The sequence below is a fragment of the Polaromonas sp. YR568 genome, assembly GCF_900116715.1.
Classification (GTDB): Bacteria; Pseudomonadota; Gammaproteobacteria; order Burkholderiales; family Burkholderiaceae_C; genus Polaromonas.
Map to the genome: position 1 here is coordinate 343,112 of NZ_FPBM01000001.1, position 57,424 is coordinate 400,535.

Annotated in this window: 48 protein-coding genes (2 of these 48 cut by a window edge); 31 read left to right on the top strand and 17 right to left on the bottom strand. The window is 62.8% G+C overall.

The features are described 5' to 3' along the window. The 4 genes from BM408_RS01625 to BM408_RS01650 all read left to right on the top strand — a co-directional run. A protein-coding gene (locus tag BM408_RS01625) for an efflux RND transporter periplasmic adaptor subunit (protein ID WP_092126251.1) crosses the window boundary here: on the top strand, window positions 1–654 show its 3' portion. The gene continues 933 nt to the left of window position 1, outside the view; the window shows 654 of its 1,587 coding nt (coding positions 934–1,587); its start codon lies beyond the left edge, outside the window; the stop codon is at window positions 652–654. 22 nt (window positions 655–676) lie between these two features. Next, entirely contained in the window at window positions 677–3,766 is a 3,090-nt protein-coding gene (locus BM408_RS01630; protein WP_092126253.1) for an efflux RND transporter permease subunit, read from the top strand. A gap of 673 nt (window positions 3,767–4,439) precedes the next feature. After that, a complete protein-coding gene (locus BM408_RS01645; protein ID WP_092126255.1) occupies window positions 4,440–7,763 on the top strand; it encodes an efflux RND transporter permease subunit in 3,324 nt (1,107 codons plus the stop codon). Window positions 7,764–7,779: 16 nt separating this feature from the next. Next, entirely contained in the window at window positions 7,780–9,243 is a 1,464-nt protein-coding gene (locus BM408_RS01650) for an efflux transporter outer membrane subunit (RefSeq protein ID WP_092126257.1), read from the top strand. A gap of 13 nt (window positions 9,244–9,256) precedes the next feature. Here the strand turns inward: BM408_RS01650 and BM408_RS01655 are convergent, their stop codons facing one another. Continuing rightward, window positions 9,257–10,213: a LysR family transcriptional regulator gene (locus BM408_RS01655; RefSeq protein ID WP_092127246.1), complete on the bottom strand. Its 957-nt coding sequence runs from the start codon at window positions 10,211–10,213 to the stop codon at window positions 9,257–9,259. Between the two features lie 157 nt (window positions 10,214–10,370). On the opposite strand from BM408_RS01655, the gene BM408_RS01660 reads away from it, so the two are divergent. The 7 genes from BM408_RS01660 (at window position 10,371) to BM408_RS01690 (ending at window position 17,207) form a co-directional block, all read left to right on the top strand. After that, window positions 10,371–11,357, top strand: a complete 987-nt coding sequence (locus BM408_RS01660; RefSeq protein ID WP_092126259.1) for a Bug family tripartite tricarboxylate transporter substrate binding protein — start codon at window positions 10,371–10,373, stop codon at window positions 11,355–11,357. A 27-nt stretch (window positions 11,358–11,384) separates the two neighbouring features. After that, entirely contained in the window at window positions 11,385–12,425 is a 1,041-nt protein-coding gene (locus BM408_RS01665; protein ID WP_092127248.1) for a 4-hydroxythreonine-4-phosphate dehydrogenase PdxA, read from the top strand. Window positions 12,426–12,474: 49 nt separating this feature from the next. Beyond that, window positions 12,475–13,647 (top strand): L-rhamnonate dehydratase, encoded by a 1,173-nt coding sequence (locus BM408_RS01670; RefSeq protein WP_092126261.1) that lies wholly within the window; start codon window positions 12,475–12,477, stop codon window positions 13,645–13,647. 16 nt (window positions 13,648–13,663) lie between these two features. Further along, window positions 13,664–14,581: a dihydrodipicolinate synthase family protein gene (locus BM408_RS01675; protein ID WP_092126263.1), complete on the top strand. Its 918-nt coding sequence runs from the start codon at window positions 13,664–13,666 to the stop codon at window positions 14,579–14,581. A 23-nt stretch (window positions 14,582–14,604) separates the two neighbouring features. Continuing rightward, a complete protein-coding gene (locus BM408_RS01680; protein ID WP_092126265.1) occupies window positions 14,605–16,068 on the top strand; it encodes an aldehyde dehydrogenase family protein in 1,464 nt (487 codons plus the stop codon). A 105-nt stretch (window positions 16,069–16,173) separates the two neighbouring features. Then, window positions 16,174–16,605 (top strand): hypothetical protein, encoded by a 432-nt coding sequence (locus BM408_RS01685; protein ID WP_092126267.1) that lies wholly within the window; start codon window positions 16,174–16,176, stop codon window positions 16,603–16,605. Next, entirely contained in the window at window positions 16,602–17,207 is a 606-nt protein-coding gene (locus BM408_RS01690; RefSeq protein ID WP_092126269.1) for a DUF6151 family protein, read from the top strand. Before BM408_RS01685 ends, BM408_RS01690 begins: the two co-directional genes overlap by 4 nt. 40 nt (window positions 17,208–17,247) lie before the next feature. Here the strand turns inward: BM408_RS01690 and glmM are convergent, their stop codons facing one another. From glmM to BM408_RS01710, 4 genes are all read right to left on the bottom strand, one after another. After that, window positions 17,248–18,579 (bottom strand): phosphoglucosamine mutase, encoded by a 1,332-nt coding sequence (gene glmM, locus BM408_RS01695; protein ID WP_092126271.1) that lies wholly within the window; start codon window positions 18,577–18,579, stop codon window positions 17,248–17,250. Window positions 18,580–18,682: 103 nt separating this feature from the next. Then, a complete protein-coding gene (gene folP, locus BM408_RS01700) occupies window positions 18,683–19,540 on the bottom strand; it encodes a dihydropteroate synthase (protein WP_092126273.1) in 858 nt (285 codons plus the stop codon). Between the two features lie 81 nt (window positions 19,541–19,621). Then, complete coding sequence (ftsH, locus tag BM408_RS01705; protein ID WP_092126275.1) at window positions 19,622–21,544, bottom strand: ATP-dependent zinc metalloprotease FtsH; 1,923 nt, start codon at window positions 21,542–21,544, stop codon at window positions 19,622–19,624. Window positions 21,545–21,684: 140 nt separating this feature from the next. Then, entirely contained in the window at window positions 21,685–22,455 is a 771-nt protein-coding gene (locus BM408_RS01710; protein WP_254774670.1) for an RlmE family RNA methyltransferase, read from the bottom strand. A gap of 42 nt (window positions 22,456–22,497) precedes the next feature. Here BM408_RS01710 and BM408_RS01715 point away from each other — a divergent pair, with 42 nt between their 5' ends. From BM408_RS01715 to BM408_RS01725, 3 genes are all read left to right on the top strand, one after another. Then, on the top strand, window positions 22,498–22,974 hold the full coding sequence (locus BM408_RS01715) for a YhbY family RNA-binding protein (protein ID WP_092126277.1): 477 nt from the start codon (window positions 22,498–22,500) through the stop codon (window positions 22,972–22,974). A gap of 121 nt (window positions 22,975–23,095) precedes the next feature. Further along, window positions 23,096–25,156 carry a M3 family metallopeptidase gene (locus BM408_RS01720; protein ID WP_092126279.1) on the top strand — a complete coding sequence of 687 codons (2,061 nt, stop codon included), beginning with the start codon at window positions 23,096–23,098 and terminating at the stop codon, window positions 25,154–25,156. 134 nt (window positions 25,157–25,290) lie between these two features. Beyond that, window positions 25,291–25,962 (top strand): glutaredoxin family protein, encoded by a 672-nt coding sequence (locus BM408_RS01725; RefSeq protein WP_092126281.1) that lies wholly within the window; start codon window positions 25,291–25,293, stop codon window positions 25,960–25,962. 121 nt (window positions 25,963–26,083) lie between these two features. Here BM408_RS01725 and rpiA read toward each other — a convergent pair whose 3' ends face one another. After that, on the bottom strand, window positions 26,084–26,755 hold the full coding sequence (gene rpiA, locus BM408_RS01730) for a ribose-5-phosphate isomerase RpiA (protein ID WP_092126283.1): 672 nt from the start codon (window positions 26,753–26,755) through the stop codon (window positions 26,084–26,086). A 95-nt stretch (window positions 26,756–26,850) separates the two neighbouring features. On the opposite strand from rpiA, the gene BM408_RS01735 reads away from it, so the two are divergent. Then, complete coding sequence (locus tag BM408_RS01735) at window positions 26,851–27,909, top strand: quinone-dependent dihydroorotate dehydrogenase (RefSeq protein WP_092126285.1); 1,059 nt, start codon at window positions 26,851–26,853, stop codon at window positions 27,907–27,909. 14 nt (window positions 27,910–27,923) lie between these two features. On the opposite strand, the gene BM408_RS01740 is transcribed toward BM408_RS01735, so the two are convergent. Continuing rightward, window positions 27,924–28,181: a hypothetical protein gene (locus tag BM408_RS01740; RefSeq protein ID WP_092126287.1), complete on the bottom strand. Its 258-nt coding sequence runs from the start codon at window positions 28,179–28,181 to the stop codon at window positions 27,924–27,926. 136 nt (window positions 28,182–28,317) lie between these two features. On the opposite strand from BM408_RS01740, the gene BM408_RS01745 reads away from it, so the two are divergent. Next, window positions 28,318–30,435, top strand: coding sequence for an NADPH-dependent 2,4-dienoyl-CoA reductase (locus BM408_RS01745; RefSeq protein WP_092126289.1), 2,118 nt, complete (start codon window positions 28,318–28,320; stop codon window positions 30,433–30,435). On the opposite strand, the gene BM408_RS01750 is transcribed toward BM408_RS01745, so the two are convergent. The 3 genes from BM408_RS01750 to BM408_RS01760 form a co-directional block, all read right to left on the bottom strand. Further along, complete coding sequence (locus BM408_RS01750; protein ID WP_092126291.1) at window positions 30,432–30,992, bottom strand: toxin-activating lysine-acyltransferase; 561 nt, start codon at window positions 30,990–30,992, stop codon at window positions 30,432–30,434. The genes BM408_RS01745 and BM408_RS01750 overlap by 4 nt on opposite strands. A gap of 154 nt (window positions 30,993–31,146) precedes the next feature. Continuing rightward, the gene (locus BM408_RS01755) at window positions 31,147–31,374 is read right to left on the bottom strand and encodes a DUF3820 family protein (protein ID WP_092126293.1); all 228 of its coding nucleotides are present in this window, start codon (window positions 31,372–31,374) and stop codon (window positions 31,147–31,149) included. A gap of 18 nt (window positions 31,375–31,392) precedes the next feature. Then, window positions 31,393–31,755, bottom strand: a complete 363-nt coding sequence (locus BM408_RS01760; protein ID WP_092126295.1) for a translation initiation factor Sui1 — start codon at window positions 31,753–31,755, stop codon at window positions 31,393–31,395. Window positions 31,756–32,017: 262 nt separating this feature from the next. Here BM408_RS01760 and BM408_RS01765 point away from each other — a divergent pair, with 262 nt between their 5' ends. Continuing rightward, entirely contained in the window at window positions 32,018–32,767 is a 750-nt protein-coding gene (locus BM408_RS01765) for a PDDEXK family nuclease (protein WP_092126297.1), read from the top strand. A gap of 88 nt (window positions 32,768–32,855) precedes the next feature. Here BM408_RS01765 and BM408_RS01770 read toward each other — a convergent pair whose 3' ends face one another. Then, a complete protein-coding gene (locus tag BM408_RS01770) occupies window positions 32,856–33,500 on the bottom strand; it encodes an FHA domain-containing protein (RefSeq protein WP_092126299.1) in 645 nt (214 codons plus the stop codon). Between the two features lie 124 nt (window positions 33,501–33,624). Then, the gene (locus BM408_RS01775; RefSeq protein WP_092126301.1) at window positions 33,625–34,068 is read right to left on the bottom strand and encodes a surface-adhesin E family protein; all 444 of its coding nucleotides are present in this window, start codon (window positions 34,066–34,068) and stop codon (window positions 33,625–33,627) included. Window positions 34,069–34,365: 297 nt separating this feature from the next. Here BM408_RS01775 and BM408_RS01780 point away from each other — a divergent pair, with 297 nt between their 5' ends. Together BM408_RS01780 and BM408_RS01785 are read left to right on the top strand one after the other, a co-directional pair. Beyond that, window positions 34,366–34,584, top strand: a complete 219-nt coding sequence (locus tag BM408_RS01780) for a CsbD family protein (RefSeq protein WP_092126303.1) — start codon at window positions 34,366–34,368, stop codon at window positions 34,582–34,584. 145 nt (window positions 34,585–34,729) lie between these two features. Next, entirely contained in the window at window positions 34,730–35,821 is a 1,092-nt protein-coding gene (locus BM408_RS01785) for an ROK family protein (protein WP_092126305.1), read from the top strand. A gap of 127 nt (window positions 35,822–35,948) precedes the next feature. Here BM408_RS01785 and BM408_RS01790 read toward each other — a convergent pair whose 3' ends face one another. Next, window positions 35,949–38,495 (bottom strand): penicillin-binding protein 1A, encoded by a 2,547-nt coding sequence (locus BM408_RS01790; protein ID WP_254774671.1) that lies wholly within the window; start codon window positions 38,493–38,495, stop codon window positions 35,949–35,951. A gap of 494 nt (window positions 38,496–38,989) precedes the next feature. On the opposite strand from BM408_RS01790, the gene msrA reads away from it, so the two are divergent. From msrA to BM408_RS01810, 4 genes are all read left to right on the top strand, one after another. Continuing rightward, on the top strand, window positions 38,990–39,700 hold the full coding sequence (gene msrA / locus BM408_RS01795; RefSeq protein WP_092126309.1) for a peptide-methionine (S)-S-oxide reductase MsrA: 711 nt from the start codon (window positions 38,990–38,992) through the stop codon (window positions 39,698–39,700). 128 nt (window positions 39,701–39,828) lie between these two features. After that, window positions 39,829–40,053 (top strand): DUF3606 domain-containing protein, encoded by a 225-nt coding sequence (locus BM408_RS01800; protein WP_092126311.1) that lies wholly within the window; start codon window positions 39,829–39,831, stop codon window positions 40,051–40,053. Window positions 40,054–40,085: 32 nt separating this feature from the next. Beyond that, window positions 40,086–40,535: a hypothetical protein gene (locus BM408_RS01805; protein WP_092126313.1), complete on the top strand. Its 450-nt coding sequence runs from the start codon at window positions 40,086–40,088 to the stop codon at window positions 40,533–40,535. Between the two features lie 391 nt (window positions 40,536–40,926). After that, a complete protein-coding gene (locus BM408_RS01810; RefSeq protein WP_092126315.1) occupies window positions 40,927–43,512 on the top strand; it encodes an SIR2 family protein in 2,586 nt (861 codons plus the stop codon). Here the strand turns inward: BM408_RS01810 and BM408_RS01815 are convergent. Next, window positions 43,496–44,755, bottom strand: coding sequence for an MFS transporter (locus BM408_RS01815; protein WP_092126317.1), 1,260 nt, complete (start codon window positions 44,753–44,755; stop codon window positions 43,496–43,498). The two genes, BM408_RS01810 and BM408_RS01815, sit on opposite strands and share 17 nt — an antisense overlap. A 158-nt stretch (window positions 44,756–44,913) precedes the next feature. On the opposite strand from BM408_RS01815, the gene BM408_RS01820 reads away from it, so the two are divergent. Together BM408_RS01820 and BM408_RS01825 are read left to right on the top strand one after the other, a co-directional pair. Next, window positions 44,914–45,444 carry a GNAT family N-acetyltransferase gene (locus BM408_RS01820; RefSeq protein ID WP_092126319.1) on the top strand — a complete coding sequence of 177 codons (531 nt, stop codon included), beginning with the start codon at window positions 44,914–44,916 and terminating at the stop codon, window positions 45,442–45,444. A gap of 101 nt (window positions 45,445–45,545) precedes the next feature. Next, window positions 45,546–45,989: an SRPBCC family protein gene (locus BM408_RS01825; RefSeq protein WP_092126321.1), complete on the top strand. Its 444-nt coding sequence runs from the start codon at window positions 45,546–45,548 to the stop codon at window positions 45,987–45,989. A 22-nt stretch (window positions 45,990–46,011) separates the two neighbouring features. Here the strand turns inward: BM408_RS01825 and BM408_RS01830 are convergent, their stop codons facing one another. Then, a complete protein-coding gene (locus BM408_RS01830) occupies window positions 46,012–47,202 on the bottom strand; it encodes an aminotransferase-like domain-containing protein (protein WP_092127253.1) in 1,191 nt (396 codons plus the stop codon). A gap of 128 nt (window positions 47,203–47,330) precedes the next feature. Here BM408_RS01830 and BM408_RS01835 point away from each other — a divergent pair, with 128 nt between their 5' ends. Genes BM408_RS01835 through BM408_RS01845 form a run of 3 tightly spaced genes read left to right on the top strand, consistent with a single transcriptional unit; the run spans window position 47,331 to window position 48,962 of the window. Next, window positions 47,331–47,954, top strand: coding sequence for a TetR/AcrR family transcriptional regulator (locus BM408_RS01835; protein WP_092126323.1), 624 nt, complete (start codon window positions 47,331–47,333; stop codon window positions 47,952–47,954). A gap of 56 nt (window positions 47,955–48,010) precedes the next feature. Then, entirely contained in the window at window positions 48,011–48,538 is a 528-nt protein-coding gene (locus tag BM408_RS01840) for a hypothetical protein (protein ID WP_092126325.1), read from the top strand. After that, the gene (locus BM408_RS01845) at window positions 48,528–48,962 is read left to right on the top strand and encodes a PaaI family thioesterase (protein ID WP_092126327.1); all 435 of its coding nucleotides are present in this window, start codon (window positions 48,528–48,530) and stop codon (window positions 48,960–48,962) included. The genes BM408_RS01840 and BM408_RS01845 overlap by 11 nt, the downstream gene beginning before the upstream one ends. A 703-nt stretch (window positions 48,963–49,665) precedes the next feature. On the opposite strand, the gene BM408_RS01855 is transcribed toward BM408_RS01845, so the two are convergent. After that, entirely contained in the window at window positions 49,666–51,003 is a 1,338-nt protein-coding gene (locus BM408_RS01855; protein WP_092126329.1) for a sigma 54-interacting transcriptional regulator, read from the bottom strand. Between the two features lie 401 nt (window positions 51,004–51,404). Between BM408_RS01855 and BM408_RS23230 the strand changes: the two genes are divergently transcribed. Continuing rightward, the gene (locus BM408_RS23230; protein WP_092126332.1) at window positions 51,405–52,778 is read left to right on the top strand and encodes a collagen-like triple helix repeat-containing protein; all 1,374 of its coding nucleotides are present in this window, start codon (window positions 51,405–51,407) and stop codon (window positions 52,776–52,778) included. Window positions 52,779–52,799: 21 nt separating this feature from the next. Then, entirely contained in the window at window positions 52,800–54,494 is a 1,695-nt protein-coding gene (locus BM408_RS01865; protein ID WP_092126334.1) for a ShlB/FhaC/HecB family hemolysin secretion/activation protein, read from the top strand. A gap of 29 nt (window positions 54,495–54,523) precedes the next feature. On the opposite strand, the gene BM408_RS01870 is transcribed toward BM408_RS01865, so the two are convergent. Beyond that, the gene (locus BM408_RS01870) at window positions 54,524–56,140 is read right to left on the bottom strand and encodes an alkaline phosphatase family protein (RefSeq protein WP_175541647.1); all 1,617 of its coding nucleotides are present in this window, start codon (window positions 56,138–56,140) and stop codon (window positions 54,524–54,526) included. A gap of 275 nt (window positions 56,141–56,415) precedes the next feature. On the opposite strand from BM408_RS01870, the gene BM408_RS01875 reads away from it, so the two are divergent. Next, on the top strand, window positions 56,416–57,424 hold the 5' portion of the coding sequence (locus tag BM408_RS01875; protein WP_092126338.1) for a BLUF domain-containing protein. The gene runs 11 nt beyond the window's last position; 1,009 of the gene's 1,020 nt are visible here — the first part of the coding sequence; it begins with the start codon at window positions 56,416–56,418; the stop codon falls past the right edge of the window.

Below are 57,424 nucleotides of genomic sequence, written 5' to 3' on the forward strand. Positions count from 1 at the left end.
TACCCCAGCCAGTTCGTCAACGTGCGCCTGCTGGTGCGCACCATCGAAAACGCCGTGGTGGTGCCGGTCACGGCCTTGCGCCTGGGCGGCTCGGGCGACTATGTGTATGTGGTCAACCAGGACCGCACCGTCTCGCTGCGGCCCGTCAAGCGCGGCCAGGCCACCGTAGACAAAATCGTGATCACTTCCGGCCTGGAAGCCGGCGAGCGCGTTATTACCGAAGGCGCCGACCGGCTCAAGGACGGCGCCAGCGTGGTGCTGCCGGGCGACGCGCCCGGCGCGGGCATGGGCATGGGCGGCAAGCGCCGCGGCGCCAGCGCACCGGGCGGCGGCGCTTCTGCGGCGGGCCGGCACCGCGCGGCTTCCGACGCGGCTGCGGGAGCGCCGGCCGCAACACCCCCGTCAACCTCAGCGCCGGCACCTTCGGGGCCCGCACCCGCAGCAGCGGCGCAACCCAACGCCGCACCGCCTTCCATCGCCGGCCCCACTGCCGAACAACGCCAGCGCATGCTAGACCAGGTCAAGGACGACCCGGCCGCGCTGGAACGCCGCAAACGCTTCCTGGAGCAGATCGACAAGGGCGACCCCGAAGCGCTGGCGCGCTGGCAAAGCATGAGGGACAAACGCCGCCAGGGCGAACGGCCGGCGCAATGACCGCACGGCAGGACCCTCGAGCATGAGCCCTTCACGTCCCTTTATCCTGCGCCCGGTTGCCACCTCTTTGCTGATGGTGGCCATCGTGCTAGCCGGCCTGGTGGGCTTCAAGTTTTTGCCGCTCTCGGCCCTGCCGCAGGTCGACTACCCGACCATCCAGGTGCAGACGCTCTACCCCGGGGCCAGCCCCGAGGTCATGGCCCAGACTGTCACCGCGCCGCTGGAGCGCCAGTTCGGCCAGATGTCCGGCCTGCAGCGTTTGAGCTCCACCAGCGCGGCCGGCGTTTCCATTGTCACGCTGCAGTTCGGCCTGGGCATCACGCTGGACGTGGCTGAGCAGGAAGTGCAGGCCGCCATCAACGCCGGCGGCTCACTGCTGCCCGCCGACCTTCCCGCGCCGCCCGTTTATGCCAAGGTCAACCCGGCTGATGCGCCGGTGCTCACGCTGGCCATTACCTCCGACACGCTACCGCTCACCGAGGTGCAGAACATCGTCAACACACGCCTGGCGCTCAAGATCAGCCAGGTCAACGGCGTGGGCCTGGTCTCGCTGAGCGGCGGGCAGCGCCCCGCCGTGCGCATACAGGCCGACACCCGCGCCCTGGCCACCTTCGGCCTGGGCCTGGACTCGCTGCGCACCGCCATCACCGCCGCCAATGCCAACGGCGCCAAGGGCAGCATCGACGGGCCCACGCGCTCTTACTCGATCAACTCCAACGACCAGCTCGTGGCCGCGGCCGACTACCAGCGCCTCATCATTGCCTACCGCAACGGCGCGGCCATCCGGGTGTCCGACGTGGCGCAGGTGGTCGACAGCGCCGAGAACATCAAACTGGGCGCATGGTCGGGCATGAAGCCGGCCATCATTCTCAACGTGCAGCGCCAGCCCGGCGCCAACGTGATCGCCACGGTAGATGCCATCAAGGCGCGCCTGCCCGAGCTGCAATCGGGCCTTCCGACCTCCCTCAAGGTCGACGTGCTGAGCGACCGCACCACCGGCATACGCGCCTCGGTGCTGCACGTCGAGATCGAACTGGTGCTGGCCGTGCTGCTGGTGGTGCTGGTGATTTTTGCGTTCTTGCACAGCCTGCGCGCCACCGTCATCGCCAGCCTGGCCGTGCCGATTTCGCTCATAGGCACCTGCGGCGCCATGTACCTGCTGGGCTATAGCCTGAACAACCTGAGCCTGATGGCGCTGACGATTGCCACCGGCTTTGTCGTCGACGATGCCATCGTCATGATCGAAAACATCTCGCGCTACATCGAGGAAGGCGAGGAGCCCATGGCCGCAGCCCTCAAGGGCGCGACGCAGATCGGCTTCACCATCATCTCGCTGACGGTGTCGCTCATCGCCGTGCTGATCCCGCTGCTCTTCATGGGCGACGTGGTGGGCCGGCTGTTCCGCGAATTCGCCGTCACGCTGGCCATCACCATCCTGATTTCCGCAGTGGTATCGCTCACGCTGGTGCCCATGATGTCGGCACGCTGGCTCACGCGCCACCCTGAAGGCGAAGTCGAAGGCGGCCGCTTCGGGCAATGGATGCAGCGCTTTTTCGACCGGGTCATCCACCATTACGACCGCTGGCTCACCTGGGTGCTCAAGCGCCAGGGCCTGACGCTGCTGGTGGCGCTGGGCACGCTGCTGCTCACCGTGCTGCTCTATGTGCTGATCCCCAAGGGTTTATTCCCCACGCAGGACACCGGCCAGTTGCAGGCCCGTATCGAGACCGCGCAGTCGGTGTCGTATGCACGCATGGCCGGGCTGCAGCAGGCGGCCGCCAAGGCCATTCTTGAAGACCCGGATGTTGAAACACTGAGCTCCTTCATCGGGGTGGACGCAGCCAACAACACCATGCTGCACACCGGCCGCATGCTGATCAACCTCAAGTCCAGCCGCAGCGGCAGCCAGCAGGAAACCATGGACAGGCTCAAGGAGCGCGTCGGCAAGGTGGCCGGCGTGACGCTCTATTTGCAGCCCACGCAGGATTTGACGATTGACGCCGAAACCGGCCCCACGCAGTTCCGCATTTCGCTGGAGGGCTCTGACAACGCCACGGTGGTGCTGTGGGCCAACAAGCTGGCCGAGCGCATGCGGCAACTGGACGGCGTGCGCAACGTGGCGTCTGACGCCGGCTCCAGCGGCGCCTCGGCGTATATCAATGTCGACCGCGACACGGCTTCGCGCCTGTCGGTCACCACCTCGTCGATCGACGATGCGCTGTACAGCGCCTTTGGCCAGCGCATTGTCTCTACCATCTTCACCGAGACCAACCAGTACCGCGTGATCCTCGAAGCCATGCCGGATCCGCTGGCCACGCCCGCCTCGCTGGGCGCGCTGCAGCTCAAGACTGGCTCCGGCACCACAACGCCGCTGTCGGCGATTGCGACCATACGCGAGCAGCCCGCGCCGCTGCAGATCACCCGCGTGGCCCAGTACCCGGCCACCACCCTGGGCTTTGACACCGCGCCCGGCGTTTCGCTGGGCACGGCAGTCGATGAAATCCGCCAGGCCGCCAAAGACATCGCCCTGCCCGGCAGCGTGACCCTGAGCTTCCTGGGCGCAGCCGGCGCCTACCAGGCCTCACTGTCCAACCAGCTGTGGCTGATCCTCGCGGCCGTGATCTGCGTCTACATCGTGCTGGGTGTTCTGTATGAAAGTTATATCCACCCGCTGACGATCTTGTCCACCCTGCCCTCGGCCGGCGTGGGCGCGCTGCTGGCGCTGATGATCAGCGGCTCCGACCTCGGGGTGATAGGCATCATCGGCATCATTTTGCTGATCGGCATCGTGAAGAAGAACGCCATCATGATGATCGACTTCGCGATTGATGCCGAACGTAATGAAGGCAAGTCTCCGCAGGAAGCGATTCACCAGGCGGCGCTGCTGCGGTTCCGGCCCATCCTGATGACCACGCTGGCGGCCTTGTTCGCCGCAGTACCACTGATGCTGGGCTTTGGTGAAGGGGCCGAGTTGCGGCAGCCGCTGGGGTTGTCGATTTTTGGTGGCTTGATTGTTAGCCAGATGCTCACACTCTTCACAACACCAGTCATCTATTTGGGATTTGATCGGTTGGGGCGGAGGTTTGGGCGCAAGAAGGAGGTTCTTGTATGAGGGCCTTTCCCTCATTCACCCGCTTCTCCTGTTTTCCAGGTGGGGGGACTCTGCTGAGTTCTGCTGGCCGGGGTCGCCCGGCATGCGACTCACTTTTCTTTGCTTCGCCAAAGAAAAGTAAGCAAAAGAAAGGCGACCCTACTGTCTGCGTCCCTTCGCTTCGCTACGGGCAACCTGCGGTGCTCGGTCCAGCCGGGGTCAAAAACAACTCGCCTTCGGCTCAAACAAGTTTTTGCCCTTATCCGTCTGGCCCTGCGCTCCTCGGCGCAGCCAGAAGGGGTGGAGAGAAGGAATACCGAACAGCCAACAGCCAAAGACAAGACCCCGAATACCTGAAGAACCAAGGACACGCCACGGCGTGTCCTTGGTTGTCTTTGTCCCCGTTCCCGATTGCCCCGTCCTGGCTGGGCCGAGGAGCGCAGAGTCAAGCGGATCAGGGCAAAAACTTGTCTGAGCGCAGCGAGTTGTTTTTGACCCCGCTTGGCTCGAGCACCGCAGGTTGCCCGCAGCGAAGCGTAGGGACCCAGACTGCGGGTCGCCTTTCTTTTGCTTACTTTTCTTTGGCGAAGCAAAGAAAAGTGAGTTGCCGCCGGGCAACCCCCGGCCAACCGAACTCAGATAAGAGCGCAACCGCCGGAGCAAGACCCGGCCAGGTAGGGGGAGGAACAGCCCCATGAACCTCTCCGAACCATTCGTCCGCCGCCCCGTAGCCACGGTCCTGTTAACAATAGGCCTGGCCCTGGCCGGCATAGGCGCCTTCTTCGTCCTGCCAGTCTCCCCCCTCCCGCAGGTTGACTTCCCAGTCATCTCGGTCAGCGCCTCGCTGCCGGGCGCCAGCCCGTCCACCATGGCCAGCAGCGTAGCCACGCCGCTGGAGCGGCGGCTGGGGGTGATCGCGGGCGTCAACGAGATGACGTCCAACAGCGGCAGCGGCTCAACCCGCATCAGCCTGCAGTTCGACCTGAATCGCAAAATCGACGCGGCGGCGCGCGAGGTGCAGGCGGCCATCAATGCCTCGCGGGCCGACCTGCCGGCTACCTTGCGCAGCAATCCGACCTACCGCAAGGCCAACCCGGCTTCGGCGCCCGTCATCATCCTGGCGCTCACGTCCAAGACGCGTTCGCCGGGCCAGATTTATGACGAGGTCTCCAACCTCGTCCAGCAAAAGATCGCCCAGGTGCCGGGCGTGGGCGACGTGGAACTGGGCGGCGGCTCGCTGCCCGCGGTGCGGGTGGAGCTCAACCCTTTCGCACTGAACCGCTATGGCGTGAGTTCTGAAGACGTGCGCGCCGCCTTGCAGGCATCCAACGCCAACCGGCCGCGCGGCGCCATTGAAGGCAACGGCCAGCGCTTTCAGATTTACACCGGCTCCAACACCGCCAGCGGCGGGCGCCGCGCCGCCGACTACCAGGACCTGATCGTGGCCTGGCGCAACAACGCGGCGATACGCCTGCGCGATGTGGCCGAGGTGCAGGACGGCGTGGAGAACATCAACACGCTGGGCCTCTTCAACGGCGAGCCGGCCGTGATCGTGCTGGTCACGCGCCAGCCGGCCGCCAACGTGATCGAAACCGTCGACGGCGTGCGCGACCTGCTGCCCGAGCTGCAGGCCCAGCTGCCGCAGGACGTGCGCCTGCAGGTCGCCTCCGACAGTACCAACTCCATACGCGCCTCGCTGCATGAGATCGAGATCACGCTGATCATCTCCATCGTGCTGGTGGTGCTGGTGGTCAGCGCGTTTTTGCGCAGCGCGCGCGCCACCATCATCCCGGCGGTGGCCACAGTGGCCTCGCTGCTGGGCACCTTCGGCGTGATGTACCTGATGGGCTTTTCGCTCAACAACCTGAGCCTGATGGCGCTCACTGTGGCAACGGGTTTTGTGGTGGACGACGCCATCGTCGTGCTGGAGAACACCAGCCGCCACATCGAGGCCGGCATGGACCGCTTCAAGGCCGCGCTGCTGGGCGCGCGCGAGGTGGGCTTTACCGTGCTGTCGATCAGCCTGTCGCTGGTGGCGGTGTTCATTCCGCTGCTTTTTATGGGCGGGCAGATAGGCCGGCTGTTCCGCGAATTCGCCGTGACACTGTCAGCGGCAGTGCTGATTTCGCTGATCATCTCGCTGACGACCACACCCATGATGTGCGCCTGGCTGCTCAAGCCCGACGCGCACAGCAAGCCGCCCGGCCGCATTGCCCGCTGGTTTGAGTCGGCCTTCAACCGTGTGCACCGCAGCTATGAAACCAGCCTGGACTGGGCGCTGCACAGCAAGCTGCTGGTGATGCTGATCCTGGCGGCAGTCGTCGGCCTCAATGTGTACCTGTATGTGAAAGCGCCCAAGGGCTTCTTCCCGCAGCAGGACACCGGCCAGATCAACGGCGGCCTGCGCGCCGACCGCAGCATCTCCTTCCAGGCGTTGCAGTCCAAGCTCAAGCAGCTGGTCGATATCATCCGCGCCGACCCGGCGGTGGACACCGTGGTGGGTTTTACCGGCGGTTCACGTGCGGGCGGCGGCTTCATGTTCATCAACCTCAAGCCCGTCGGCCAGCGCAAAGAAGGCGGCCAGGCCGTGATCGCGCGGCTGCGGCCGCAACTGGCGCAGGTGACGGGCGTGAGCCTCTTCCTCAATACCGTGCAGGACCTGCGCGGTGGCGGGCGCCAGACCAATTCGACTTACCAGTACACGCTCAAAAGCGACAACGCGGCCGATTTGAGCCTGTGGGCCACCCGCCTCGCCGAACGCATGAAGACCCAGGACGCGCTGACCGACGTGGACACCGACCAGCAGGAAAACGGCGTAGAGACCATGGTCACCGTCGACAAGGAAAGCGCCGCGCGCCTGGGCATCAGCTCACGCGACGTGGACAACGCGCTCTACAACGGTTTCGGCCAGCGCCAGGTGGCCACCATCTATGCCGAACTCAACCAGTACCACGTGATCATGGAGGTGGCGCCGCGCTACACGCGCAGCCCCGAGTCGCTCAAGGATATTTACGTTCCGGCCAAGAATGCCGGTGGGGGCACGACTAGCAGTGCCGCCACAACCGCGACCAGCACCCCTTCCAGCACCACCAGTACGACCGGTACGACGGGTACAACGGCCACATCCAGCACAACGGCCACCACAAGCAGCGTCGCCGCAAACCCGGGCCTGCGCGATTCTTCAAGCGGCAATGTGCTCAGCACCACCGCGACCAACATGGTGCCGTTGTCGGCGATCGCGCGTTTCAGCGAGAACCCGACGGCCGCCTCCATCAGCCATGAAGACGGCGAGCTCTCCACCACCATCTCTTACAACCTGGCCGACGGCTCCACCCTGAGCGACGGCGAAGCGGCCGTGCGCCAGTCCGAAGCCGACATCCGGCTGCCGACCAATGTGCGCGGCAGCTTTGCCGGCACGGCGCGCAGCGCGCAGGAGTCACAAGGCCAGCAGCCGCTATTGATCCTGGCCGCGCTGGTGGTGATTTACATCGTGCTGGGCATCCTCTATGAAAGCCTGATCCACCCGATCACCGTGCTCTCCACCCTGCCCTCGGCCGGCGTGGGCGCGGTGCTGGCGCTGCTGATGTTCAAGCTCGACTTTTCCATCATCGCGCTGATCGGCGTCTTTCTGCTGATCGGCATCGTCAAGAAAAACGCCATCCTGATCATCGACTTCGCGCTGGAGGCGGAACGCTCGCGCGGGCTTTCTGCCCTGGAAGCCGTGCGTGAAGCCTGCCTGCTGCGTTTTCGCCCCATCCTGATGACCACGCTGGCAGCCATTTTGGGTGCGCTGCCATTGGCCATCGGCTTCGGCGAAGGCGCCGAGCTGCGCCGTCCGCTGGGCATCGCCATCATCGGCGGTCTGATCGCCAGCCAGGTGCTGACGCTGCTCACCACGCCCGTGGTCTACGTGCTGATGGACAAGCTGCGCCGCCGCAGCCCACTGGAGCGCCAGCTCAGCCGCCATCCAGACGAATCCGGCACGCCGCCGCCCGGCGCCCCGCTGCAACTGCAGTGATTGACGAATGACTGCCATGAAACACATCACCCCTGCCGCCCAAACTCCGACGCCGCGATTCGCCCTGCGTCTGCTCGCTGCCGCACTGGTGCTTGCGCTGGGCGGCTGCGCCGTCGGCCCCGACTACAAAACGCCCACCACCGCAGACGTCAGCACTTTCAAGGAAGCCGAAGGCTGGGTGCCTGCGGTGCCGGCCGATGCGCTGGAGCGCGGCCCCTGGTGGCGCCTCTTTAACGACCCGGTGCTGGATCAGTTGCAGGCACGCGTGGATGTCTCCAACCAGAACGTCGCGCTGGCCGTGGCCTCGTATGCCCAGGCACGGGCGCTGGTGCGTGAGCAGCGTGCATCCCTCTTCCCCTCGGTCACGCTGGACGGCGGCGCCTCGCGTTCGCGTGCCAGCGGCAATGTGGCCACCGGCACTACCGGCCGTGTCGGCAACAACTACCAGCTCAGCATAGGCGGCAGCTGGGAGCCCGATGTCTGGGGCCGCCTGGGCCGCGCGGTCGACAGCGCCACCGCGGGTGAGCAGGCCAGCGCCGCCGACCTGGCCTCAGCCAAGCTCTCGGCCCAGGGCGAGCTGGCCGCCAATTACTTTTCGCTGCGCCAGACGGACGCGCAAAAAGCGCTGCTCGAAACCACACTGGCGGGCTACCAGCGCGCACTCGAGATCACGCAAAACCGCTACACCGCCGGCATCGCCGCCAAGACCGATGTGCTGCAGGCGCAAACCCAGCTTGCCAACGCCCAGGCCGACAACGCCGGCCTGCAGCGCCAGCGCGCGCAGCTGGAGCACGCGATTGCTGTGCTGGTGGGCGAAGCACCCAGCAACTTCAGCCTGCCGCCCGCCGAATGGAAACCCGTGGTGCCTGAAGTGCCGCTGGGCGTGCCATCTGAGCTACTGCAACGCCGGCCCGACATCGCCGCCGCCGAGCGCCGCGTGGCCTCGGCCAACGAGCAGATCGGCATCGCCAAAAGCGCCTACTACCCCAGCCTTTCGCTCAGCGCCTCGGCCGGCACGGGCGCCAGCCGCGTGGCCGATCTTTTCAAGGCGTCCAGCAGTGTCTGGTCACTGGGTCTGTCGGCAGCGCAGCTGATCTTTGACTTTGGCGCCACCGGCGCCCGTGTGGATGGCGCGCGCGCCCAGCATGAGCAGGCCGTGGCGCGCTACCGGCAGACGGTGCTGGTCGCCTTCCAGGACGTGGAAGACCAGCTCTCCGCCACCCGCGTGCTTCTCACGCAGCAGGAGCTGCGCCGCCAGGCCTCCGCCGCGGCCGACCAAGTCGAGCAGCAAGTGCTTAACCGCTACCGCAGCGGCCAGGTGGGCTACACCGAAGTCATCACCGCCCAGGCGACCGCGCTGAGCGCACGCCGCGCGCTGGTGCAGGCCATGGCCGACCGGCAGACCACTGCGGTGGCGCTGGTCCAGTCGCTGGGTGGCGGATGGCACGCGTCCGGTGCGCAAACCGCTGCGAAACCTTGATCAGGCTGGCCGATCAGTCAGGAGCCGAAAACTCCCGCCCGTGAATCGCCGAGAGAAAAAACCGCGCCGCCTCACTCAGCGGCCGATCTTTGCGGATGATGGTGCCGAAAGCCTCCATCTTGTGCTGAATGTGGCAGGACAAGATGGCCAGCAGGCCGTGTTTGGCATAGGTGCCGGCGATCGACAGCGGCATCACGCCCACCATGTCGGTCTCGGCAATCAGGTTGGTGGTGGTGAGGATGGACGCGGTTTCGATCAAGCCCTTGGGCGATGGCGTCTGCAGCATGCGGAACTCCTGCTCCAGCACCTCGCGCATCGGGCTGCCATGGGGTTGCAGTATCCAGCCGTAACCCAACAGGTCGGCGAACCTGACCGCCTTCTTTTTGGCCAGCGGGTGCTGCACGCCCACCACCAGGGCCAGCGCCTCGTTTTCCAGCGCCGTGAAGGCATAGTCGGCGCGGTGCTCGTCGCGGATACGGCCAATGGCCAGGTCGAGCACACCTTCGCGCAGCAGCTCGAACAGCCGGTCGCTGGTGTCCATGGTCACGTCGACCGACATCAAGGGGTAGGCCTTCTTCAGCGCGATGATGGCCTGCGTCAGCAAATTGGGTGACGGCGCCATGATGCTGCCCACCGACACACGGCCCGAGCCGCCCAGTTCCAGCTCGGCCAGCTCGCGTGTCATCGACTCGACCGAGCCGCGCATCCCCCGGAAGTAGCGCAGCACGCTGTCGCCGGCCGGCGTGAGCTTTTGCCCGCGCCCTACCCGCTCAAACAGGCGCTGGCCCAGCGCGGACTCCAGCTCCTGGATCATCTTGGTGGCGGCCGGCTGCGTCATGCCCAGCTCAGCCGAGGCCTTGCGCAAGGTACCGTGCTCACCGACGGCCAGGATCAATGCGACCTGGCGCATACGCAGGCGGTTGAGCAGTTGAGGGATGGAAGAACTGCCGGGTGTACGGGATGTGGGCATGGCGGGCCGTTTCAGGGTGCAAATCAGGTGGAAATTCAATTGATCACCATAGGTTATCAAATAATCAGGAATTTTCAATTTACGTTAACTGTCATGCTCCCTACCATCGGGTCATCGTTCGAGATTTCTTTACAACAATGACCCGGAGACAACGACCATGACCCGCCTGAAATCCCTGAAACCGCTTCAGCTTCTTCCCGCCCTGCTGGCAGCCGCCTGCGCTTTCGCAAGCGCCCCAGCGCTGGCGCAAGACTGGCCGACCAAACCGGTGCGCATCCTGGTGGGCTCGGCCCCCGGCGGCGGCACCGACGCCATGGCCCGCGCCGTGGCCGACCGGTTGGGCCCGCTCTTGAAGCAACCCATCGTTGTTGAAAACCGCCCCGGCGCCTCCAACACCCTGGCCGTCGACGCGACCGCCAAGTCCACCGACGGTCACACCATGGTGATGGGTGTCTCGACCGCGCATGCGATTGCGCCGCACCTGCTCAAACTCGGCTACGACAACAACAAGGACCTGGTGCCCGTGGTCTTTGTCGGCGCCGTGCCCAATGTGCTGGTGGTCAACAACGCCCTGCCGGTCGATTCGGTGCAGTCGCTCATCAAGCTGGCCAAGGCCAAGCCCGGCCAGCTCAATTACGCCACCAGCGGCTCGGGCAGCACGCAGCACATCGCGGCCGAGCTCTTTAAAGACCAGGCCGGCGTTTTCATCACCCACATCCCCTACCGCGGCAGCGGCCCGGCGCTGATCGACCTGGTCGGCGGCCAGGTGCAGCTGAGCTTTGACACCATGCCCTCCGTCATCGGCCAGATCAAAAACGGCCGCATCAAGGCCTTGGCCGTGGCCAGCGCCAAACGCAACCCGCAGCTGCCCAATGTGCCGACAATGGCCGAAGCCGGCCTCAAGGGCGTGGAGATGAGCGCCTGGTACGGCATCTACATGCCGGCCGCCACGCCCAAGGCTGTGCAGGAACGCGTTTACAACGAAGTGACCAAAGTGCTGGCCATGCCCGAGACGCAGGCCCGCCTGAGCGCCATAGGCGCCGACCTGACGCCGATGACACAGGCGCAGTTCGCGCAGTTTCACAACGACGAGAACAAGCGTTATGGTGACCTGATCGCCAAGAAAAACATCAAGCTTGATTGAACACAACACGCTGACTGGATGGACGCCATGAGCAACTCGCAGACGCTATCTGCAAACAAACCCGTGATCGCACTCACGCTGGGCGATGCGGCAGGCATAGGCCCCGAACTGATTGCACGGCTGCTATCGCAACCCGGCATCACGGAGGCCGCCAACATCGTGCTGCTGGGCGACGCCTGGCTCTGGCAGCAAGGCCAACTCACGGCGAAGCAAACCATCGCCACACAAGCAGTGACCAGCCTGGCCGAGGTGCGCAACCGCGCCGACACCCGCCTGCCGGCCTTCCTGGCTACGGACACGATTCAACCGGCGCAGGTGCAGCGCAGCCAGGCGCAAGCGGCCTGCGGCGCGGCGGTGTTGCAGGTGCTCAACCTTTGCATGGACGGCGCCAAACGCGGTGAGGTGGACGCGATCTGCTTCGCCCCGCTGAACAAGCAGGCCATGAAGCTGGGCGGCCTGAAACATGAAGACGAGTTGCACCACTTTGCCGAATACCTGGGCGTGACCGGCTACTTCTGCGAGTTCAACACCCTGGGCGATTTGTGGACGGCCCGCGTGTCATCGCACATCCCGCTGAAAGACGCCGCCGCCATGCTCAGCAAAGAGCGCATCGTCGACGCGACCCGGCTGATCTACGCATCGCTCAAAGCCAGCGGCAACGCCAGCCCCAAGGTGGCCGTGGCGGCCTTTAACCCGCACGGCGGCGACGGCGGTGTCTGCGGGCGCGAAGAGATCGACATCATCGAGCCGGCAGTGGCCGAGCTGCGCGCCGGCGGCGTGCCGGTGGACGGCCCCTTCCCGGCGGACACCATCTTTTTGAAAGCGCAGGCCGGCCAGTACCAGGCCATCGTCACCATGTACCACGACCAGGGCCAGATCGCCATCAAGCTCATGGGCTTCAGCAAGGGTGTGACGGTGCAAGGCGGCCTGCCGGTGCCCATCACCACACCGGCGCATGGCACGGCGTATGACATTGCGGGCCAGGGTGTGGCGGATGTGAATGCCACGCTCAACGCATTCCGGATTGCCCAACGTATGGGTGCGGCACGTTTGCAAGCAGCCGCCTGAATTTTTCCTCCTCTTCTTTCTCTTCCTTTTTTACCGTTAAAGAACCAACATGAAAATCAAATCAGTACGCGCACGCGTGTTTGAATGGAAAGGCAAGACCGTTCCACCCCAAGGCAACTTCTGCTCCAACGCGATGGATCTGGTCTATTCCAAGACGGAGTCGATGAGCACCTTCCGCTTCCATTCCTGGACAGTGGTCGAGATTGAAACCGACGACGGAATCGTCGGCCTGGGCAACGTCGCGCTGGCGCCGCATATCGCCAAAGCCATCATCGACCAGTACCTCACGCCGCTGGTGCTGGGCCAGGACCCGTGGGATTACGAGTACCTGTGGCAGCGCATGTACCGCAGCACCCACGCCTGGGGCCGCAAGGGCGTGACCATGGCCGCGATCTCTGCGGTAGACCTCGCCATCTGGGACATCCTGGGCAAGTCGGTCAACAAGCCGGTGTTCAAGCTGCTGGGTGGCCGCACCAAGGAAAAGATTCCCTGCTACTACTCCAAGCTCTACCGCACCGACATCAAGGCCATGCAGGACGAAGCGCAAAAATACCTGGACCAGGGTTTCACCATGTTCAAGTCGCGCTTTGGTTACGGCCCGGCGCACGGCACCAAGGGCGTGTCTGAAAACCTGAAAGCCGTGGAAGCCATCCGCGAAGTCATCGGCTACGACAACGACCTGATGATGGAGTGCTACATGGGCTGGAACCTGGAGTACGCCAAGCGCATGCTGCCCAAGCTGGAGAAATTCCAGCCGCGCTGGGTCGAAGAGCCCGTGATCGCCGACGACATCGACGGCTATGCCGAGCTCAACCAGCTCACCAGCATCCCGATCTCGGGCGGCGAGCATGAGTTCAGCCTCTACGGCTTCAAGCAGCTGCTCGACAAAAAAGCCGTGTCGGTCGTGCAGTACGACACCAACCGCGTGGGCGGCATCACGGCGGCGCACAAGATCAATGCGCTGTGCGAGGCTTACAGCGTGCCGGTGATTCCACACGCCGGCCAGATGCACAACTACCACCTGACCATGAGCACGATTGCCTCGCCGATGAGCGAGTACTTCCCGATGTTTGACGTGGAAGTCGGCAACGAGCTCTTCTATTACATCTTTGACGGCGAGCCCGTGGCCGAAAACGGCTTCCTGCAACTCGACGACAACAAGCCAGGCCTGGGCCTGACCATGAAGACCGAGTTTCTCAAAGACTTCAACATCGTCGAATAAACGTCAAGCAAACACCATGACAGCCAGATACCAGGGCGTGTTTCCGGTGGTGCCCACCACCTTCACCGATGCGGGCGAGCTGGACCTGGAAAGCCAGAAGCGTTGCGTTGACTTCATGATCGATGCGGGCTCGACGGGCTTGTGCATTCTGGCCAACTTCTCCGAGCAGTTTGTGCTGTCTGATGACGAGCGTGAAGTGCTCACCGCCACCATCCTCAAGCATGTGGCAGGCCGCGTACCGGTGATTGTGACGACCACACACTTCGGCACCAAAGTTTGCGCCGAGCGCAGCCGCCGCGCGCAAGACCTGGGCGCGGCCATGGTGATGGTGATGCCGCCATATCACGGCGCCACCATCCGCGTGACGGAAGAAAAAATCTACGAGTTCTTCGCCACGCTGTCGGCCGCCATCGACATTCCCGTCATGATCCAGGATGCGCCTGTCAGCGGCACCACGCTGTCCGCGCCCTTCCTGGCGCGCATGGCCAAAGAGATCCGCAACGTTGCCTACTTCAAAATCGAAACGCCGGGCGCGGCCTCCAAGCTGCGCGAGCTGATCCGCCTGGGCGGCGATGCGATTGAAGGCCCATGGGACGGCGAAGAAGCCATCACCCTGCTGCCAGACCTGGAAGCCGGCGCGACAGGCGCAATGACGGGCGGCGGCTATCCGGACGGCATCCGCAGGATCATGGACGCATGGGTGGCCGGCAAGCGCGATGAGGCCGCGGCCGAGTACACACGCTGGCTGCCGCTGATCAATTACGAGAACCGCCAGGGGGGAATCCTCACGGCCAAGGCCTTGATGAAGGAAGGTGGCATCATTGCATCTGAAGCGCCGCGCCACCCCTTCCCCGCCATGCACCCCGCGGTGCGCGCCGGCCTCCTTGAAACCGCCCGCCGCCTGGACCCCATGGTCTTGCGCTGGGCCCGCTAAACCCAACATATCTTCAGGACACCATGACTTCCTCGACCGACGCATTGCACCGCAACCTGATCAACGGCGAATGGGTGGAGGGCACAGGGGCCACCGACAACCTGAATCCCTCCAATCTGTCCGACGTGATCGGCCAGTACACGCAGGCCGATGCAGCCGGCCTGGATGCGGCAGTCAAGGCGGCGCAGGCGGCCTTCCCGGCATGGTCTACCTCGGGCATACAGGCGCGTGCGGATGCGCTCGACAAGATCGGCACCGAAATCCTTGCGCGCCGTGAAGAGCTGGGCACCCTGCTCTCGCGCGAAGAAGGCAAGACCAAACCCGAAGGCATTGGCGAAGCCACCCGCGCCGGCCATATCTTCAGGTTCTTTGCCGGTGAATGCCTGCGCCTGTCGGGCGAGACGATCCCCTCGGTGCGGCCCGGTATCGGCGTGGAAATCACACGCGAGCCCGTGGGCGTGGTGGGCCTGATCACGCCGTGGAACTTTCCCATTGCCATCCCGGCCTGGAAGATTGCGCCGGCGATGGCCTTCGGCAACTGCGTGGTGTTAAAGCCCGCTGACCTGGTGCCCGGCAGCGCCTGGGCGCTGGCTGAAATCATTTCACGCTCCGGCATTCCGGCCGGCGTGTTCAACCTGGTCATGGGCCCGGGCCGCGTGATCGGCGATGCGCTGGTCAACCACCCCGGCGTGAACGCCATCAGCTTCACCGGCTCGGTCGGTGTGGGCGGCCGCATTGCAGAGGCGTGCGCGAAGAACCTCAAGAAGGTGCAGCTTGAGATGGGCGGCAAAAACCCGCAGATCATCCTGGACGACGCCGACCTGACGCAGGCGGTTGAGCTGAGCGCGCAGAGCGCCTTCTACTCCACCGGCCAGCGTTGCACCGCGTCCAGCCGCCTCATCGTGACCGACGGCATCTACCCGGCCTTTATCGAAGCACTGCAGGCGCGCATGGCGCGCATCAAGGTCGGCGACGCCCTCACAGCCGGCACCGACGTCGGCCCGGTGTCGTCGCAGGCGCAGCTTGAGCAGGATTTGAGCTACATCGAAATCGGCAAGGCTGAAGGCGCCAAGCTGGCTTTTGGCGGCGCGCGCATTCCTTGCCACACCGGCAGCGGTGCAGAGGGCTACTTCATGCAGCCGGCGCTCTTCACCGAAAGCGCAGCCGGCATGCGCATCAACCGCGAAGAAATCTTCGGCCCGGTCGCCAGCATCATCCGCGTGAAAGACTACGAAGCAGCGCTGGCCACCGCCAACGACACGCCCTTTGGCCTCTCAGCCGGCATCGCCACCACCAGCCTCAAATACGCCACCCACTTCAAGCGCCACAGCCAGGCCGGCATGGTCATGGTGAATTTGCCGACGGCGGGCGTCGACTACCACGTGCCGTTTGGCGGCCGCAAGGGTTCCAGCTACGGCCCGCGCGAGCAGGGCAAGTATGCGCAGGAGTTTTTCACGACCGTGAAGACGGCGTATACGCTGGCTTAAAGCGCACGGAGGCCGCTGGCTCGCGCGGCTGCCCGGTTGGTTAGACTGGAAGTCTGCAGGTGAAGCACCTGTGGCCTTCCACTTCTACAACCACAGGCCTGAACCATGCGTTTCTTTCGCAGCCTCACCGATCTTCCCAAATTGCTGCTGGCCCTGACGGCGGCGTATTTCCTCACCAGCCTCGGCCACTTCAGCCACAACGCTGAATTCATCTGCGAATACCCCAACCTGCCGGCGTGGCTGACTCGTGCGCAGGTCTATGCGGTGTGGGCCGCGATCACATCGGTCGGCGTGGTGGGCCTGCTACTGATGCGCAAGAAGTACATGGCCACGGGCTTGCTGCTGATGGCCGTGTACGCGGCGCTGGGCTTTGACGGCCTGGGCCACTACGCGGTGGCCCCTATTGAGTTGCATCCCTTGGTGGCCAACATCACCATTCTTTCGGAAGTCGCTGCTGCCGCGCTGTTGTTGCCGGTGGTGCTGTGGTCGCTGACCTTACACGTGTTCCACCTTAAAGCGAGAAAGCTGCAGCCATGAACCACCCATTGCAATGCCAGTGCGGCACGCTAAAAGGCTACGTCAGCCATCCTGAAACGGCATGCCGAGGCATCTGCTACTGCAAGGACTGCCAGGCCTATGCGCACTTCCTGGGGAAACCCGGGGAGATTCTGGATGAGATGGGCGGCTCGGATGTGATCGCCACCCTGCCCCAGAATGTCACCTTCACTCAGGGAGTGGAATCGCTCACCTGCATGTCGCTCAGCGGCAGAGGCATGCTGCGCTGGTATGCGAGTTGCTGCAATACGCCGATCGGCAATACGGCGCGTGACTTCAAGGTGTCACATGTCGGCCTGCTGCACAACTGCCTGCAAGCTCCTTCAATCAGCCTGGACAGCGCTTTTGGCCCGGTGCGCATGAAGGTCGGCATGAAGAGCGGCAAAGGTAGCCCCAAGGGCATGGCGGTCAGCACCACCGTGGCTATTCTTGGGTTCATGACGAGGCTGATACGCACAAGGCTCAATGGCGGCTACAAGCTCACGCCCTTCTTCAACCCGGATGACGGAAGGCCGCGCGTACAGCCCAAGGTGCTCACGCCGGATGAGCGGGCCCGCTTGATGGAAGCTGTTGAGGTCTTCTAGCCGGTTGCTCGTGTGCTACTGATTAGCTGGCCGCCGTCGGTCAGGAGCGCACTGTATCGGCCACGCGCTCGGCGCAGCTTTTGGCCTGGCCTGCGTCGCGAGCCTCAACCATCACTCGCAGCAGCGGCTCGGTGCCGCTGGCGCGTATCAACACGCGGCCGGTGTCACCCAGCTCGGCTTCCACCGTTTTGGTCATGTCGGCGAGCTGCTTGCTGCTCTTCCAGTCCTGGCCGGGCTTGAGACGCACATTGATCAGGGTTTGCGGGAACAGCACGACCTCGCCGAGCAGCTGGGCAATCGTCTTGCCGCTGCGCACACAGGCCTGCAGCACCTGCAAGGCGCTGATGAGGCCGTCGCCGGTGGTGTGTTTGTCTAGCGCCAGCAGGTGGCCCGAACCTTCACCGCCCAGCAGCCAGCCGCGCTTGTCGAGCTCTTCGAGCACATAGCGGTCGCCGACTTTGGCACGTACAAACTCCACGCCTTTTTTCTTGAGGGCAACTTCCACCGCCATATTGGTCATCAGCGTGCCGACCGTGCCGGGCACTTTTTCGCCGCGCGCCAGTCGCTCGTTGACCATGAGAAAGAGCACCTCGTCGCCGTTGAAGAGGCGGCCGTCGGCGTCCACCATCTGCAGGCGGTCGGCGTCGCCGTCGAGCGCGATGCCGTAGTGGGCCTTATTGGCCCTGACGGCCTTGATCAGCGCTTCGGGGTGCGTGGCCCCGACTTCGTGGTTGATGTTGAGGCCGTCGGGCGCGCAGCCGATGGCGATGACTTCAGCGCCCAGTTCATGGAAGACCATGGGCGCGATGTGATACGCCGCGCCGTGCGCGCCGTCGACGACGATCTTCAGGCCCTTGAGGGTGAGGTCGTTGGCAAACGTGCTTTTGCAGAATTCGATATAGCGGCCTGCGGCGTCGTCGAGGCGGCGGGCCTTGCCCAGCGTGGCCGAATCGGCCCAGACAGGCGACTCATCGAGCGCGGCTTCCACCGCCAGTTCCCACGCGTCGTCCAGCTTGGTGCCCTGGGCGCTGAAAAACTTGATGCCGTTGTCGGGGTAGGCGTTGTGGCTGGCGCTGATGACCACGCCCAGGCTGGCGCGCTGGGCGCGTGTGAGGTAGGCCACACCGGGTGTGGGCAGCGGCCCCAGCAGCACAACGTCAACCCCGGCGGAGTTAAAGCCGGACTCCAGCGCGCTCTCAAGCATGTAGCCCGAGATGCGGGTGTCTTTTCCGATCAGCACCGTGGGGCGGGATTCCGTGCGGCGCAGCACGCGGCCCACGGCATGCGCCAGGCGCAGCACAAAGTCGGGCGTGATGGGTGGCTGGCCTACCGTGCCGCGAATGCCGTCGGTGCCGAAGTATTTTCTGGTCATGGGGTTTTGTCCCTGTGGAGCTTGTTGTTCTGGATGTTCTTGCGAATGTGGGCTTATTTTAGGTGGCGTTGCCCTGCCCCCGTGTCAGCCAAAGCCTGAAGACTCAGCTTGCGGCCGTCCAGACCTTGAGGGCCTGTACGGTTTCTTTGACGTCATGCACGCGCACAATGCGGGCGCCTCGGTCAACCGCCAACAGGGCCGCGGCCACGCTGGGTACCATGCGGTCGGCCACATCCAGCTGGGCCACAGCAGCCAGCGAAGTGCTGGTGACGGCCGCCAAGGAGGATTTGCGCGACCAGGCGGCCAGCAGCGGGTAGCCAGCGGCCAGAAACTCTTGCTGACGCGCCAGCAGCGCAAAATTTTGCGCCACGGTTTTGCCGAAGCCCACACCCACATCAAGCACGATGCGGGACTTGTCCACGCCCGCCGCCTGCAGGCCAGCTGCGGCCGCCTCAAGGAAAGCCAGCACCTGCGGCACCACATCACCCTCCATGGGCGCGACCTGCATGGTCTGCGGCTCGCGGTGCATGTGCATCAGGCAAACGCCGCAGCTGGGGTGGCCGGCCACGGCTTCGACAGCGCCCGGTTTGCGCAGCGCCCAGATGTCGTTGATCACGTCGGCGCCCAGGTCGAGCACCGCCCGCATCACCTCGGGCTTGTAGGTGTCTATCGAGAGCGGCACACCCAGCTTGACCGCATGCCGCACCACCGGCAGCACGCGGGCAAGCTCTTCCTCCAGCGGCACAGGCGGCGCGCCGGGGCGGGTGGATTCACCACCGATATCCAGCAGGTCGGCGCCGTCCTTCAGCAGCTTGTCGCAGTGCGCGAACACGCTGGCGAAACTGCCGTCTTGCGAGAAGTACTTGCCGCCGTCTGAAAACGAATCGGGCGTGACATTGACGATGCCCATCACGCGCGGCTGCGACAGGTCGATTTGAAAGCGGGAGGTTTGCCAAATCATGATTCGTGTCCGGAAATAAAAAACCGGGGACTGGCCCCGGTTATGGCGACTGACTGGCAGTCACTTGTTATTCGTTCCTTCTCAGGCCACTGTCGGCGCCGGATCGGTGCTGACAGCCGGTGTGCCGCCGCTGGGGCCGCCACCGCCGCCGACGGACGAGTTACGCGGCGTCCAGTCCTTGGGTGGGCGCGGCTCCTTGCCGGCCATGATGTCGTCGAGCTGGTCCATGTCTATGGTTTCCCATTCGAGCAGGGCCTTGGCCATGGCATGCATCTTGTCCTGGTTCTCTTCGATCAGCTTGCGCGCCAGGGCGTATTGCTGGTCGATGATGCGGCGCACTTCGCCGTCGACCTTTTGCAGGGTCGACTCGCTCATGTTGTTGGTCTTGGTGACCGAACGGCCCAGGAAGACTTCGCCTTCGTTTTCGGCGTAGACCATGGGGCCCAGCGCTTCGGTCATGCCGTAGCGGGTGACCATGTCGCGGGCCAATGCGGTGGCACGCTCAAAGTCGTTGCTGGCGCCTGTCGTCATCTGGTTCATGAAGACTTCTTCGGCAATGCGGCCGCCAAACAGCATGCTGATCTGGCTGAGCATGAATTCACGGTCGTAGCTGTAGCGGTCTTGCGCCGGCAGGCTCATCGTCACGCCCAGCGCACGGCCGCGCGGGATGATGGTGACCTTGTGGACCGGGTCGCACTTGGGCAGCAGCTTGCCAATCAACGCGTGGCCAGACTCGTGGTACGCCGTGTTGCGGCGCTCTTCCTCGGGCATGACCATGCTCTTGCGCTCTGGGCCCATCAGGATCTTGTCTTTGGCCTTTTCAAAGTCCTGCATCTCGACGGTGCGCGCATTGCGGCGTGCGGCCATCAGGGCGGCTTCATTGCAAAGGTTGGCCAGGTCGGCGCCGGACATGCCGGGCGTGCCGCGGGCGATCACGCTGGCGTTCACGTCCTGGCCGAGCGGAACCTTGCGCATGTGCACATTGAGGATCTGCTCGCGGCCGCGGATATCAGGCAGCGTCACATACACCTGGCGGTCAAAACGGCCGGGGCGCAGCAAAGCGGCGTCCAGGATGTCGGGACGGTTGGTGGCAGCCACCACGATCACGCCGACATTGGTTTCAAAGCCGTCCATCTCGACCAGCATCTGGTTCAGGGTCTGCTCGCGTTCGTCATTGCCGCCGCCCAGGCCGGCGCCGCGCTGGCGGCCGACTGCGTCGATTTCATCGATGAAGATGATGCAGGGGGCGTTTTTCTTGGCGTTTTCGAACATGTCGCGCACACGGGCCGCGCCCACGCCGACAAACATTTCAACGAAGTCGGAGCCGGAGATCGAGAAGAAAGGCACCTTGGCCTCGCCGGCGATGCCTTTGGCGAGCAGGGTCTTACCGGTGCCCGGGGGGCCAACCAGCAGCAAGCCACGCGGAATGCGTCCGCCCAGCTTCTGGAATTTTTGCGGGTCTTTCAGGAAATCAACGACTTCCTTGACCTCTTCCTTGGCTTCGTCGCAGCCTGCGACGTCTGCAAAGGTGACGGGATTGGTGGACTCGTCCAGCATGCGCGCCTTGGACTTGCCGAAGCTGAACGCCCCGCCCTTGCCGCCGCCCTGCATCTGCCGCATGAAATAAATCCACACGCCGATCAGCAGCAGCATGGGGCCCCAGCTGATCAGGATAGAGGTGAGCAAAGAGGTTTCTTCGCGGGGTTTGACGTCGAACTTGACGTCGTTGGCGATCAGGTCGCCGACCAGGCCGCGGTCAAGGTAGGTGGCCGTGGTGCGGACCTTGCGGTCATCGATGGTGGTCGCCGAGATCTCGGTGCCGCCCTGGCCTTCAGCGATGGTGGCCTGCTTGATACGCTTGCCACGCACTTCTTCCAGGAATTCGGAGTAACCCAGGTAGTTGGAGCCGGCGCCACCGCGTGTATCAAATTGCTTGAAGACGGTGAAAAGCACCATGGCGATAACCAGCCAGATTGCAATTTTGGAAAACCACTGATTGTTCAAGGACTACTCCGGTATAAGAACAAAAGTCACATGCGCCTGATTTTAGGCGTTTCAAGGGCAAAAACCGCGTATTCCGGCTCCGGCCCCTGGTTTGAAGCGGGTTTAGGTGATATTTGCCGCGCTGATGTCGCAGGATGCACTCATCCTACGGCTTCTGCGCGCTTTTTCAGCCCTCGCCCGATCAGGAAAGTCTCTGACGAGCCTGGACGAGAAGCTTTGGGCTTAAGGGGTTTCACCACCTTGAAGGTGTCCCGGAAGAGTTTGACGAGCTGGTCATAGCCGCTGCCGTGAAAGAGCTTGACCACCAGCGTGCCGTCCGGCTTCATGCGGTTCTGGGCAAATTCCACCGCCAGCTCGATCAGATGGGCAATGCGCGCCGCATCGGCCGATTCAATACCCGACAGGTTGGGCGCCATGTCCGAAATCACAAGGTCGACCCGGACCTGCCCCTCGGGTGTGGCCAGGGCTGCTTCGAGCTGCTGCAGCACCTCGGCCTCGCGGAAGTCGCCCTGAATAAAGGTCACGCCCTCAATCGGCTCCATCGGCAGCAGATCCAGCCCGATGATGCGGCCGTTGAGCGTGCCCACCGCCGCGCCCGTAGGAGACAGCCGGCGCCGCACATACTGGCTCCAGGCGCCCGGCGTGCTGCCCAGGTCGACCACACAATCACCCGGTTTGACCAGGCCGAAGGTTTCGTCGATTTCCTTGAGTTTGTAAGCGGCGCGGGCCCGGTAACCCTCTTTCTGGGCGAGTTTGACGTAGGGGTCGTTGATGTGGTCGTGCAGCCACGCCTTGTTGACCTTTTTCCCCTTGCCGCCGGCCTTGGCGGCGACTTTCCCGGCCGCTTTGGCGGCGGCCTTGGCGTCCGTCTGGACGCCGGGCTTGAAATCGGTCTTGGCATTTACTTTCATGGGGTCTATTGTCCTCTTCCCGACTCGCCCGATAATTGGGGCATGGCTCAAATACAACTTACCCCCGCCCAGCGCAAGGATCACCGCGCCGATGCCCACCACCTCAACGCCGTGGTGATGATCGGCTCCGACGGCCTCACCGCTGCCGTCAAGAAAGAAACCGATGCGGCGCTCAACGCCCACGGGCTCATCAAGGTGCGGGTGCTGTCGGACGACCGCGCCGGCCGCGAAGAGATCTTCCAGACCCTGGCCGACCAGCTCAACGCCGCCCCCATCCAGCACATCGGCAAGCTGCTGGTGCTGTGGCGCCCCATGCCGCCCAAGGAAAAAAAGGTCAATGAAGACCGCATGCCCGGCCCGCGCGACGTCAAGGTGCTGAAGAACAGCTCACGCTACGGCCAGCGCCCCGAGGTGAAAACCCTGCGCGTGCTCGGCAACCAGCGCCTCACGCCCGGCGGCACCGTCAAGCGCGCCAAAAAGCCCCAGCTCAAAAGCCTCAAGAAAAGCGCGCAAGGCTGAACGGCTTTTCCGCCCTGCGGGCCCACAGCGGCTCCGGGGCAATCGCTGCCATAGCGACTTTCTTCTGGCCGCACGGCCGGCAAGCCTTTAGATTCGAGACCTTCGCCCACAGCTACACGTCATGACCAATCCACTCCTCGATTTTTCCGACCTCCCGCTGTTTGACCGAATCCAGCCCGAGCATGTGGCACCCGCCGTCGACGAACTGCTGGCCAAGGCCGACACGGCGCTGGAGACCGTCACGGCGGCGGACTTTCCGGCCACCTGGACGGGCATCGCCCGCGTGCTGGACGTCGCCACCGAAAACCTGGGCCGCGCCTGGGGCGCCGTGAGCCACCTCAACAGCGTGGCCGACACGCCTGAGTTGCGCGCCGCCTACAACGCCGCCCTGCCGCGCGTGACCGAGTTCTGGACTCGCCTGGGCGCCGACGAGCGCCTTTACGCCAAATACAAGGCCATTGATGTCAGTACCCTGAATGCCGAACAGCGCCAGGCCCACAAGAATGCGATCCGCAACTTTGTGCTTTCAGGCGCCGAGTTGCAGGGCGCCGACCGCGACCGTTTCGCCAAAATCCAGGAACGCCAGGCCGAGCTCAGCCAGAAATTCAGTGAAAACGCACTGGACGCCACCGATGCCTTTGCCTACTACGCCACCGAGGCTGAAGTCGCCGGCATCCCGGCCGATGTGCTGCAAACCGCGCGCACTCAGGCTGAAGCCGAAGGCAAAACCGGCTACCGCCTCAGCCTGAAGATGCCCAGCTACCTGCCCGTCATGCAGTTTGCCGTCAGCAGCCCGCTGCGCGAAACCCTCTACAAGGCCTACACCACCCGCGCCAGCGACCAGGCCGCACCCGAGTTCAGCAAATTCGACAACAGCGCGATCATGCAAGAGATCCTCGCGCTACGCCTCGAAGAAGCGAAGCTGCTGGGCTACAGGAATTTCGGCGAAGTCTCGGTCGTAGCCAAGATGGCCAAGTCGCCCGAAGAAGTGGTCGCCTTCCTGCGTGACCTCGCCCGCCGCGCCCGCCCTTATGCTGAAAAAGACGTCGCCGATCTGCGTGCCTTCGCCAGCAGCCAGTTGGGCCTGCCAGACCCCAACCCCTGGGACTACGCCTATATCGGCGAGAAGCTCAAGGAAGCGCGTTACGCCTTCAGCGAGCAGGAAGTCAAACAGTACTTCACCGCGCCCAAGGTGCTGGCCGGCCTTTTCAAGATTGTCGAAACCCTGTTCGAAGTCGCCATCCGCAAGGACTCGGCCCCGGTGTGGAAGCCCGGCGTGGAGTTCTACCGCATCGAACGCAACGGCGCACTCGTCGGCCAGTTCTACCTCGACCAGCCTGCCCGCACCGGCAAGCGCGGCGGCGCCTGGATGGACGACGTGCGCGCCCGCTGGCTGCGCCCGGACACCGGCAAGCTGCAAACCCCGGTGGCCCACCTGGTCTGCAATTTCGCCGACGGCGTGGGCGGCAAGCCGGCGCTGCTCACGCATGACGACGTGACCACGCTGTTCCACGAGTTCGGCCACGGCCTGCACCACATGCTCACCCAGGTCAACGAGCGCGACGTCTCCGGCATCAGTGGTGTCGAGTGGGACGCCGTCGAGCTGCCCAGCCAGTTCATGGAGAACTTCTGCTGGGAGTGGGACGTGCTCAAGCACATGACGGCGCATGTCGACACCGGCGCGCCACTGCCCCGCGCGCTGTTCGACAAGATGCTGGCCGCCAAGAACTTCCAGAGCGGCATGCAGACGCTGCGCCAGGTCGAGTTTTCGCTGTTCGACATGCTGCTGCACACCTCGCACAACCCGGCCGACGACCTGATGGGCCTGCTCGCCGAGGTGCGCAAGGAAGTCGCGGTGATCCCATCGCCGGCCTACAGCCGCACCGCGCATACATTCAGTCACATTTTTTCTGGCGGCTACGCCGCAGGCTATTACAGCTACAAATGGGCTGAAGTCCTGTCGGCTGACGCCTACGCGGCTTTCGAAGAAACGGCTACAGCGTCGCCCTCGCCCACCGGAGACGATGCAGGCAAAACGACCGTCACGGTAGAGACCGGCCGGAAATACCGGCAAGCCATTCTGGAGGCGGGCGGCAGCCGCCCCGCGATGGAGTCATTCAAGGCCTTCCGGGGCCGTGAACCGTCGATTGATGCGTTGTTGCGTCATCAGGGAATGGCTTGAGAACGTTAAAAAGGTCACCAGACTGATTAGACTTCTAACCTTGTCGTGATTTAAGCTTGAGTACGAAGCCCCTTATCGGGGCTCAAAAAGCTCAAATCAACCTGCAACCCGTACCTGAGACCGACTGGAACACCATGACATCCAATGCCGTGACATCTGTGGCGCCCAAAGCCCTGTTGGCCCTGACCTCGCTGACCTTTCTCGCCGCCAGCCTGTATTCACCCCTGTCGCAAGCCCAGCAGGTGTACCGCATCGTCGGGCCTGACGGCAAGGTGACCTTCTCCGACCAGCCGCCGCCAGCGACCGCCAATGCCAAAGTCGGCCCGGCCAACACCGGCGCCGCTGGAGCCGCAGCGGCATCCACCGGGCTTCCTTTCGAACTCAGGCAGGTCGCCACCAAATACCCGGTAACGCTCTACACAGGCGAAAACTGCTCACCCTGCGCCGCCGCGCGCAACCTGCTGACAAGCCGCGGCGTTCCGTTCACCGAAAAAACCGTCACCACCAATGAAGACATCCAGTCGCTCCAGCGTTTGAGCGGCGGCTCCTCGCTGCCCTTTGGCACGATTGGCAGCCAGCAAATGAAGGGCTTCTCGGAACTGGAATGGACGCAGTTTCTCAATGCCGCCGGTTATCCCGCGACATCAGTCCTGCCTGCCAGCTACCGTCCCCCTGCCGCCTCGCCGCTGGTGACAGTCAACACGCCGCCACCCGCAGCAGCCGGCGGCGGTGCGGCACGCCCGGCGGCAGCCGCGCCGCCTCCGCCCGTCGCACCGGTGGACAACCCGTCCGGCATCAAGTTCTAAGCCGTTCAGAAAATCGCCGATACCGCAGATACGGCGGACATGCAAAACAAAAACGCCGGGCTTAAACCCGGCGTTTTGCATTGGCGGCCCCGAAAAAATCGGAACAGCCAAAAGAACGGCCTTAAAACACCAGCGTCTTGACGCCGCCCGGCGCGCCCAGCAGGCACACATGGGCTTTCTGGAAGGCAAACACCCCCACAGTCACCACGCCCGGCCACTGGTTCACCTGCGACTCAAAGGCCAGCGGGTCGGCGATTTTCAGGCCCGTCACGTCCAGGATGTGCTGGCCGTTGTCGGTCACCAGCGGTTTGCCGTCTTTCAGGCGCAGCACGGCTTTGCCGCCCAGCGCCGCAAACTGCCGCGTAATGCGCTGGGCCGCCATCGGAATCACCTCGACCGGCAGCGGGAAGTTGCCCAGCACCGGCACCAGCTTGGACTCGTCGGCGATGCAGACAAACTTGCGTGACTGGGCCGCGACGATTTTTTCGCGCGTGAGCGCCGCGCCGCCGCCCTTGACCATGTAACCCGCGTTGTCGATTTCGTCGGCGCCGTCGATGTAGACGGCGAGCTCCTCCACCTCGGTGGCGTCGAACACCTTGATGCCCAGCGCCTGCAGGCGTTCGGTCGAGGCGACCGAGCTGGACACCGCGCCGGCGATTTTGTCCTTGATGGTGGCCAGTGCGTCGATGAATTTGTTGACGGTCGAGCCGGTGCCGACGCCGACAATGCTGCCGGCCTCCACATATTGCAGGGCTGCCTGGCCGACCAGGGTTTTGAGTTCGTCTTGGGTCATGGGAGTGTTGAGGGAGGTGTTGCGGGAAGTGATGGAAGGGGTGAGTGAGGGTTTTGCGACAATCAGAACTCTTGTCACTTGCCCCGAATTATCCAATGTCCCTGCTCCCTTACGCCCTGGCCCGCCCGTTTTTATTCGGGCTTGACCCCGAGACCGCCCACGAGCTGACCATGACCTCGCTGGCGCGCACCCAGGGCACGCCGCTGTCGCTGGCCTATTTGTCCAGCCGCGTGAGCGACCCCGTCGAGCTGGCCGGCCTGACCTTTCCCAACCGCGTCGGCCTGGCTGCGGGCCTGGACAAAAACGCCCGCTGCATCGACGGCCTGGCCGCCATGGGCTTTGGCTTTGTCGAAGTGGGCACCGTCACGCCCAAGGGCCAGCCCGGCAACCCCAAGCCGCGCATGTTCCGCCTGCCTGAGGCCAACGCACTGATCAACCGCCTGGGCTTTAACAACGATGGACTGGACGCCTTTTTGGCCAATGTGCAGAAGTCCAGCGTACGCAAGCAGGCCGCCCAAGGCAAAGGCAAGCTGCTGCTGGGCCTCAATATCGGCAAAAACGCCGCCACGCCGATTGAAAACGCGGTCGACGACTACCTGATCTGCCTGGACGGCGTGTACCCGCATGCCGACTATGTCACCGTCAACATCTCCAGCCCCAACACCAAAAACCTGCGCGCGCTGCAAAGCGACGAAGCGCTGGACGCCCTGCTCGGCCGCATCGCCGAACGCCGCGAAACCCTGGCCACGCAGCACGGCAAGCGCGTACCGATTTTTGTGAAAATCGCGCCCGATCTCGACGAAGCCCAGGTCGATGTGATCGCCGCCACACTCAAGCGCCACGCCATGGACGGCGTGGTCGCCACCAACACCACGCTCAGCCGGGACGCCGTCAAAGGCATGCGCCACGCCGAAGAAGCCGGCGGCCTGAGCGGCGCGCCCGTGCTGGAGGCCAGCAACCGCGTGATCGGCCAGCTGCGCGCCGCGCTGGGCAAGGGTTTCCCGATCATCGGCGTGGGCGGCATTTTGAGCGGCGCCGACGCTGTCTCCAAGATCCAGGCCGGCGCCGACGTGGTGCAGATCTACACCGGGCTGATCTACAAAGGCCCCGAGCTGGTCACCAGCGCGGCGCTGGCGATCAAAAAGAGCCGCTAACCGTCAGGCGCCGGTCAAACACCCGGTGAGGGCTTCCCCCGGCCCGGGCCACGCCGGAAAGCCTCAGCCCCGCCACTGCCGCCACCGTCGGGAAAGCTGTGCTGCCTGAGCTTGCCACCTTCGCCGGCTTTCACGGGCTTCATGGGCCTTTCAATCAGGGTGCTGGCGTCGTTGCCGTCGGCTTCGTCATCCGGCTCACTGTGGGGCGGATGCGGCACGATCGCGCCTTCGCCGGTCTTGGCGCGTGTGGGGCTGGTGGTGTGTTTAGGCATGGCTCCAAGGTAGCAGCCCCTCCGCACGCGACGTGTCGGACAAGGCCGCGAGGCTTCAGGGTAAGCACCGAGTCCTGGTAGAGCCTGTCCCCTAGAGTACCCGCCGGGCTTTCTACGGCCCTGGCTTGCGTCTACGATGCAGGCAGTTTTGACAGGAGACCTGCTTTTGGCCGCGACCCCATCTTCCCCTTCCTCATCCCCATATCCCCACCTGCTCGCCCCGCTTGACCTGGGCTTCACCACGCTGAAAAACCGCGTGCTCATGGGCAGCATGCATACCGGCCTGGAAGACGGCCGCAAACACTTCCCCGCCATGGCTGCCTACTTTGCCGAGCGCGCGCGCGGCGGCGTGGGCCTGATGGTGACCGGCGGCTTTGCGCCCAACATCGCCGGTTGGACCAAACCCTTTGCCGGCATGCTGGCCAGCTCGGGCGCAGCGCGCCGCCACAAACAAGTGACCGACGCGGTGCATGCCGAGGGCGGCAAGATCGCGCTGCAAATCCTGCACACCGGCCGCTACGGCTACCACCCGCTGTGCGTGGCGCCTTCGCGCATCCAGAGCCCGATTTCGCCCTTCACCCCGCGCGAGCTCAGCGTGGGCGGCATAGAGCGGCAAATCCGCGCCTTTATCCGCTGCGCCATGCTGGCACGCGATGCCGGCTACGACGGCGTCGAGATCATGGGCAGCGAAGGCTACTTCATCAACCAGTTCCTCGTCACCCACACCAACCAGCGCACCGACGACTGGGGCGGCAGCTACGCCAACCGCATGCGCCTGGCGGTTGAGATCGTGCGCCGCACGCGCGAGGCCGTCGGGCGCGACTTCATCATCATCTACCGGCTCTCGATGATCGACCTCATTCCCGGCGGCAGCAGCTGGGAAGAAGTCGTGCTGCTGGCCAAGGCGGTTGAAGCCGCCGGCGCCACACTGATCAACAGCGGCATCGGCTGGCACGAGGCCCGCGTGCCGACGATCGCCACCTCGGTGCCGCGCGGCGCTTTCACCTGGGTCACCAAAAAGCTGCGCACCGACTTGCGCGCCGCCGGCCTCACCATCCCGGTTGTCACCAGCAACCGCCTGAACATGCCCGAGGTGGCCGAGCAGGTGCTGGCCGACGGCGCGGCCGACATGGTCAGCATGGCCCGTCCTTTCCTGGCCGACCCGGAATTCGTCAACAAGGCCGCCCAAGGCCGCAGCCAGGACATCAACACCTGCATCGCCTGCAACCAGGCCTGCCTGGACCATGCCTTCAAAGCCCAGCTGGCGAGCTGCCTGGTCAACCCGCGCGCAGGGCACGAGACCGAGCTCATCATCAAAATGACGCCGGCCAAAAAACGCGTGGCTGTGATTGGCGCAGGCCCCGCCGGCCTGGCCGCTGCCACCACACTGGCCGAGCGCGGCCACAGCGTGGACCTGTATGACGCAGCCGACAAGATAGGCGGCCAGTTCAACCTGGCCAAGCGCGTGCCCGGCAAAGAAGAGTTTGAAGAAACCCTGCGCTACTTCGGCAACCGCATCACAGCCACCGGCGTGCGCCTGCACCTGAACACCCGCGTCAGCGCGGCAGACCTGATTGCGCAAAAGTTTGACGACGTGCTGCTGGCCACCGGCGTCACGCCGCGCAACCCGCGCATTCCCGGGCAAGAGCACCCCAAGGTGCTGAGCTACATCGACGTGCTGCTGGGCCGCCAGCCGGTCGGCAAGCGCGTGGCGCTGATAGGTGCGGGCGGCATTGGTTTTGACGTGGCGGAGTTTCTGGTCACGCCGGCCGGGCATTCCACCGCGCTGGACTTGCCCGCCTGGCTGGCTGAATGGGGTGTGGCCGACCCGGCCGAGGTGCGCGGCGGCGTGGTGCGTCCGCAAGTCTCGCCGCCGGAGCGCCAGGTCACGCTGCTGCAGCGCAAGCCCGGCAAGCTGGGCGCGGGCCTGGGCAAAACCACCGGCTGGATACACCGCGCCGCGCTGAAGATGAAAAACGTCGAGATGATTTCGGGCGTGAACTACGAACGCATTGGTGAAGAAGGTTCAGGCCTGGGCCTCTTCATCACCTTCGGCGAAAAACGCCTGGACGGCACCGTGCTGGCGGTCGACAACATCGTGCTGTGCGCCGGGCAAGAGCCTTTGCGTGAGCTGCTGGAGCCGCTGCGCACGGCCGGCGTGAAGACGCATTTGATAGGCGGCGCCGACGAAGCCAGCGAGCTGGATGCCAAGCGCGCGATCAACCAGGGCACGCGGGTGGCAGCGGCGATCTAAACCGCGGGCTCAGACGCGGCCGGTTCAGGTTCGGAAGCAGGTTCGGGGGCAGGCTCTGCCGCCAGCGCCTCCCAGCGCACCACCTGCGCCAGGCCGTCGCCCATCACCGGGCCCAGCTGGTGCACCGCTTCGCCCGAGAACACGTTCTCGCGCAGGTCCTTGATCAACTCGGCCGCGCCGCCAAAGGGCGTGAACACATCTGCCAGCCAGACCTGATCGCCCGACTGCCAGTCGGCCTGCGCCAACCGGTGCGGCCCGGTGCGAAAGCGCAGCGCGGCATCTTCAGAAAGCCGCGCCCACGACACAAACGCCAGCGGCATGCCTTCACGCATAAAAAGTTTGGCCTGCTCCAGCACCAGCGCCGGCATCACGCGCCACTCCAGGTCGCTGAGCGAGATATGCCGTGTGTTGGGGTGCCGCATCATCAGCCAGGCCACCGGGCCCAGCAACGGGAGTTTGCCGATCGCGGATTTCGCCTGGGTTTTGACCAGGTCGGCGAGGTGCCTGAGTTCGTCTTCGCTGAGGCTGGAATCCGTGGGGTCGGCTTCTTGGGTCATGGGAGCAGCTGCTGGAGATGTTGTAGTGGCAGGTGTAGCGCGGGAGACGGGAAATTCCGGGAAATTCCCTCCGGTTTTTTTCTGCGAGTAGCGTAGCACGGCACCAAGGCCCCACCCGGTCAAATCCGGCCAGACCTCGCTGAAAAACCCAGAGCTAAGACCGGCCAGGGGCGCCGCGCCGCAGCGGGTCCAGCAGCGGCTTCAGGCCGTTGTGATCGATCTCCTGCATCAGCGCCAGCAGGCGGCCGATCTCGCCTTTGGGAAAGCCTTCGCGGGCAAACCAGTTGAGGTAGTTGCCGGGCAGGTCGGCGATCAAGGTGCCCTTGTGTTTGCCGTAGGGCATTTCGCGGGTCACCAATAAAAGAAGGTCTTCAGGGTTCATGGCAGACTCAGGTTTACCTTAGCCTCCCGCCCGCTTGGCGGCATGGCCCAGCTTGTTCAGCATCTGCAGCACCAGCTCGCAGTGGTCGCCCTGCACTTCAATCACGCCGTCTTTCACCGTGCCGCCTGAGCCGCAGGCGGCCTTGACCTGCTTGCCCAGCTGCGCCAGCGCCACAACGTCCAGCGGCAGGCCTTTGATGACGGTGACGGTTTTGCCGCCCCGGCCTTTGCTTTCACGGCTGACGCGCACAGGGCCGCCGGGGCTGGGTACGGCCTGCGCCTGTTTGCAGGTGCAGGCCACTACCGGCTGGCGGCAGCCGGGGCACATGCGCCCGGTGTCCGTTGAATAGACCAGGCCGCCTGCGGATAGGGAGTTTTTCATTAATAAGGATTGTGATCGCTGTCGCCACGGTGCTCGCCGGGCTCAGCGCCAGCAAGGAAACTGCAAGCCCGGGAGGTAACAATCCGGCACCGTACCCGGATTTTTAGAACGATCGTTCGCAAAAATTTGTGACTTAGTTCACAAAAAACCCAAAAGTACCTTATAAACACGGCAGGGATACAGGGATAGCAATCGCCCGGACCGTAGACACAACAACCATCGCGGCAACATAGGCCGCGCGGGCGACCAGAGGACAAGAACAATGACCGGCACCAGCTTTTTGATCGGCTTTTTTATCTTTGTGGGCAGTGTTGCCCTGGGTGCACTGGGCTATGAGCGCTGGCTCTCCCATGTGGTGTCCAACCGCAAAAAAGTGGCGCGCAACCATGCCCTGCGCCGCAAGCCGATCACCAGCCGGGACGAACTGGCCGTCTGGCGCTGGCTTGAGGAGGTCTTTCCCGAGCACCACGTGCTTGTCACTGTGCCCTTTACCGGTTTTATTGAGCCCAACCAGCGCGGCGGCGACGCCCACTGGCAGGCGCTGCTCAGCACCGTGAGCTTTTCCTGCGCCGTGGCCGACCGCTCCGGCACCGTGCTGGGCTGCATCGACGTGCTGGGGCGCGGCGAGGTGACGGACCGCAAACACGCCTTCAAACGCGAGCTGCTTGCGCGCGCCGGCATTCCCTACTGGATCATCGAAAGCCAGCGCAGGCCCAGCGCCGCGCTGCTGCGTGAAAAGTTCATCGGCCCGGCCAACACCGAGGCCGTCAAGCCCGGCGTGGCCAAACCGGCCCCGCGCCCCGCACCGGTAAAGCTGGAGCAGCCGCAACTCTCGCGCGTGTCCAGCAACGCCTCGGATTTGACCAAAACCGGCATGACGCCGCTGCACATCAAGTCGACCCTCAAGCTGCAGGCGCTGGCCAAGGCCTTTGCCCTGCGCATCGCCGGCGAAGGGCCGCCGCGTCGGCATATGGGTTACCCAAACACGAGCACCAGCAGCTCAATCATCTGAATTTCCCCCTCTCCCCCTGAGAGAGAGAAAGAGAGTTGGGGTAGTTGGTGTAAGGGCCCAACGGCCGGCGAACTACCGGCTTGCCTGATCAACCGCTCTTCAGCAAAAACTCCATCTCCGTCCCCGCCAGGTTCAGCACGTCATGGTGCGCCAGCGGTATGGCTTTGGGGCCAATCGGTTTGCCGTTGCAGGTCGACGGCGTCGAGCCGTCCATATGGGCGACGTAGTAGCCATCGCGCCGGTGCGAGATCGACACCACCGCAACGCCCGGCTGGCCGAAGGTGGTGACGGCTTTGACCACCGGCACCTCCAGCCCGGCCGACGAGCCCGACAGCACCTTCAGGCTGGCCTGCATGGCGCCGCTGGTGCCGGGCAGGCCAATCGCGTCCAGCGACATGGCGGTGGTTTCCTGGTGGTCTTCGGCCTCTTCGTCGTGTTCGGACCTGGCCAGGTAGACGATGCGGAAGTTGCCGATGTTGATGATGTCGTTGTCGTGCAGCAGCTCGCGCGACTTGACCATGTGGCCGTTGAGGTAGGTGCCGTTGGTGCTGCCCAGGTCTTCCAGGTAGACGTCTGCAATGCCCTTGAGCAAAAACGCGCAGTGCTCGCCGCTGACGATCAGGTTGTCGAAGATGATGTCGTTGTAGGGCCGGCGGCCCAGCGTGGTCCGGTCGTTCTTGAGGTACACATGTTTGATCTCAACGCCTTCGACCGATGCAATGAGTTGCGGCATGGGAGCCTTTCTGCAGGGTTAGCCAGTCAAGTCGCCGGGCACGCCCCATGCGGCATGGCGACAAACCATCGTAGCGCCGGCGCCGCGCCCGCACAAGGGTGCCGCGGCGGCGCCCCGGCCGCGCTTACTTCTTCGCGACGGTGGTCCGGCAGGCCGCGCGCACCAGCCGCTGCGTCGGGTTGGGCGTCACGTCGCGAAACTCCATGGGCCGCTTCACCTCAGGGGTAAAGGTCGACGTCTTGTGCGAAGCGCCCTTCCACGCCGGCTCCATGTAGAAGTCCAGCGACACGTAGCGGGCGCTTTTGTGCGCGCAGTCAAACACCACGGTCGAGGTGTAGGAGCGGTAAGGCACGCCGTCCCAGCTCTTGCGTTGCTCCGAGCGGCTGACACGGATTTTCATGGTCTTCAGCTCGCCGTTCACCGCCACCGGAACGGGGTCGACTTCAATCGTGTTGACGTTCGCGTCGTGCGGGTCGCCCAGCACATTGAACCAGGTGGTTTGTGCATGCAGCGGCGCCATGCCGCCCAGGCCCGCCAGCAAACTCCCAACGATGATCCGCTTTTTCATGGCTGCTCTTTATGGTGTGGTGTGACGGCCTCCCTCGCGCTGCCTGCCCACCTGGGCATTGCGCATCCTTGACGACGCTTTTACGCGTCTTACACGGCGTCACACGTGTATCAGTCTACCGGGATGTTGTTGATTCTGCTAAGGAAAATTATCCCCGTCATGCGGAAAGCCGCGCCAGCACAGGCTTGTAGGCGCCAGCCGACATCAAGCAGCGCTGCATCCCTGCGGCGGGCCCCATGGTGGGGCGTTAACTTGAAGGCATGGAATTTTCCATAACCATCCTGAAAGGTACATCCCATGAACAAGGACCAAGTCAAAGGCAAGATCAAGGAAGTCGCCGGTGAAGTGCAGGAGCACACCGGCCGCATGGTTGGCAGCACTGAGCAGGAAGCCAAGGGCCATGCCCGCGAAATGGAAGGCAAGGTTCAGAAAGCCTACGGCGACGTGAAAGAAGACGTCAAGGACACCGCCAAGGAAGTGAAGAAGGATCTGAAACGCGATCCGCTCAAGCCTTGATCGCCTGACTCGACTGACAAAGCGCCCTGAACCATCCTGGCGCTCCCACAAAACGGCCGCCCATCGCGGCCGTTTTTTGCTTTCCTGACGCGCTGTCGGGCGCTTGGCCGATACCGCCGCCGGCAGCCCCGGCCGACGATGGTGCATGCCCCAAAAAACCCGAATTCAAACATCCCCTCCGCTACCCGACGACCTCACCCACGGCGGGCTGAAGCGTCCGGCCGTCATGATCAACGGCTACAGCCTGCAACTGCACGACGGTGACGGTTTTGTGGGCGACAGCGTGAGCCGCGTGGCCTACGGCGAGATGCTCGACGCCTGGCGCACGCTTTACCACCGCATCAGCGGCCTGGACCCGCTGGGCAGCAAACCCACACCCGCCATCAGCAAACGGCGGCTGGATGAATTGCTGCGCCGCAACGGCAAGGCGGCGGCGATTATCTCGGCGGCGTCGGAAGACTACGCCTGGCAGCTGGCGCGCGTGGTGCGGCGCTTTCTGGCACACCCCTCATGGCAAGGCGTGCGGCGCATTGTGGTGGGCGGCGGCTTTCAGCAAAGCCTGGTGGGCGAGCTGGCCATAGACCGCGCGGCCGAGCTGCTTTATCAGGAGAGCAGCCGCGTGCACCTGATGACGCTGCGCCACCACCCCGACGAAGGCGGCCTGATCGGCTGGGTGCACCTGGCCCCGCCCGAGCTGCTGGCGCAGTACGACAGCTTTATGGCGGTCGACATAGGCGGCACCAATGTGCGCTGCGGCATCGTGCGGCCGCGCCTGCACAAGGCGGCCGACCTGACGGATGTGCGGGTGATGGGCCTTCAGAAATGGGGCCACGCCGGCGACAGCGATGCCACACGCCGCGAAGACCTGGTGCAAGGCATTGCCGATATGCTCAAAAAATTGATCCGGCAGGCGAAAAGAAAAGGTATGTCGCTCGCGCCCTTTGTGGGCGTGGCCTGCCCCGGCATGATCAATGAAGACGGATCCATCTCGGCCGGCGCACAAAACCTGCCCGGCAACTGGGAGACGCCACGCTTTAACCTGGCGCACGACCTGTGCGAACGCCTGCCCGACATCAACGGCCAGGCCACGCAGGTGCGGCTGCACAACGACGCAGTGGTGCAAGGCTTGTCGGAGTTGCCCTTTATGCAGGGCGTGAAGCGCTGGGCGGTTCTGACGGTGGGTACCGGGCTGGGGAATGCGAGTTATGTCAATACGGTCAGCAAAAAGTCGCACTAACTCTTACTCCCTCTCCCGCTGGGAGAGGGTTGGGGTGAGGGCCAACCGGCCTCTGAATATCCACCGAGTTGTGCTCAGGCCGCTAGCCCTCACCCCTGCCCTCTCCCAGCGGGAGAGGGAGTAAGAACTAACGCGGCGCGATAGGCGCACCCACCACCACTCCCGGCACCACCGGCACGCTGTCAGGCGCAGGCGGCTCCAGCACATCAATCCGTTGCGGCCGCCGCGTCTCCACCGGCGGGAGCACAACACCCGGCTGGCCTTGCCCTGCGCCTGCTACAGCGCCCGGCACCACCTGCATGGGCTGCGCACTATCGGCAGCAGGCGAATTACCAGACGGAATCGCGGCCGGGTTGACAGGCGCCGCCCCAGGCACATTGATCGTCACATACTTGATCACCGGCGCAGGCTGCCACACACGGGCCGGCTCTGCGGGCGCCGCGGCGCCCCATACAGGCCCAATCGCACCCGAGTTCGCCACGGCGGCCGGGTTCTCCGTCGGCGGCTCGGCGGGCGGCTGTGCCTCCACTGGCGTGCCTTGCGCGATGGAAGGATCGATCACGCTCGAGCCCTCAGGCACCGGGAAACGCACCTGCGCATCAATCACCTTGGCCTTGATCGCCTGCTGAAAAAACTCGCCCACCATGGGCAGCGCACTTTGCGCACCCGGCCCCCAGCCATTGCCCATGGTGACCCGGTTGTCGTTAAAGCCGGCCCATGCGCCCGCCACCAGTTGCGGGTGCATCAGGATAAACCAGCCGTCAGTGTTGTCTTGAGTCGTGCCGGTCTTGCCCGCCACGTCGGCGCGTATGCCGTAGCGGCTGCGGATGCCGGCGCCCGTGCCCTGGTCGATCACGCCGCGCATCACGTCCAGCAGGGTCTCGGCCGCCGGCGCGGACATGGCGGTTTCGGCCAGCTTGGGCTGGAACTCTTCCAGCACCTTGCCGTTGCGGTCTTCCACCCGCGTGATGAGGATGGGCTCGATGTAGCGGCCGTCATTGGCGATGGTGCTGTAGGCCGAGACCATTTCTTTCAGCGTGACCGGGCTGGTGCCCAGCGCGAGCGAAGGCACTTCTTCGAGCTTGCTCTGCCGCACGCCCATGGCCTTGGCCAGCTTGGCCACATTGGCCGGCCCCACCACATGCATCAGCTGCGCGGTGATGGTGTTCTTTGAAAACATCAGGCCCTGGCGCAGCGTCATCATCTCGTTGCTGGGGCCGCTGCCGTCAGTGGGCCGCCAGAAGGCGCCGTTGCCCAGAGGAATCTCCACCGGCCCATCCATAAAACCTTCATACGGCTTGGCCCCGGCCTCAAACGCCGCGCCATACACAAAGGGCTTGAAGGTCGAGCCCGGCTGGCGGCGTGCCGATGCCACATGGTCAAACTGGTCGTCCGCAAAATGCCGGCTGCCCACCCAGGCCATCACATGGCCGTTGGAAGGGTTGAGTGCGAGGAAGCCGGCTTGTATGCGGGTCTTCTCGTCGCGCAGCTTGTCCATAAAGCCGGTGTCGGCCTGCAAGGCCTTGAGCACATCTTCATCGGTTTTACCTGCCGTGCGTGCTGCTTTGTATTCAGCCGTGTCGCGCACCCAGGCCTGCACCAGCTCTTTGTTGGAGCCAGCCTTGGCTTGCCACACATTGCGCCCACCCCAGGCCGATGTGGCGATCTTTTGCAGCCTGTCGCCCTGGCGCGTAACGGCCGCATTGGCCATGGCCTGCAGGCGCGAGTCCACCGTGGTGTGCACCACCAGCCCGTCAGCATAGATGTTGTAGTCGTTGCGGTCGGCCCATTCGATCAGCCAGCGGCGCAGCTGCTGTGCCAAGTGCGGGGCCGCGCCCAGCTCAAACTCTTGCCGCTCAAAGTCGATCTTGAGCGGCTGCTTTTTCAGCGCGGCAAATTTGTCTTCGGGCAGCTTCTGGTGCTTGACCATTTGCGCCAGCACGATGTTGCGGCGCTGCAGCGCACGGTCGGGGCTGGTGACCGGGTTGTAGTAACTCGCGCCCTTGAGCATGCCCACCAGCGTGGCGCTTTGCAGCACGTCCAGTTCCTCGGCTGATTTGTCGAAATAGGTGCGCGCCGCCATCTCGATGCCGTAGGCGTTGTACAAAAACGGCACGGTGTTGAGGTAGCTCTCCAGGATCTCGTCCTTGGTATAAACCGCCTCGATCTTGAAGGCGGTGATGGCCTCTTTGAGTTTGCGCGTCAGCGTGGCTGCGCGGCCTATGTCTTCAGGGTAAAGGTTGCGCGCCAGCTGCTGCGTGATGGTGGAGCCGCCCTGCTTGCGGCCCGTGAGCGTGTGAAACACCGACGACACCGTGCGCTTGATGTCCATGCCGTGGTGGTCGTAAAAGCGGTGGTCTTCCGTCGCGATCAACGCGGCCACCACATTGGGCGAAATGTCTTCGAGCTTGACCCACTCGCGGTTGGCCCGCTTGAAAGACGCCAGCTCCTCGCCATCCACCGACATCACCACCGAAGGCTTGGCCGTCTTGGCTTTTTGCAGGTCTGAAATGCTGGGCGTGAAAGGAATCAGCAGCAAGACATACAGCACCAGCAGCGCAGGGATTGCAGCCAGGCCCAGCAAAACGCCCCGCTTGGTCGGGTGGCGCAGGCGGCCGGGGACGGTCACCGCGAATTCACGGAAGCGCGTCCAGAAAGGAGCCAGAAAGGTCATCAGCTTGTTCATCATTGCCCGCAAGTCTAAAGGGAGGCTGTAAACCAGACTGTAGGACGGCGGCGCGGCGGAAACAGCCTGGCTGGAGCGAAAAATCGCCGGGAAAACGACTATGCAGGCTTATCAACGGGTTTTAAGCATCAAATAAGCTCCAAAGCCGCGCTGAATGAGCGTAGACAGCTTCGGTTTTGATAGCAGCGGCCTTGGGCGACTTTTACGGCTTTTTACCTGGTTTGTACCTGTTTGGGCCGGTTTGACGCGCTTCCACGGCCGGTTCAGCCCGGATTCGCCAAAGCGCTGGCTGACATTCGGCTGAGGCCCCGCCGGCGGCTTGGGAACCGAACCGCGCCGCCCTGGTCGAAATTGGAAACCGCCTTTTACCCTTCATCCAAAACCGGCGGGCGTATAACTCGCAAGAAGAACCCGTAAGAAACACGCCCCAAAGCCGACTCATCACCATCACCACCCGCTTTCAACCTCAAAGCCACCCAATCATGAACAAATACCTCTTCGCCCTCGGCGCCATCGCCTTCGCCGCCTGGACTTTCATCGGCGGCGGTCTCGGCATCAGCGCCGCACAGGAAAAAGCCGTTAAGCTGCCGCCACCCGCCATCGACACCCCCGCCGCCGCCCAAGCCGGCACCGCTACGGCAGTGTTTGCCGGCGGCTGCTTCTGGGGCGTGCAAGCCGTCTTCCAGCACACGCAGGGCGTGCTTAACGCCGTGTCAGGCTACTCAGGCGGCGAAGCATCCACCGCCACCTACAGGCAGATAGGCACAGGCCGCACCGGCCACGCCGAATCCGTGCAGATCACCTATGACCCCAAACAGATCAGCTACGGCAAGCTGCTGCAAATCTACTTCTCCGTCGCCCACGACCCCACCACCCTGAACCGCCAGGGCCCCGACAGCGGCCCGCAATACCGCTCGGCCGTTTTCTACCAGGGCGCGGAGCAAAAGAAGGTGACCGAGGCCTACATCGCCCAGCTGGACGCCGCCAAAACCTTCCCCCGCAAGATCGTCACGCAAGTCACACCCCTGACCGCCTTCTACCCCGCCGAGGCCTACCACCAGGACTACGCGACGCTGAACCCCAACCAGCCCTACATCGCACGTTTTGACTTGCCCAAGATCGAGAACCTGAAAGCGGCGCTGCCCGAGGTGTGGCGTGAAAAGCCGGTGCTGGTGGCGCAGGCCGGCAAGTAAGCGCGCAGATTCAGGCGCCAAACCGCAGGTAAAGCGCGCGAGCGCCCTGCCCGCAAGGGCGCGATGGACTACAGGAGCTTAGGCACCCGGGGCCTAAAGTGGTTTCTTGCCCCCATCCAAGGAAGCACATGAACCAGCCGCACCCGCCACCCGGCGTACAACCCGAACGCATCAACCTCAACGACAAGAGCACCACCGAAGCGTGGACCCAAAAGCTCAACGCCACCTGGGAGCAGTTGCGCGAGGCCGTGGCGGCCGTGGGTGACAGGGCCATCCACGTGGAGCAGCACATCAAAGGCCATGCCGGCCACGCTGCCTCAAGCCGGCTCACAGAACTGGGTACCAGCCAATAAACACCAATACTCCTGCGGTTACAGTCGACTCCATGGACGACTACGACAAGCTCTCCCAATCCCTGAACAGCGGCGGGCTCGAGGCCGGTCTCCGGTTTTTAAACCAGCGGGTCAACCACCGCTTCACGGCGATCTACCGCCTCGAAGAAATGGTCCTGCACAACGTCGAACTCGTCGACAAAGTCGACGATGACTTTGACCACAGCAGCCTTCAGGCAATCCCCCTGGGCGACAGCTTCTGCCAGTTCGTACTTCGCGACGGCCTCTTCCGCACCAGCCGAACCACCGGCATGGACATGCTCAACGGTCACCCCTATCAAAGCGTCCTTGAAAGCTACGTCGGCCTGCCATTGATGTCCGCCCCCGACAAGATGTTTGGCACCCTGTGCCACTTTGACTTTGGTGAACAGCCGCTGACGGATGAAGAGTTCGGCTTTTTGCAGCGGGCTGCACGGTTGTTGCCGCGGTATTTGCAGGGCTGATTGGCCTGACTGCGCTTCGCAAGTGGCAAGCTCCACAGCGACGGGAACTACCCAGTCGGCAAGAGAAATCCACCAATAGTGATCCGCGTGTAGCCCTGCAGCACGAAGCACACCAAAAACTGAGAAACATCAATCGCTCAGTCCAGCCGCACTTATCGGTCCCACCAAATCAATCCGATATCAGCAGCCCAACCTTTGAGACCGTGCTTTGCTTGGATCTCAATTTGGTGCCTTGTTTTGGGTCAACAAGGTAAGGCTCGGACTGGGAATAGGGTTTTCCACCATCCCCCAACCGGAGGAGGACATTTCGCTGGATGACGCCTACCATCATTGACCAAGATAAGACGAGACGACCTAACGCATAGGCGGTCAAAAATAAGAGGGGCAGCAAATGAACTACGAAAGTTTTGTTAAGGACGCGGCGCACAAGCGGAGATCTGTTAAAGACTTAGCGCGTTTTATTGCAACCCGGACAGATAACAACCCAAACTACAGCTTGCTATTCGGGGCTGGTTGCTCTATTTCATCTGGAGTTCGATCAGCTAATCAGCTGGCGACTCTTTGGAGATCTGAACTTTATTCAAGTTGCTCAGATAAACCAGCAAACTCAGCAACCCCAGAAGAACAACGGACCTATCTAAAGGCTAATGAAGGTAGTTGGTATTTTCCGGACCGAGAATACTCTTCCTTGTTTGAGAAGCGATACGACCTTCAGCGCCAACGCAGAATGTTTGTTGAAGCAGAAGTAGCAGGTAAGACACCTTCGATTGGCTATGCATATCTGACCTCCTTGGTTAGCCAGAATTACTTCAACACAATTTTCACTACAAATTTTGACGACATCCTGAACGAAGCCTTTTACGTCTACTCGTCACAACGCCCTATCGTTTGTGCTCATGACTCATCAATAAATAGCATCACGGTGACGTCTAAACGACCGAAGGTAATAAAAATTCATGGGGATTACCTGTTCGATGACCTTAAGTCGACCGTTCGTGAAACCGAGAACCTCGAGCAAAACATAAAAGCAAAATTCATGGAGTTTGCCAAAGACTATGGGTTAATAGTTGTTGGCTACTCGGGAGGGGATAGATCAGTTATGGACGTACTTGCTTCACTTTTAAGAAACGAAGAATTTCTAAAAAATGGAATTTATTGGTGTCTTCGGCCAAATAGCGAGGTAAGTGAAGAGTTGCGAAAATTGATATGGCGCGACCGCGTTTATTTCGTAGAAGTCTCAGGCTTTGATGAGCTATTTGCTGAACTCTTCAATATATTCAATGATGGACAAATTTTGCCCGACAGTGCAACATCGATTATTCATCGGCCATCTGATACCACTACCAAGTTACTCAATAGCCCCACCGCCTTTCCAACAACGTCACTCATTCTTAAGCAAGCACGAGAAAAATTAGAGCGTCAATCAAAAAGAACGAACCTAGTTAACTTAATAGTTCGTCCGGATAACGACGACGCCAAGCGTCAGTTCTCAAATGAAGGTTTAGAGGATGACGAACTGGTTCTTCTGGCGGAAATTCAGAACCTCGCATTGAGTGGTAGCCATGAACGCGCGATTGAACTGGGGAAATCGCACTTAAGACAATCGATAAGCACGAAATTGAGAAGTCGCATACTAAGAGCAGTTGCAGACGAGTATGAAGAACTTAAACAAAATTCCGACGCGCTTCGAACAATCGATGAATTGATAGCGATACAGCCCAGAAAAGCCTCTCATTACCTATTAAAAGCAAGCTTCCAAACACGTAGAGCAGACAAACTAAAATCCATCGAGCTAGCGATCGGAATAGACCCCTACTCCGTGGGGGCGCAGCTTGAGAGTGCTCGGTATTACGTTGATCAAGCCAATCATCAGTACGGTGAGCCTCGCGTTAATTTTTTGAAGCAAGCTCATGTAGCGTTGGACCGTGGAATAGAACTAGACCCCGCATGGACAAACAACTGCTGGCTCGAAAAATTCAATTTATTAAGAGAACGCGAACTCGACAAAACCATCCAATCTCGCGGAATGGTTGCAATAGTTGATCAACTGAAAAAACAGAATCCCTTTTCCTATCGAGTACTAAATATGCGCCAGACGCTGCTCGAATCAGGGGCCTGGACAGGCGCATACGATGAGCTATCAAAGGACATAGGTGATGCGCGAGAACGATATTCGCCCGATATGGACTTAGCCTTTGATCGCATAGCACTTAAATTGATAAAAAAATCTAATGACGACTCCAAGTTGAGAGGCGCGTTAGACGCAGCAATCCTCTCCGAGGAAACAATAAAAGACAGCGACTACACAATTGAAATAGCGAGAACGCTAAGAGAGAAGTTTGAAAGAGACGAAGAAGCCATTGATTTGCTAAAAAAATCACTTGCCTACGAATTTGACTCTGGCGTTTTAAACAATATTGTAAAAATTTTAGCTTACGGAGGAAAAGATGCAGAGGCAGTCGCTCTATTAGACAAATGGACCAAGCATCTTTCACCAGCAACTCTTTCAGAATTACGTGCCCATATTTTTGAAATGCGCGGAGATTTCGAGCTAGCATTGAGTGAGGTCTTAAAAAGAAAAGCCGACATGGGGTTGGACTACATTCAGCATGAATACTATTTAAGGCTCTGCAAACATCAATATAAAGAAGTAGAAGAATCTCTTCGCAGTAGATTGGAGACGTTCAACTTCACACCAGAGGCATCCGTAGATACCGTTAACTACGAACTCTCAAAAAAGAAACTTGGTCACAAAGTAAACACCGAACGGCTTCATGCTGTTATGAAACTGAACGCTGCAAACAGTCGCTTACTGGCAGCTGCCTATGCTGTCTTAAGTAGAAAAAATGAAATGTTGGCAGAGATTCGAAAATGCTTAAAAGAAGACCGAACTTTTCGTTTTCAAGCCAGAAGGTGGCCTGCGTTCGACGAATATCGGACTGATCATGAGTTCCTGAAAATTACTGCGGAAACTTAGCTTTTATATCCCGCCTTCGCAACGCCCAAGCAAAGTAAACCCCCTCCACCGCAATCGCCAACCCACCAAGCGCCACCACCGCGCTGGTCCCGATGCGGTCAATCAGGCTGGCAGCCAGCACCACGCCCAGCGACTGGCCCAGAAACAGAAACGACGAGAACAGCGACACCGCGGTTCCGCGCGCGTGCGGCGTCATCTGCGTTGCGTTGGCCTGCATGGTGTTGTGAAAGGCAAAGAAGCCAAACCCCGCTAACAAGCTGGCGGGGATGGCCGGGCCCCAGTGGGGGGTGTAGGCCAGCACCAGGGCGCTGGCGCCTACGATGGCGCCGCCCATGATGACCAGGCCTTGCTGGCCGAAGCGGCGTATGAGGTGGGGGCCGACGGCCATGTAGACCATGCCGCCCAGGCCGAAGAGCGCGACGATGGCGCCTGAGACTGAGAGCGACAAGCCCAGCGAGCGGTGCAGGTGTGAGGCCCAGATGGCGAGCACGCCAAAGCCTACTGCCCCTTCGACCAGCGCCATGAGCAGCACCACGCGCGACCATTTGCCGGTGATGATCTCCAGCGCCTGATTGATGAAGTTGGCGCGTTGGATGGGTTGGGCGGGTGCGGCCACCAGGGTTTTCATCTCGCAATGCTGCGCGGCTGTCTGGCGGCGCAGGTCTCGCCACAACAGTGTGCCGACGATGGCAAACAGCGCCGTCATAAAGGCAAAGGCCCAGCGCCAGCCCAGCAAGTCGGTAAACAAGCCGCCCACCAGCTGCCCGCCCACAATGCCCAGCGTGCTGCCCAGGCCTGTGCGGGTGAGCATTTCCTGCAGCTGGTCGGCGGGCACGGAGTCACCCACCCAGGCCATGGCCAGCGGAATCAGCGCCGCCGCGCCCAGCGCCATCAGCAGGCGGGCAAATATCAGCACGTCCAGGCTTTGGGCGAACACGGCGAGCACGCTGCCTATGCTGCAGCCCAAGGTGGCAAAGGTGACGACGCGGAACTTGCCCAGCCTGTCGCCCAGCGGGCCGTAAAAGAGTTGCGATGCGCCGTAGGTGATGGCAAACACCGACACCACTTGCGCCGCCTGCGCGATGCTGACGGCGAAGACACGCGAGAGCTCGGGCAGCATGGCGTCGCAGATGCGCTGTGCGCACATGCTGGAGAAGGTGCCGAAGGAGAGAAGAAGGATGGAGCGGCGCGTGGCCGGGGAGATGCTGGAGTGGGTGGCGCCAGGCGCGGCAGCAGAAGTCATGAAAGTGAAGAGGCCCGAATCAAGGTGCCGCGGGCAACAGGCCAGCGCTCTCTGGATTGTAGGGAGTCAAGATAAAACCCGCTGGAGTGGATTGGCATCATGGAGCAAGGCGCTCCTTCACCTGCAAAATGGCGGACTGCCTGCTTCCGGAGACACCCATGCCCACAGAAACCACCCTGACTGAACGCTTCAGCTTTCGGCCGCTGCAGATGGCGGACCTGCCCATGCTGCATGAATGGCTGGCGCGCCCCCACTGGACGCAATGGTGGGGGCCGGCCCCGACGGCGGCTGAGGTGGAAGCCGAATACGGCGCCTGGATTCAAGACCCCACCCAGGTACAGCCGCACATTGCGCTGCTGGACGGCAAGCCCTTCGGCTACATCCAGTCTTACGTAGCCATGGATTCGGGCGGCGGCTGGTGGGAAGAAGTCACCGACCCCGGTGTGCGCGGCATAGACCAGTCCATCGCCGATGGCGCCCAGCTAGGCCGGGGCCTGGGCACGGCCATGGTGAAAGCCTTTGTCGCCAGGCTGCTTGCCGACCCGCAAGTCACCCACATCCAGACCGACCCCGACCCGCGCAATGCGCGCGCGATCCGCTGTTATGAAAAGGCGGGGTTTCGTGCGGTGGGTGAGGTGCAAACGCCGGACGGGACGGCCTTGCTGATGGTGTGCGAGCGCACGGCATAGAAAAATATCAAAAATTTCTCAAAAGTCATGTCGATTCCGCTGGGGATGGTTCGTCGTACAGGTAGAGGGTCATCCTCTGCCATTAACCAAGGAAACACACCATGACCACCAATACCGTCAAGCTTCACCGGGTTCTGCAATCCACCCCTGACCGGGTGTACCGCGCCTTTCTCAATGCCGCCGCCTGGAGCAAATGGCTGCCACCCAACGGCTTTACCGGCACCGTGCATGAAATGGACGCCAAGGTCGGTGGCAACTACAGGATGTCATTCACCAACCACAGCAACGGCCAGAGTCACTCGTTCGGCGGCACCTATCTGGAACTCAAACCCGGCGAACGCATTCGCTACACCGCCAGCTTCGACGACCCCGGCATGCCGGGCGAAATGACCACCACCATCACGCTGGCCCAAGTCTCTGCCGGTGTGGAAATGCACGTGGTACAGGAGGGCATTCCCGCAATGATCCCTGCGGACCAGTGCTATGTAGGCTGGCAGCAGTCGCTGGCGTTGCTGGGCAAGCTGGTCGAGACAGAGCCTTGCTAGTAATAGAAAGAGCGCTCGCGCCTTAGAGCGCCTTGCCCAGGCGAGCCACGCCTTCTTCAATCTTCGCCACGTCTGCCGTGGCAAAGCTCAGGCGCAAAGTCGCCAGGTCAGGATTGGCCGCATAAAACGGCGCACCAGGCACAAAGGCCACGAGTTGCTCGATCGCCTTTTTGGCAAAGTCGCCGGCGTCTTTGCTCTTGCCGTTGGCTCCCGTCAGGCTGGCCCAGAAGAACAGGCCGCCTTGCGGTTGCGTAAAGGCAATCGCGTCGCCCAGCTCGCGCTTGAGGGCTGCGCCCATGGCGAGAGCCCGTTCGCCGTAGACCTTGCGCACGTTTTTCAGTGTGTTGGGCATGCGGCCGGCTTTGAGGTATTGGGCGGCGGTGGCCTGGGCGAAGGTGCTGGTGTGCGCGTCGCTGAACTGCTTGCACATGGTGGCCTTGGCCAGCAGCTCGGCGGGGGCGATCATCCAGCCCACGCGCAGGCCGGGGCTCAGCACCTTGCTGAGGGAGCCGCAATGGGCCAGCAGCTCGCGGCTGCCGGGCACGGTGGGGCTCAGGGCCAGCAGTGAGGGCGATGGCGCTTCGCCGAAGTAGAGGTCGCCATAGGGGTCGTCTTCCACGATCAGCGTGTTGTGTTTGACGGCCATCGCTAGCACCTGCTTGCGGCGCTCCAGGCTCAGCAGTGCGCCGCTGGGGTTGCCGAAGGTGGGGATCAAATAGACAAACTTGGGCTTGTGCTGGGCGATGAGTTTTTCGAGCTCGTCGGTCTTGACACCGTTGGCGTCAATGGGAGCGCTGATGAGTTCTGCGCCATAGAGGCGAAAGCACTGGATGGTGGCGAGGAAGGTGGGGCCTTCGACGATGACTTTGTCGCCGGGCGAGATCATGGTCTTGCCGAGCAAGTCCAGCGCCTGCTGGCTGCCGGTGGTGACGATGAGCTGGTCAGGGGCCACGTCTTTGGCGCCTTTGGTGGCCATGAAGGCGCTGAGCTGCTCGCGCAGCGGGCCGTAGCCTTCGGTGGCGCCGTATTGCAGTGCGCCGCCGGGCTCTTCACTCAGGGCCTTGCCGCTGGCCTCTTTGATGCCTTCGACATCAAACATGGCCGGGTCTGGAAAGCCGCCGGCAAAGCTGACGATGCCGGGCTTGCCCAGCAGTTTGAAGAGTTCGCGAATCGCGGAAGTTTCGACATTGTTGAGGCGGTCGGCAAATTGCAGTGGCATGGGTTTCTCGCTTTCTGTTTTGTATTGTCGCCAATTTGCGGCGGGCCTGCCCGCGGCGGGGGTGGCAAACCGGTGTTTCAAGACCTCTTGACAGAGTAACAGTCTAGAGTAATACTCTAGTCATGGACATCCCCTCCCCCACACCCCCGGGCCCGGCCACCACCCGGGAGCGCCTGCTGCAAGCCGCTGCCACGGTGTTTCTGGCGCATGGTTTCTCGGCTGCCTCGATGGACATGGTTCGCCAAGAGGCCGGCGTGAGCAACGGCAGCCTGTACCACCACTTCCCGACCAAGGCGCAACTGGCCGACGCGCTGTATGCCCACACCCTTCGGGACTTTCATGCGGCCTTGTTGCCGCCCGTGACGGGCCGGGCCGGGGCCCATGCGGAAAAAGGCGTGAAGGGTTTGATACGCGCCTACATCCAGTGGGTGCTGCAAAACCCCCAGAGCGCCCGCCTGCTGCACGCGCTGAGCCGCAGCGGTGATCTATCGAACGGCGCCGATGGCCCGGATGAAGCCGAGCGTGAGGCCGTCAATGCGGACACGTTTGGCGCGCTCAAGGTGTGGATCGCGCAGCGCGTGGAGGCGGGCGAGATGCGGGCCATGCCGTTTCATGTGTGGATGGCGCTGGTGTTTTCGCCGGCGCTGTCGCTCACGCAGCGGTGGGTGAGCCAGCCGCAACCCGCGGTGGCCCCCAAGGTGCGGGCAGCGCTGGAGCATGGCGCCTGGATGGCGGTGGCCGCCTGAGCTGATTCAAAAAGACCAAGGACAACAGAACCAAGGACCAAAGGAGTGTTCTTTTTATGAAAGTCGTCAACGTTCACCAACGCCTGTTGTACGCCAGCCCCGAGCGGGTGGGCGCGCTGATTGACACACTGGCCTCACCGGCCGATGCGCTGTGGCCGGGGCGCGCCTGGCCGCGCATGAAATTTGACCGGCCGCTGGGCGTGGGCGCTGCCGGCGGGCACGGGCCTATTCGTTATGTTGTGGAGGCTTACACGCCGGGCCAATCGATTCGCTTCCGGTTTACCGCGCCTGCAGGCTTTGACGGATGGCACGGCTTTGAAGTGCTGGACGCCACGCACGCACATTGCGTGCTGGAGCACCGCATCGAGATGCAGGCGCGCGGCCCTGCCCTCTTGAGCTGGCCGCTGGCGATACGGCACCTGCACGACGCTTGCGTGGAAGACGCATTGTCGCAAGCGCAGGCCTCGCTGGGCAATGAGCCCAAGGCGGTGCTCTGGCCGGCACGGGTGCGTTTGCTGCACTGGCTGGCAGCGGGCGGCAAACGTTTGGCGCCGCCGATTCCGCGGAGGCAACATGCCCGCTGACACGACATCGACATCTACCGAGCTGTTTGCCTTTGGCCGCGACGCGCTGAGCCGCCAGCCTTTCAGCACGATGCTGAACGCCAGGCTCGATGCCTTCACGCCGGGCCTCGCTGAGCTCTCGGTGCCGGTGGTGCCTGGCCTTTTGCAGCAGCATGGCTTTGTGCACGGCGGTGTGCTGTCTTACCTGGCCGACAACGCACTTACGTTTGCAGGTGGCTCGGTGTTGGGCGATTCGGTCACGGCCGAGTTCAAAATCAACTACCTGCGGCCGGCCAAAGACGCCGAGCGGCTGCTGGCCGTGGCCACGGTGGTGGGCAGCGGCAAAACGCAGGCGGTGTGTCGTTGTGATATTTTTGTCTTGCGTGGAACGGAGCGCAGCTTGTGTGCTGCGGCGCAGGGGACTATTCGGAAGGCTTCGGGTTGAGCGGGGGTTGACTACCCCTTCTCCCCGTTTGGGCTGGGCTTGTTGAAGGTTGTCTTTGATTTCATGAATGCGCTTCTTGCTGAGTCCTGCTGGCCGGGGTCGCCCGGCATGCGACTCACTTTTCTTTGCTTCGCCAAAGAAAAGTAAGCAAAAGAAAGGCGACCCTGCTGTCTGCGTCCCTCCGCTCCGCTGCGGGCAACCTGCGGTGCTCGGTTCAGGCGGGGTCTCGCTCGAACTCGCTTCGCTCAGACAATCGCGATCCCTGATCCGCCTGAACCTGCGCTCCTCGGCGCAGCCAGAAGGGGTGGGAAACAGGAATACCAATACCGAATACCAAACAGCCGAAGAAAGAAACCTGAATACCAGAAGAAACAAGGACTCGCCACGGCGAGTCCTTGTTGGTATTTGTCTTTGGTATTTAGTCCCCGCTCCGATTGCCCCTTCTGTATGCGCCGAGGAGCGGAGGTCCAGACGGATAAGGGCAAAAACTTGTTTGAGCCGAAGGCGAGTTGTTTTTGACCCCGGCTGGACCGAGCACCGCAGGCTGCCCGCAGCGAAGCGGAGGGACGCAGACAGCAGGGTCGCCTTTTCTTTGCTTACTTTCTTTTGGCGAAGCAAAAGAAAGTGAGTTGCCGCCGGGCAACCCCCGGCCAGCAGCCCTCAGCAAAGAGCGCGAGAGGCCGGAGCAAGCCCCGGCCCAAACTCACCCCATGATCCCAAGCTTCCGCATCTTCTCCCAAAGCGACTTACGACTGATACCCAACTCCTGCGCAGTTTTCTGCCGATGCCACTCATTGCGGTCCAGCTCGCTAAGAATGCGGGCACGCTCCACAGCGTCGGCGCTGCGCCGCGCCGCCAGGGCCGGCGGCACACCCGCGCCAGCGTCCATCACCATCTCAAGCGCGCGGTTGATGAGCTTTTCATCCCACTGATTGGTTTGCCGCACGATGACGCCGATGCGCTCAGCCAAATTGCGCAGCTGCCGTATGTTGCCTGGGAACTGCAAGGTGGCAACGCGGTCGACCAGCCAGCCGGGGATCTCGTTGGCGCGGCCCTCTTGCCCGGGCAGCATCATGCGGGTCAACACCATCTTGAAGATGGCGATCTTGTCGGCGGCGCCGCGGTGTTCCAGGTTGGGCACCTCCAGCTCGATCACTGCGAGCCGGTAATAAAAATCCGAACGGAACCGGTCGGCCTGCACCAGCTCACGCAGGTTGCGGTTGGTGGCCGCCACCAGCCTGAAGTCGAGCTGGATGGGCGTTTCAGAGCCCACGCGGGTCATGACCCCTGTCTCGAGCACACGCAGCAGCTTGACCTGCTGGAACAGCGGCAAGTCACCGATCTCGTCCAGAAAGAGCGTGCCGTCGTTGGCTTGCTCGAGATAGCCCTTGTGCGTTTGCACGGCGCCGGTGAAGGCGCCCTTCACATGGCCGAAAAAGAGTGACTCAAACAGCCCGTCGGGAATGGCGCCGCAATTGACCGGCACAAACTGGCCCTTGGAATAGTGCTGGTTGCCACGGTGCAAGAGCTCGGCAATGAGTTCCTTGCCGACACCGGTCTCGCCGCGTATCAACACGTTCTGGTCGCTGTCGGCAAAGGCCATGACTTCATCGAGCAGTGAAATCATGGAGATGGAGCGCGCCACCACCGTTGCGCCATTGGCCAGCGCAGGCAGGCCCAGGTGGGACAACTCACCGACCACGCTGGTGACCATGGTCCGCAACTCGACATCGGTGAAGTCCGGCGGCAGCAAGGCGGTGCCGCCCAAGGGGTCGAGCGTGCCCTTTTCGCGCCGCTCATTGCCGACCCAGATCACGGGCATGTCGTGATGCGCATACCAGCTGGGGTCCAGGGCCAATACGCTCACGCTGACCAATGCCAGGGACTGGTCACCCGGAGCGATGTCGTGAAGCACCCCGGTGTCTGCCCGGCTGACGATGGTGCCCAGGGGGCGAAGGCAGCGGGCGACCCGGTCGAAAAAATCGGCGTTGCCCTGGGCAACAAAGAGGTGGAGATTGGAGTAGTTGGCTTTGACCGTCATGCGGCGCCCTCCCTCAACCTGGGGGTCACCTGACGGTTGAGGGCATTAACCCTGCAAGACACGCCGCGACGAAAAGCGTGAAATATCTCACGAAACATACTGACTCCCTTCACGGCCTTTTTAATTATTTTTTCGGTTTTGAAGGCCAGCAAAACCTGAATAGATGGTCTTAAGACCTAACCAGCGTTACCGGGTTGTTACCCCACATGTGGACGCGCCGGTAACACCGTTCTCAAATTTCAATTTTCAAAAGTAGTATTTTTTTATTCTTTGAAAAAAATCCGTGAGCACAGAGGCTTTTTTGTAGTTACTTCCTGTTACTACATGGGACGAACCCTGAAACCCGAAAAGTGGGCCCGCAAATTGCCTTAACAGTGGCCTCAACTTCAGCGGAGGCTTCTATGACCACGATTCAATCTCTCTCTACATTCTCGGGCAAACGCAGCGTGATCGCTATGGCGGTTTTCAGCTCAATTCTTTTTACCGGATGCTCGGCAACCGGCAGCCTCGGCCTTGATTCAGACACTGCCGGCCGGTCCGCGGCACGCAGCGGCAACGGCGGCGGAGACGGCAATGGCGGAGGGTCAACGGTCTCATCGGCGCTGGCCGCGACGGGCGCTATCGGCAGTGGTGTTTCCAACATTGTGAGCACCAGCGGCAATCTTGTCAGCAGCCTCGGTGACACCGTCGCAGGCGTTAACTTGCCCGGCACGAACAACGGTGTGCCGCAAGGTCTTGGGGGCGTGCTGCAAAACACCGGCTCGGCCGTGGACGCGCTGGGGCAAAGCGCCGCAGCCGGCCTGGGCCAGATCGGTGACCTGACCACCAACCCTATCGGCACCACGCTGGCAGGTGTTCCCAATGCGGTTGAATATGTGGGCGCAGCGGTCGGCAGTGCCGGCGGCGCGGTGAGCTCGCTGGACAGCGGCCCACTGGCCATCTTGCAACCCGTGACGGACCCCACAGGCGCACTGGTCACCCGCGTGGGAGAAACCGTGACGGCACTCGGAGCGCGCCTGGACACAGGCATGGAGAACGCCGTGGTTGAACGCGTGACCAACTCGACCAGCACCATCATCAGGCCCATCGCGGAAACCGTGATGGCCACCACGCAAGCCGCAGGTGACACCACCGGTCTTGGCCGTCCCGTCGATGGCCTGCTGGTGCGCGTGGGCGGCGCAGTCGACAACCTGGGTGATGGCCTGACCGCCACCAACCAGCCCGTCATTGCTGAAACCGGCCAGGTGGTGAGCGCCGTGGGCACGACAGTGGCAAGCCTGGGCGGCGCGGTCAACGCACCGGCCGGCAGCGGTGGCGCCGGCAATCCTCTTGCACCGCTGTCCAGTGCAGTGACGGGTCTCACGGGCGGCCTGGGTGGCGGCCTCGGTGGCGGCTCGACCCCCAATTCACCGCTCGCACCGGTAACCAATGTGGTGTCTGGCCTGACCGGTGGTTTGACCGGCGGTGGCGGCGCCCCGACCTCGGTGCTCGCGCCAGTCTCCAATGTTGTGTCGGGCTTGACCGGTGGTTTGACGGGCGGCGCAGGTGGCGGCAGCACACCGGGTAACGTTTTGTCACCTGTGACGAGCGCCCTCGGCAATGTGACCTCCGGCCTCGGCGCAGGCGGTGGCAGTACACCTGGTAACGTGCTGGCGCCAGTGACCACCGTGGTCACCACAGTGGTCACCACCGCAACCGGCGGTGGCAACAGCCCGGCCCCCGGCACAACACCGGTCACCAATCTCCTCGGAGGCATCACCGGTCTGATCCGCTAAGCAGTACGGGCCCCGCATCGCATGCCCGTACGGCAACACACAGTTGCCCCCACCGTCTGCCTGGCAGCGGTGGGGCTTTTTTACCCCTTCGCTTCGGCGCAAACGCCAGGCGGCAACCCCATCGACACCTTGCCGGTGCCGCAGTTGCCGCGTGAGCAAAAGGCCGACCCCAATATCACCATACTGCCTTCACAACTGGAGACCCAGCCGCGCCGCAGCCTGAACGTCACGCCGAAGCGCTTTCAGATCGAAGGCGTGCAGGCCATCGACTTCGACGAGGTTGCCAACCTCTTCAAACCACTGGCGGGCCAGACGGTCACCGTCGCGCGGATTGCCGACGTCAGCCGCGAAGTCACCGCGCTCTACAAGAAGCAGGGCTACGCCTTGTCGTTTGCCTTTGTGCCCGAGCAGGACTTCAAGGACGGCGTGGTCCGCATCGTGGCGGTCGAAGGTTATGTGGCCACGGTCAAGGTAGAGGGCGACCCCGGCCGCGCCGACGCCAAGCTGCGAGAGATTGCCGAGCACCTGCAGCAAGACAGGCCGCTACGCCTGGCCAGTTTTGAACGTTATACCCAGCTGATGGCGCAAATGCCCGGCCTGCGGGTAGAAGCCAGCGCAACACCGCCCACCACCACCGATGGCGCAGGTGCGCTGGTGCTGAAGATCGTGCGCCAGCCTTACCTGGTGGCGCTGGCCACAGACCTGCGCGGCGGCAAACCACGCGTCGTGGCCACCGGCATCCTGAACGACCCCTTCACCGGGGGCAGCCGGCTGACCGCATCAACGCTGATAGGCGCACTGGCGGGCGAGCACTTTGGCGCCGCCAGCTATTCGCAGGTGGTCGGCAGCGAAGGCCTCACGCTCAAGGCGGAGATGTCGATCTACCGCGGCAACCCCGACGCGGCGCTGGACACGCCGCCGCTGATCCAGCGCGAGACCGACTACAAGCGGCTGGAGTTTTCGGCGCTGTATCCGTTGAAGCTGACCCGCAGCGAGAGCCTGTACCTGAGCGGCGGCATTTACGGTGTGGGCAACGCAGACAACTACCTCAACCCCACCAACGGCGTGAGGCTGACGGACGAGGTCAATGTGCGCGCTGTGTATGCCCAGGCCAGCTACAGCCGCGCCGACGACAACCAGTCGCAAAGCCTGTCGCTGCGCCTGACGCATGGGCTGACATCGCTGGGTGCGGGCAGCAGCATTCGCGCGAATGTGCCTGGGCCGCTTCCGACCAACCCGGCGCGGCTGGACTTCACGCGGCTGCTGGTGGAAGGCAGCCAGCGCAACCGCTGGGGCAAGGACTGGGGCACGGCCGTTTCCTTCATGGTGCAGCACACCCCCCACTCGCTGCCGAGCACGGAGCGCGTGTCTTTCGGCAGCACCAAATTTGCCCGGGCCTATGCCGCGGGTGAAGTGTCGGGTGATTCGGGCTGGGGTGTCGCCGCGGAAGTCAACCGCAGCTTTGCCCTGGACATGCCCTACCTGCGGCAGGTCACCCCCTACGTCCTGCTGGAGAGCGCCCGCGTGACGACCCACACCGGAACCTTCAGCCCCTCAAAGCTGCAGTCGGCCAGCCTGGGCGTGCGTGTCTCGGACAACAAGTACTTCACGGTGGATGTCGCGGCGTCCAAGCCGCTGGGTGATGCCACGCTGTCCAACCCCGACCGCAAGATCAGGCTGAGCGCGCTGGTGAGCTACAACTTCGGCCAGAACTGACGGGCTGTGCCGCCAGAGCAAGCCTGCCACTACAGCGGCAGCGGCTTGCCTTCTGCCGATGAAGGCGGCGCAATGCGCAGCACGCGTGCGAGTGTGGGGGCAATGTCCACTACCTCCACGCGCGCATCCACGCGCCCGGGCTTTACCCAGGCAGGGCCATACATCAGGATGGGCACCTGCGTGTCGTACGGATGCGGTGAGCCGTGCGTGGCCACCGTGTTGCCGAACATCCAGCCAGGCTTGAGCGAGTACTGCACATCGCCTGACACATCGGCATGCCAGGCCTTTTGCATCTGCTCAAAATGCGGCGAGCCGGCGCGGCTGCCGCTGGCCAGCTCGCGGCGGGTGTAGGCCGCGGCAAAGCCGGGCTCGGCCATGAGCAGTGCGCGGGTTTCTTCTGCCAGCGCGTTGGCATCGACTTGCCGTTGCGCGATCAGGCTCTTGTTGAACAACACACTGGAGCCTGAATACCCTGCCGCCCATTTGCCTTCGCCAAAACGCTTCTCCAGGCCTGCATTCACACGCGCCAGAACCTGGCCGCTGTTAACGCGCCCGGCCTCGCGGCCCTGGCTGGTGCTGAACTCGGGTGCGGGCATAAAGCCGTGGTCGGCGGTGAGCACCGCGAGGTAGTTGTCTTTGCCGATGCGGGCGTCCAGATCCTGAAAGAAGGCCTGCAGCATGCGGTCCAGCTGCAGGAAGTGGTCGTGCGAAAGGCGCGACTCGGCGCTGAAGGCGTGGTTCACATAGTCGTGGCCCGAGAGGCTGACCGCCAGGATGTCGGGCGTGTCGTCTTGCCCCAGCTGCTCGCCGGCAATGGCCGCGCGCGCGAAATCGAGCGACATCGCGTCAACATACGGGCCGCGCAGCAGCGAGGTGTAAAAGCGCGCGCCTGGCGCCGCATCACCCGGTGCGCCATACACGGCAGGTAAGCCGCCGCCTGCGGGGCCGTACCACTTCTGCTGGTCGGGCACCGAGCGCGCATAGGCGGCCTCGGGCAGCAGCGCTTTCCACTCCGCCTTGAAGTAGCGGTCGGCCGGTTTGGCGGCATTGAAGTTGTTGACCCAGGCCGGATGCGCGGCCATGTAGTGTGTGCTGGACGCGAACTGCCCGGTCGCGCCCATGTACATATAAGCGATGCCGGTCTTGCCGGCGGGCAGGATGGCGCCACGGTCTTTGCCTGAGATGCCTATGACTTTGGAGCGTGCGTCTGCGCGCCGCAGCACATCACCCACGGTTTCGGCCTTGAGGTTTTTGGGGCTGGTGCCGTCAAGCGCATTGGTGGCATGGCCGATGTAAGCGGCGGATGTATCGCCGGTGCAGTACACCGGTTCGGCCGTGACCGGGTCGCGCCAGTCGTTGCCGATGATGCCTGTGCGGTGCGGGTAAGCGCCGGTGAGCATGGTGGCATGGCCCGCGGCCGTGACGGTAAAGGCGTGGCCGTAATGCGCGTTGGCAAACCAGGCGCCACGGTCCAGAAAACGCGCGAAGCCGTCGGGCGCGAGCTGGTCGCGATAGTCCAGCACCTGGCGCTGCGGCAAGCCGTCGACAACAAGAAACACGATCAGTTTGGGGCGGGGTGCGTTATTGGCAGCCTTCCCTGATGTGCCCGGTGCGGCAGAGCAGCCGGCCAGTAACGCTGCGGTCAAAGTGGAAATTGCGAGCCGGAAAAGATTGTGAGCTTTCATGGCGCTGATGCTAGTGGACTTTAGGTGGACGCGAAACCCGCAAACACCCTTGCCATGCGCAGCGTTATCAAACTTTAGTTTTCGAACACCAGCATGCTGCGGCCCTGCATGCAGCTACTTGTGAAGTTGTCATTGCATGTTGTGGGCTGTACGCAGATGTATTTCTGCCACTATTGACGGGTGCTTTTGATGCGTAAAGATTGACGGGCTTTTTGCTTCTGGGGCAGGATGCCGTCATGGTGAATAGCGTTGCGCCTTATGAGGCGACCCCGGAGCATATTGAAGTCGAGCGTGTCATAACGGCCAGCATCTGCCACGTGAGGGAAGGCATTTTTGCGCAGATGGAGAACATCCGTGCAGCGTCCCTGCGCAACAATGCGATACACGACATCCACGCGGTGCTCTTGCACCAGAGCGGCTGGTTTCTGCACTGGGTGGAAGGCCCCTCGCAATCGGTGCGCGGCCTGCTGCGGCACCTGGCCGGTGACCCGCGCCACCATTCACCCCGCACCGTACACACCAGTCAGGGCCGGCGCATTTTGCCCACGCCGTGGTCCATGATGATGTCGCAGACCACCGAGCCGGCCGCGCATTTCGGCCACCGCGTCGTGTCGCTGCACGAGCAGTTTGAACAAGGCACGCAGCACGCGCCCTCTTCCGTGCTGCGGCGGCTCTCCGCACCCATGCAGCTGGCCCAGGCGCAAGGCCTGCCCGACATTGAGGCCTTTCACCGCGTCGGCATTTGCGCGGCGGGCGGCAACGAGGCTTTCGAAATGATCAACTGGCTAGCGGTGCAGCTGGGCGGCACGGTGGCAAGGCGGCGCTTTGCCGGCGAGCAGGACATGGACGGCAGCAGCAACTCTGTCGATTTCATGGACGGCCCCCACCCGTGCCGCATGATCGCCGTGGCGCGCAACGGTCTGGCCCACGGCCTGCGCCGGGCCTTCCTGCCCGACTGGCCGCATTTTGTGATGCTGTTTTGCGGCACGCCCCGGTTTGATGACGCGCTCATGGCCCGCATGGCCGCCGCCTGCGAGGGCTTGCCCGTCACGCCCACGCTGCTGGGAATCGCCCCCGACGACGCCACCCACCAGCGCATGCAGGACATGGCCCATGGAGCGCACCTGGCTTACATCGCGGCCAACACCGCCAGGCCCGACGACTACCACGCCATCTGGCTGGCGGTGCACGAGCAGCTTCAACGCGCCGGCGAGCCGCCCAGCTCGGTGTGGGAAATGCCGCGCC

Bases quoted from the DNA above. Each gene is read 5' to 3' on its own strand.
- BM408_RS01630 (WP_092126253.1), top strand. From the start codon at position 677: ATGAGCCCTTCACGTCCCTTTATCCTGCGCCCGGTTGCCACCTCTTTG.
- BM408_RS01645 (WP_092126255.1), top strand. From the start codon at position 4,440: ATGAACCTCTCCGAACCATTCGTCCGCCGCCCCGTAGCCACGGTCCTG.
- BM408_RS01650 (WP_092126257.1), top strand. From the start codon at position 7,780: ATGAAACACATCACCCCTGCCGCCCAAACTCCGACGCCGCGATTCGCC.
- BM408_RS01655 (WP_092127246.1), bottom strand. From the start codon at position 10,213: ATGCCCACATCCCGTACACCCGGCAGTTCTTCCATCCCTCAACTGCTC.
- BM408_RS01660 (WP_092126259.1), top strand. From the start codon at position 10,371: ATGACCCGCCTGAAATCCCTGAAACCGCTTCAGCTTCTTCCCGCCCTG.
- BM408_RS01665 (WP_092127248.1), top strand. From the start codon at position 11,385: ATGAGCAACTCGCAGACGCTATCTGCAAACAAACCCGTGATCGCACTC.
- BM408_RS01670 (WP_092126261.1), top strand. From the start codon at position 12,475: ATGAAAATCAAATCAGTACGCGCACGCGTGTTTGAATGGAAAGGCAAG.
- BM408_RS01675 (WP_092126263.1), top strand. From the start codon at position 13,664: ATGACAGCCAGATACCAGGGCGTGTTTCCGGTGGTGCCCACCACCTTC.
- BM408_RS01680 (WP_092126265.1), top strand. From the start codon at position 14,605: ATGACTTCCTCGACCGACGCATTGCACCGCAACCTGATCAACGGCGAA.
- BM408_RS01685 (WP_092126267.1), top strand. From the start codon at position 16,174: ATGCGTTTCTTTCGCAGCCTCACCGATCTTCCCAAATTGCTGCTGGCC.
- BM408_RS01690 (WP_092126269.1), top strand. From the start codon at position 16,602: ATGAACCACCCATTGCAATGCCAGTGCGGCACGCTAAAAGGCTACGTC.
- glmM (WP_092126271.1), bottom strand. From the start codon at position 18,579: ATGACCAGAAAATACTTCGGCACCGACGGCATTCGCGGCACGGTAGGC.
- folP (WP_092126273.1), bottom strand. From the start codon at position 19,540: ATGATTTGGCAAACCTCCCGCTTTCAAATCGACCTGTCGCAGCCGCGC.
- BM408_RS01710 (WP_254774670.1), bottom strand. From the start codon at position 22,455: ATGAAAGTAAATGCCAAGACCGATTTCAAGCCCGGCGTCCAGACGGAC.
- BM408_RS01715 (WP_092126277.1), top strand. From the start codon at position 22,498: ATGGCTCAAATACAACTTACCCCCGCCCAGCGCAAGGATCACCGCGCC.
- BM408_RS01720 (WP_092126279.1), top strand. From the start codon at position 23,096: ATGACCAATCCACTCCTCGATTTTTCCGACCTCCCGCTGTTTGACCGA.
- BM408_RS01725 (WP_092126281.1), top strand. From the start codon at position 25,291: ATGACATCCAATGCCGTGACATCTGTGGCGCCCAAAGCCCTGTTGGCC.
- rpiA (WP_092126283.1), bottom strand. From the start codon at position 26,755: ATGACCCAAGACGAACTCAAAACCCTGGTCGGCCAGGCAGCCCTGCAA.
- BM408_RS01735 (WP_092126285.1), top strand. From the start codon at position 26,851: ATGTCCCTGCTCCCTTACGCCCTGGCCCGCCCGTTTTTATTCGGGCTT.
- BM408_RS01740 (WP_092126287.1), bottom strand. From the start codon at position 28,181: ATGCCTAAACACACCACCAGCCCCACACGCGCCAAGACCGGCGAAGGC.
- BM408_RS01745 (WP_092126289.1), top strand. From the start codon at position 28,318: ATGCAGGCAGTTTTGACAGGAGACCTGCTTTTGGCCGCGACCCCATCT.
- BM408_RS01750 (WP_092126291.1), bottom strand. From the start codon at position 30,992: ATGACCCAAGAAGCCGACCCCACGGATTCCAGCCTCAGCGAAGACGAA.
- BM408_RS01755 (WP_092126293.1), bottom strand. From the start codon at position 31,374: ATGAACCCTGAAGACCTTCTTTTATTGGTGACCCGCGAAATGCCCTAC.
- BM408_RS01760 (WP_092126295.1), bottom strand. From the start codon at position 31,755: ATGAAAAACTCCCTATCCGCAGGCGGCCTGGTCTATTCAACGGACACC.
- BM408_RS01765 (WP_092126297.1), top strand. From the start codon at position 32,018: ATGACCGGCACCAGCTTTTTGATCGGCTTTTTTATCTTTGTGGGCAGT.
- BM408_RS01770 (WP_092126299.1), bottom strand. From the start codon at position 33,500: ATGCCGCAACTCATTGCATCGGTCGAAGGCGTTGAGATCAAACATGTG.
- BM408_RS01775 (WP_092126301.1), bottom strand. From the start codon at position 34,068: ATGAAAAAGCGGATCATCGTTGGGAGTTTGCTGGCGGGCCTGGGCGGC.
- BM408_RS01780 (WP_092126303.1), top strand. From the start codon at position 34,366: ATGAACAAGGACCAAGTCAAAGGCAAGATCAAGGAAGTCGCCGGTGAA.
- BM408_RS01785 (WP_092126305.1), top strand. From the start codon at position 34,730: ATGCCCCAAAAAACCCGAATTCAAACATCCCCTCCGCTACCCGACGAC.
- BM408_RS01790 (WP_254774671.1), bottom strand. From the start codon at position 38,495: ATGACCTTTCTGGCTCCTTTCTGGACGCGCTTCCGTGAATTCGCGGTG.
- msrA (WP_092126309.1), top strand. From the start codon at position 38,990: ATGAACAAATACCTCTTCGCCCTCGGCGCCATCGCCTTCGCCGCCTGG.
- BM408_RS01800 (WP_092126311.1), top strand. From the start codon at position 39,829: ATGAACCAGCCGCACCCGCCACCCGGCGTACAACCCGAACGCATCAAC.
- BM408_RS01805 (WP_092126313.1), top strand. From the start codon at position 40,086: ATGGACGACTACGACAAGCTCTCCCAATCCCTGAACAGCGGCGGGCTC.
- BM408_RS01810 (WP_092126315.1), top strand. From the start codon at position 40,927: ATGAACTACGAAAGTTTTGTTAAGGACGCGGCGCACAAGCGGAGATCT.
- BM408_RS01815 (WP_092126317.1), bottom strand. From the start codon at position 44,755: ATGACTTCTGCTGCCGCGCCTGGCGCCACCCACTCCAGCATCTCCCCG.
- BM408_RS01820 (WP_092126319.1), top strand. From the start codon at position 44,914: ATGCCCACAGAAACCACCCTGACTGAACGCTTCAGCTTTCGGCCGCTG.
- BM408_RS01825 (WP_092126321.1), top strand. From the start codon at position 45,546: ATGACCACCAATACCGTCAAGCTTCACCGGGTTCTGCAATCCACCCCT.
- BM408_RS01835 (WP_092126323.1), top strand. From the start codon at position 47,331: ATGGACATCCCCTCCCCCACACCCCCGGGCCCGGCCACCACCCGGGAG.
- BM408_RS01840 (WP_092126325.1), top strand. From the start codon at position 48,011: ATGAAAGTCGTCAACGTTCACCAACGCCTGTTGTACGCCAGCCCCGAG.
- BM408_RS01845 (WP_092126327.1), top strand. From the start codon at position 48,528: ATGCCCGCTGACACGACATCGACATCTACCGAGCTGTTTGCCTTTGGC.
- BM408_RS01855 (WP_092126329.1), bottom strand. From the start codon at position 51,003: ATGACGGTCAAAGCCAACTACTCCAATCTCCACCTCTTTGTTGCCCAG.
- BM408_RS23230 (WP_092126332.1), top strand. From the start codon at position 51,405: ATGACCACGATTCAATCTCTCTCTACATTCTCGGGCAAACGCAGCGTG.
- BM408_RS01865 (WP_092126334.1), top strand. From the start codon at position 52,800: ATGCCCGTACGGCAACACACAGTTGCCCCCACCGTCTGCCTGGCAGCG.